Source organism: Mesorhizobium sp. B264B1B, from assembly GCF_020165765.1.
Classification (GTDB): domain Bacteria; phylum Pseudomonadota; class Alphaproteobacteria; order Rhizobiales; family Rhizobiaceae; genus Mesorhizobium.
In genome coordinates this window covers 1-53,669 of record NZ_JAIUIS010000007.1, presented here as the reverse complement: position 1 = coordinate 53,669, position 53,669 = coordinate 1, and the positions used below count along the sequence as shown (strand labels likewise).

The 53,669-nt window shown below is 63.2% G+C and carries 62 protein-coding genes, 1 tRNA gene and 2 pseudogenes (1 of these 65 running past the window's edge); 33 read left to right on the top strand and 32 right to left on the bottom strand.

The features are described 5' to 3' along the window. Positions 1–364, bottom strand: the start of a protein-coding gene (locus LB547_RS15925; RefSeq protein WP_140514265.1) for an ABC transporter substrate-binding protein. The gene continues 677 nt to the left of window position 1, outside the view; the window shows 364 of its 1,041 coding nt (coding positions 1–364); the start codon lies at positions 362–364; its stop codon lies beyond the left edge, outside the window. A 218-nt stretch (positions 365–582) separates the two neighbouring features. On the opposite strand from LB547_RS15925, the gene LB547_RS15920 reads away from it, so the two are divergent. Together LB547_RS15920 and LB547_RS15915 are read left to right on the top strand one after the other, a co-directional pair. Beyond that, positions 583–1,284 carry a GntR family transcriptional regulator gene (locus tag LB547_RS15920; protein WP_181171609.1) on the top strand — a complete coding sequence of 234 codons (702 nt, stop codon included), beginning with the start codon at positions 583–585 and terminating at the stop codon, positions 1,282–1,284. Positions 1,285–1,425: 141 nt separating this feature from the next. Beyond that, complete coding sequence (locus LB547_RS15915; RefSeq protein ID WP_246678603.1) at positions 1,426–1,983, top strand: TMEM175 family protein; 558 nt, start codon at positions 1,426–1,428, stop codon at positions 1,981–1,983. Between the two features lie 146 nt (positions 1,984–2,129). Here the strand turns inward: LB547_RS15915 and LB547_RS15910 are convergent, their stop codons facing one another. The 5 genes from LB547_RS15910 to LB547_RS15890 are packed head-to-tail and all read right to left on the bottom strand — an operon-like array spanning position 2,130 to position 6,136. Beyond that, positions 2,130–2,906 (bottom strand): carboxymuconolactone decarboxylase family protein, encoded by a 777-nt coding sequence (locus tag LB547_RS15910; RefSeq protein WP_140582772.1) that lies wholly within the window; start codon positions 2,904–2,906, stop codon positions 2,130–2,132. A 60-nt stretch (positions 2,907–2,966) separates the two neighbouring features. Continuing rightward, the gene (locus LB547_RS15905) at positions 2,967–3,392 is read right to left on the bottom strand and encodes a cupin domain-containing protein (protein ID WP_140762998.1); all 426 of its coding nucleotides are present in this window, start codon (positions 3,390–3,392) and stop codon (positions 2,967–2,969) included. Between the two features lie 56 nt (positions 3,393–3,448). Continuing rightward, positions 3,449–4,465: a zinc-dependent alcohol dehydrogenase family protein gene (locus tag LB547_RS15900; protein ID WP_140514270.1), complete on the bottom strand. Its 1,017-nt coding sequence runs from the start codon at positions 4,463–4,465 to the stop codon at positions 3,449–3,451. A 16-nt stretch (positions 4,466–4,481) separates the two neighbouring features. Further along, on the bottom strand, positions 4,482–4,934 hold the full coding sequence (locus LB547_RS15895) for a cyclophilin-like fold protein (protein WP_224655817.1): 453 nt from the start codon (positions 4,932–4,934) through the stop codon (positions 4,482–4,484). Positions 4,935–4,945: 11 nt separating this feature from the next. Further along, positions 4,946–6,136: an MFS transporter gene (locus LB547_RS15890; protein ID WP_140762992.1), complete on the bottom strand. Its 1,191-nt coding sequence runs from the start codon at positions 6,134–6,136 to the stop codon at positions 4,946–4,948. Between the two features lie 167 nt (positions 6,137–6,303). Between LB547_RS15890 and LB547_RS15885 the strand changes: the two genes are divergently transcribed. Then, positions 6,304–7,197: a LysR family transcriptional regulator gene (locus tag LB547_RS15885; protein ID WP_140554653.1), complete on the top strand. Its 894-nt coding sequence runs from the start codon at positions 6,304–6,306 to the stop codon at positions 7,195–7,197. A gap of 61 nt (positions 7,198–7,258) precedes the next feature. Here the strand turns inward: LB547_RS15885 and LB547_RS15880 are convergent, their stop codons facing one another. Genes LB547_RS15880 through LB547_RS15870 form a run of 3 tightly spaced genes read right to left on the bottom strand, consistent with a single transcriptional unit; the run spans position 7,259 to position 8,696 of the window. Continuing rightward, positions 7,259–7,690: a nuclear transport factor 2 family protein gene (locus tag LB547_RS15880; RefSeq protein WP_140762990.1), complete on the bottom strand. Its 432-nt coding sequence runs from the start codon at positions 7,688–7,690 to the stop codon at positions 7,259–7,261. 27 nt (positions 7,691–7,717) lie between these two features. Next, a complete protein-coding gene (locus LB547_RS15875; RefSeq protein ID WP_224702924.1) occupies positions 7,718–8,122 on the bottom strand; it encodes an alpha/beta fold hydrolase in 405 nt (134 codons plus the stop codon). Next, positions 8,109–8,696 carry an alpha/beta fold hydrolase gene (locus tag LB547_RS15870; RefSeq protein ID WP_224702922.1) on the bottom strand — a complete coding sequence of 196 codons (588 nt, stop codon included), beginning with the start codon at positions 8,694–8,696 and terminating at the stop codon, positions 8,109–8,111. Before LB547_RS15870 ends, LB547_RS15875 begins: the two co-directional genes overlap by 14 nt. A 281-nt stretch (positions 8,697–8,977) precedes the next feature. On the opposite strand from LB547_RS15870, the gene LB547_RS15865 reads away from it, so the two are divergent. The 9 genes and pseudogenes from LB547_RS15865 to LB547_RS15825 all read left to right on the top strand — a co-directional run bounded on the left by LB547_RS15865 (position 8,978) and on the right by LB547_RS15825 (position 14,291). Further along, on the top strand, positions 8,978–9,310 hold the full coding sequence (locus LB547_RS15865; RefSeq protein WP_140762987.1) for an ArsR/SmtB family transcription factor: 333 nt from the start codon (positions 8,978–8,980) through the stop codon (positions 9,308–9,310). Between the two features lie 14 nt (positions 9,311–9,324). Continuing rightward, positions 9,325–9,417, top strand: a pseudogene (locus LB547_RS15860) (arsenate reductase ArsC); the annotation flags it as partial. Between the two features lie 17 nt (positions 9,418–9,434). Then, positions 9,435–10,532, top strand: a complete 1,098-nt coding sequence (gene arsB / locus LB547_RS15855; protein ID WP_140762984.1) for an ACR3 family arsenite efflux transporter — start codon at positions 9,435–9,437, stop codon at positions 10,530–10,532. A gap of 162 nt (positions 10,533–10,694) precedes the next feature. Further along, on the top strand, positions 10,695–11,276 hold the full coding sequence (locus LB547_RS15850) for a TetR/AcrR family transcriptional regulator (protein WP_140762981.1): 582 nt from the start codon (positions 10,695–10,697) through the stop codon (positions 11,274–11,276). Positions 11,277–11,372: 96 nt separating this feature from the next. After that, positions 11,373–11,996: a hypothetical protein gene (locus tag LB547_RS15845; RefSeq protein ID WP_140671529.1), complete on the top strand. Its 624-nt coding sequence runs from the start codon at positions 11,373–11,375 to the stop codon at positions 11,994–11,996. Positions 11,997–12,095: 99 nt separating this feature from the next. Continuing rightward, positions 12,096–12,686 carry a DUF308 domain-containing protein gene (locus tag LB547_RS15840; RefSeq protein ID WP_140671531.1) on the top strand — a complete coding sequence of 197 codons (591 nt, stop codon included), beginning with the start codon at positions 12,096–12,098 and terminating at the stop codon, positions 12,684–12,686. Positions 12,687–12,728: 42 nt separating this feature from the next. Further along, positions 12,729–12,968 (top strand): annotated as a pseudogene (locus LB547_RS15835) (multicopper oxidase domain-containing protein); the annotation flags it as partial. A 153-nt stretch (positions 12,969–13,121) separates the two neighbouring features. Further along, positions 13,122–13,496: an avidin/streptavidin family protein gene (locus LB547_RS15830; RefSeq protein WP_140628607.1), complete on the top strand. Its 375-nt coding sequence runs from the start codon at positions 13,122–13,124 to the stop codon at positions 13,494–13,496. 141 nt (positions 13,497–13,637) lie between these two features. Next, on the top strand, positions 13,638–14,291 hold the full coding sequence (locus tag LB547_RS15825) for a hypothetical protein (RefSeq protein WP_140491514.1): 654 nt from the start codon (positions 13,638–13,640) through the stop codon (positions 14,289–14,291). Positions 14,292–14,356: 65 nt separating this feature from the next. On the opposite strand, the gene LB547_RS15820 is transcribed toward LB547_RS15825, so the two are convergent. The 4 genes from LB547_RS15820 to LB547_RS15805 form a co-directional block, all read right to left on the bottom strand. Then, complete coding sequence (locus LB547_RS15820; RefSeq protein WP_140662461.1) at positions 14,357–14,650, bottom strand: muconolactone Delta-isomerase family protein; 294 nt, start codon at positions 14,648–14,650, stop codon at positions 14,357–14,359. Positions 14,651–14,723: 73 nt separating this feature from the next. Further along, positions 14,724–14,996, bottom strand: a complete 273-nt coding sequence (locus tag LB547_RS15815) for a DUF1127 domain-containing protein (RefSeq protein ID WP_224519053.1) — start codon at positions 14,994–14,996, stop codon at positions 14,724–14,726. Positions 14,997–15,089: 93 nt separating this feature from the next. Continuing rightward, the gene (locus LB547_RS15810; RefSeq protein ID WP_140554644.1) at positions 15,090–15,329 is read right to left on the bottom strand and encodes a DUF680 domain-containing protein; all 240 of its coding nucleotides are present in this window, start codon (positions 15,327–15,329) and stop codon (positions 15,090–15,092) included. Positions 15,330–15,629: 300 nt separating this feature from the next. Next, positions 15,630–16,541 (bottom strand): LysR family transcriptional regulator, encoded by a 912-nt coding sequence (locus tag LB547_RS15805; protein WP_140524242.1) that lies wholly within the window; start codon positions 16,539–16,541, stop codon positions 15,630–15,632. A gap of 121 nt (positions 16,542–16,662) precedes the next feature. Between LB547_RS15805 and LB547_RS15800 the strand changes: the two genes are divergently transcribed. Further along, positions 16,663–17,817, top strand: a complete 1,155-nt coding sequence (locus tag LB547_RS15800; RefSeq protein WP_140582789.1) for an HlyD family secretion protein — start codon at positions 16,663–16,665, stop codon at positions 17,815–17,817. Between the two features lie 131 nt (positions 17,818–17,948). Then, positions 17,949–19,532 (top strand): MDR family MFS transporter, encoded by a 1,584-nt coding sequence (locus tag LB547_RS15795; protein WP_140583047.1) that lies wholly within the window; start codon positions 17,949–17,951, stop codon positions 19,530–19,532. Positions 19,533–19,802: 270 nt separating this feature from the next. Here LB547_RS15795 and LB547_RS15790 read toward each other — a convergent pair. Continuing rightward, positions 19,803–19,879 (bottom strand) — tRNA-Arg (locus LB547_RS15790). A 225-nt stretch (positions 19,880–20,104) separates the two neighbouring features. Next, positions 20,105–21,592: an ATP-binding protein gene (locus tag LB547_RS15785; RefSeq protein ID WP_140551653.1), complete on the bottom strand. Its 1,488-nt coding sequence runs from the start codon at positions 21,590–21,592 to the stop codon at positions 20,105–20,107. A gap of 301 nt (positions 21,593–21,893) precedes the next feature. Here LB547_RS15785 and rpmH point away from each other — a divergent pair, with 301 nt between their 5' ends. From rpmH to yihA, 5 genes are all read left to right on the top strand, one after another. Further along, on the top strand, positions 21,894–22,028 hold the full coding sequence (gene rpmH / locus LB547_RS15780; protein WP_008833937.1) for a 50S ribosomal protein L34: 135 nt from the start codon (positions 21,894–21,896) through the stop codon (positions 22,026–22,028). 14 nt (positions 22,029–22,042) lie between these two features. After that, entirely contained in the window at positions 22,043–22,396 is a 354-nt protein-coding gene (gene rnpA / locus LB547_RS15775; protein ID WP_140491500.1) for a ribonuclease P protein component, read from the top strand. A gap of 14 nt (positions 22,397–22,410) precedes the next feature. Continuing rightward, positions 22,411–24,231, top strand: a complete 1,821-nt coding sequence (gene yidC / locus LB547_RS15770; RefSeq protein ID WP_140582791.1) for a membrane protein insertase YidC — start codon at positions 22,411–22,413, stop codon at positions 24,229–24,231. A 248-nt stretch (positions 24,232–24,479) separates the two neighbouring features. Next, the gene (locus LB547_RS15765) at positions 24,480–25,118 is read left to right on the top strand and encodes a CatB-related O-acetyltransferase (protein ID WP_140582794.1); all 639 of its coding nucleotides are present in this window, start codon (positions 24,480–24,482) and stop codon (positions 25,116–25,118) included. Next, positions 25,115–25,774 (top strand): ribosome biogenesis GTP-binding protein YihA/YsxC, encoded by a 660-nt coding sequence (yihA, locus tag LB547_RS15760; RefSeq protein WP_140491494.1) that lies wholly within the window; start codon positions 25,115–25,117, stop codon positions 25,772–25,774. The genes LB547_RS15765 and yihA overlap by 4 nt, the downstream gene beginning before the upstream one ends. Positions 25,775–25,791: 17 nt before the next feature. On the opposite strand, the gene LB547_RS15755 is transcribed toward yihA, so the two are convergent. Beyond that, on the bottom strand, positions 25,792–26,526 hold the full coding sequence (locus tag LB547_RS15755; protein ID WP_140491491.1) for a TetR/AcrR family transcriptional regulator: 735 nt from the start codon (positions 26,524–26,526) through the stop codon (positions 25,792–25,794). A 127-nt stretch (positions 26,527–26,653) separates the two neighbouring features. On the opposite strand from LB547_RS15755, the gene LB547_RS15750 reads away from it, so the two are divergent. Together LB547_RS15750 and LB547_RS15745 are read left to right on the top strand one after the other, a co-directional pair. After that, on the top strand, positions 26,654–27,838 hold the full coding sequence (locus tag LB547_RS15750; protein ID WP_140582796.1) for an HlyD family secretion protein: 1,185 nt from the start codon (positions 26,654–26,656) through the stop codon (positions 27,836–27,838). A gap of 22 nt (positions 27,839–27,860) precedes the next feature. After that, on the top strand, positions 27,861–29,453 hold the full coding sequence (locus tag LB547_RS15745; RefSeq protein ID WP_140582799.1) for a DHA2 family efflux MFS transporter permease subunit: 1,593 nt from the start codon (positions 27,861–27,863) through the stop codon (positions 29,451–29,453). A gap of 167 nt (positions 29,454–29,620) precedes the next feature. On the opposite strand, the gene msrB is transcribed toward LB547_RS15745, so the two are convergent. The 4 genes from msrB to LB547_RS15725 all read right to left on the bottom strand — a co-directional run bounded on the left by msrB (position 29,621) and on the right by LB547_RS15725 (position 32,337). After that, complete coding sequence (msrB, locus tag LB547_RS15740; RefSeq protein ID WP_140491485.1) at positions 29,621–30,124, bottom strand: peptide-methionine (R)-S-oxide reductase MsrB; 504 nt, start codon at positions 30,122–30,124, stop codon at positions 29,621–29,623. 198 nt (positions 30,125–30,322) lie between these two features. Next, a complete protein-coding gene (locus LB547_RS15735; RefSeq protein ID WP_140551640.1) occupies positions 30,323–30,880 on the bottom strand; it encodes a fasciclin domain-containing protein in 558 nt (185 codons plus the stop codon). Between the two features lie 222 nt (positions 30,881–31,102). Continuing rightward, a complete protein-coding gene (locus LB547_RS15730; RefSeq protein ID WP_140582802.1) occupies positions 31,103–31,801 on the bottom strand; it encodes an anti-sigma factor domain-containing protein in 699 nt (232 codons plus the stop codon). Then, positions 31,798–32,337: a sigma-70 family RNA polymerase sigma factor gene (locus LB547_RS15725; protein WP_140554637.1), complete on the bottom strand. Its 540-nt coding sequence runs from the start codon at positions 32,335–32,337 to the stop codon at positions 31,798–31,800. The genes LB547_RS15730 and LB547_RS15725 overlap by 4 nt, the downstream gene beginning before the upstream one ends. Before the next feature lie 145 nt (positions 32,338–32,482). On the opposite strand from LB547_RS15725, the gene LB547_RS15720 reads away from it, so the two are divergent. Both LB547_RS15720 and argB read left to right on the top strand, forming a co-directional pair. After that, complete coding sequence (locus LB547_RS15720) at positions 32,483–33,976, top strand: amidase (protein ID WP_140762978.1); 1,494 nt, start codon at positions 32,483–32,485, stop codon at positions 33,974–33,976. Between the two features lie 166 nt (positions 33,977–34,142). Continuing rightward, complete coding sequence (gene argB, locus LB547_RS15715; RefSeq protein WP_140491474.1) at positions 34,143–35,036, top strand: acetylglutamate kinase; 894 nt, start codon at positions 34,143–34,145, stop codon at positions 35,034–35,036. A gap of 25 nt (positions 35,037–35,061) precedes the next feature. On the opposite strand, the gene LB547_RS15710 is transcribed toward argB, so the two are convergent. Both LB547_RS15710 and LB547_RS15705 read right to left on the bottom strand, forming a co-directional pair. Beyond that, positions 35,062–35,520: a RidA family protein gene (locus LB547_RS15710; RefSeq protein ID WP_140524234.1), complete on the bottom strand. Its 459-nt coding sequence runs from the start codon at positions 35,518–35,520 to the stop codon at positions 35,062–35,064. 321 nt (positions 35,521–35,841) lie between these two features. Then, positions 35,842–36,318, bottom strand: coding sequence for an Lrp/AsnC family transcriptional regulator (locus tag LB547_RS15705; protein ID WP_140491470.1), 477 nt, complete (start codon positions 36,316–36,318; stop codon positions 35,842–35,844). 137 nt (positions 36,319–36,455) lie between these two features. Here LB547_RS15705 and phhA point away from each other — a divergent pair, with 137 nt between their 5' ends. Further along, positions 36,456–37,292, top strand: a complete 837-nt coding sequence (gene phhA, locus LB547_RS15700; protein ID WP_140514307.1) for a phenylalanine 4-monooxygenase — start codon at positions 36,456–36,458, stop codon at positions 37,290–37,292. A 41-nt stretch (positions 37,293–37,333) separates the two neighbouring features. On the opposite strand, the gene LB547_RS15695 is transcribed toward phhA, so the two are convergent. Continuing rightward, positions 37,334–37,954, bottom strand: coding sequence for an Lrp/AsnC family transcriptional regulator (locus LB547_RS15695; protein WP_224519054.1), 621 nt, complete (start codon positions 37,952–37,954; stop codon positions 37,334–37,336). A 315-nt stretch (positions 37,955–38,269) separates the two neighbouring features. Between LB547_RS15695 and LB547_RS15690 the strand changes: the two genes are divergently transcribed. From LB547_RS15690 to LB547_RS15680, 3 genes are all read left to right on the top strand, one after another. Then, positions 38,270–39,034 (top strand): transporter substrate-binding domain-containing protein, encoded by a 765-nt coding sequence (locus tag LB547_RS15690; protein WP_224519058.1) that lies wholly within the window; start codon positions 38,270–38,272, stop codon positions 39,032–39,034. Positions 39,035–39,212: 178 nt separating this feature from the next. Beyond that, the gene (locus LB547_RS15685) at positions 39,213–40,517 is read left to right on the top strand and encodes an NAD(P)/FAD-dependent oxidoreductase (protein WP_140559071.1); all 1,305 of its coding nucleotides are present in this window, start codon (positions 39,213–39,215) and stop codon (positions 40,515–40,517) included. Continuing rightward, positions 40,514–41,488: an amino acid ABC transporter permease gene (locus LB547_RS15680; RefSeq protein ID WP_140559070.1), complete on the top strand. Its 975-nt coding sequence runs from the start codon at positions 40,514–40,516 to the stop codon at positions 41,486–41,488. Before LB547_RS15685 ends, LB547_RS15680 begins: the two co-directional genes overlap by 4 nt. A 133-nt stretch (positions 41,489–41,621) precedes the next feature. Here LB547_RS15680 and LB547_RS15675 read toward each other — a convergent pair whose 3' ends face one another. The 3 genes from LB547_RS15675 to LB547_RS15665 form a co-directional block, all read right to left on the bottom strand. Further along, positions 41,622–43,061, bottom strand: coding sequence for a GMC oxidoreductase (locus tag LB547_RS15675; RefSeq protein ID WP_140762975.1), 1,440 nt, complete (start codon positions 43,059–43,061; stop codon positions 41,622–41,624). Continuing rightward, positions 43,058–43,228, bottom strand: a complete 171-nt coding sequence (locus tag LB547_RS15670; RefSeq protein WP_181165184.1) for a hypothetical protein — start codon at positions 43,226–43,228, stop codon at positions 43,058–43,060. The genes LB547_RS15675 and LB547_RS15670 overlap by 4 nt, the downstream gene beginning before the upstream one ends. 189 nt (positions 43,229–43,417) lie before the next feature. Then, a complete protein-coding gene (locus tag LB547_RS15665) occupies positions 43,418–44,179 on the bottom strand; it encodes a GGDEF domain-containing protein (RefSeq protein ID WP_140491457.1) in 762 nt (253 codons plus the stop codon). Positions 44,180–44,339: 160 nt separating this feature from the next. On the opposite strand from LB547_RS15665, the gene LB547_RS15660 reads away from it, so the two are divergent. After that, positions 44,340–45,050: a pyrimidine 5'-nucleotidase gene (locus tag LB547_RS15660; RefSeq protein WP_140491455.1), complete on the top strand. Its 711-nt coding sequence runs from the start codon at positions 44,340–44,342 to the stop codon at positions 45,048–45,050. 84 nt (positions 45,051–45,134) lie between these two features. Here the strand turns inward: LB547_RS15660 and LB547_RS15655 are convergent, their stop codons facing one another. Continuing rightward, complete coding sequence (locus tag LB547_RS15655) at positions 45,135–45,980, bottom strand: LOG family protein (RefSeq protein WP_140762972.1); 846 nt, start codon at positions 45,978–45,980, stop codon at positions 45,135–45,137. Positions 45,981–46,123: 143 nt separating this feature from the next. Between LB547_RS15655 and dapD the strand changes: the two genes are divergently transcribed. The 3 genes from dapD to LB547_RS15640 all read left to right on the top strand — a co-directional run bounded on the left by dapD (position 46,124) and on the right by LB547_RS15640 (position 47,735). Further along, positions 46,124–46,978 (top strand): 2,3,4,5-tetrahydropyridine-2,6-dicarboxylate N-succinyltransferase, encoded by an 855-nt coding sequence (gene dapD / locus LB547_RS15650; protein WP_140762969.1) that lies wholly within the window; start codon positions 46,124–46,126, stop codon positions 46,976–46,978. Positions 46,979–47,050: 72 nt separating this feature from the next. Continuing rightward, positions 47,051–47,365, top strand: coding sequence for a DUF805 domain-containing protein (locus LB547_RS15645; protein ID WP_140762966.1), 315 nt, complete (start codon positions 47,051–47,053; stop codon positions 47,363–47,365). After that, positions 47,358–47,735 (top strand): DUF805 domain-containing protein, encoded by a 378-nt coding sequence (locus tag LB547_RS15640; protein WP_224646216.1) that lies wholly within the window; start codon positions 47,358–47,360, stop codon positions 47,733–47,735. The genes LB547_RS15645 and LB547_RS15640 overlap by 8 nt, the downstream gene beginning before the upstream one ends. A gap of 73 nt (positions 47,736–47,808) precedes the next feature. On the opposite strand, the gene LB547_RS15635 is transcribed toward LB547_RS15640, so the two are convergent. Beyond that, entirely contained in the window at positions 47,809–48,846 is a 1,038-nt protein-coding gene (locus tag LB547_RS15635) for a 2-dehydropantoate 2-reductase (RefSeq protein WP_140762963.1), read from the bottom strand. Positions 48,847–48,975: 129 nt separating this feature from the next. Here LB547_RS15635 and dapE point away from each other — a divergent pair, with 129 nt between their 5' ends. Together dapE and LB547_RS15625 are read left to right on the top strand one after the other, a co-directional pair. Then, complete coding sequence (gene dapE, locus LB547_RS15630) at positions 48,976–50,169, top strand: succinyl-diaminopimelate desuccinylase (protein WP_140559065.1); 1,194 nt, start codon at positions 48,976–48,978, stop codon at positions 50,167–50,169. Between the two features lie 5 nt (positions 50,170–50,174). After that, the gene (locus LB547_RS15625; protein WP_140514320.1) at positions 50,175–50,804 is read left to right on the top strand and encodes a transporter; all 630 of its coding nucleotides are present in this window, start codon (positions 50,175–50,177) and stop codon (positions 50,802–50,804) included. Here LB547_RS15625 and truA read toward each other — a convergent pair. Genes truA through def form a run of 4 tightly spaced genes read right to left on the bottom strand, consistent with a single transcriptional unit; the run spans position 50,792 to position 53,540 of the window. Beyond that, positions 50,792–51,541: a tRNA pseudouridine(38-40) synthase TruA gene (gene truA, locus LB547_RS15620; protein WP_140524228.1), complete on the bottom strand. Its 750-nt coding sequence runs from the start codon at positions 51,539–51,541 to the stop codon at positions 50,792–50,794. The genes LB547_RS15625 and truA overlap by 13 nt on opposite strands. Positions 51,542–51,564: 23 nt before the next feature. Continuing rightward, positions 51,565–52,071, bottom strand: a complete 507-nt coding sequence (locus tag LB547_RS15615; RefSeq protein WP_140514323.1) for a GNAT family N-acetyltransferase — start codon at positions 52,069–52,071, stop codon at positions 51,565–51,567. Next, a complete protein-coding gene (fmt, locus tag LB547_RS15610; protein WP_140514325.1) occupies positions 52,068–53,003 on the bottom strand; it encodes a methionyl-tRNA formyltransferase in 936 nt (311 codons plus the stop codon). Before fmt ends, LB547_RS15615 begins: the two co-directional genes overlap by 4 nt. A gap of 6 nt (positions 53,004–53,009) precedes the next feature. Further along, the gene (def, locus tag LB547_RS15605; protein ID WP_056573548.1) at positions 53,010–53,540 is read right to left on the bottom strand and encodes a peptide deformylase; all 531 of its coding nucleotides are present in this window, start codon (positions 53,538–53,540) and stop codon (positions 53,010–53,012) included. Positions 53,541–53,669: the final 129 nt, after the last annotated feature.

Here is a 53,669-nt window from a genome sequence, read left to right as displayed (position 1 = left end):
CCCAGTCGTCATGCACGAGCTTGGGATTGATGCCGCTCTTGTCGATGAGGTTGTAGTCGAGCTTTTCGAAAAGCCCTTCCTTCGAGCCGCGCGCGCATTCGTCGGCGCCGAGCTCGGTGATGTCCCACTTCACCGCGTTGCCTGTCACCTGCAGGCGCACGTCATCGAGGCCGTTGGTGGTGTCTTCCTTGATGGTGATGCCGAGCGCATCGGCGGTCGGCTTGAAGAAGGCCTTGGCCTGCGCCTCCTGATAGGTGCCGCCCCATGAGGCGACGGTAATGGTGTCGCCTGCCGCGGCGGGCGCCGTGACCGTTGCCATAAGGCCCGCTATGGCAACGACGCTAATGCCTTTGGTGCTGTTCATTTCGGTTCTCCAACCGGTGTTCCCATTGTTTTTGATTTCGCATGCGATTTTGTATACAATTTTGAGTGTAGCTCGGGGATCAGCGAAGTCAACACCGCTCGGCGGGGCCTTGGGGCCACCGACCCGGGGCCGGGGAATGGCAAAACGCGCCGATTTTCAATACAGCTACGCGCGAAACACATCGATTTCCGGCACGGACCGGAGACTGGATACGGAACTTGGCCAAGGAAACAAAAAACACGCTGCGCGACTCGGTCTATTCCGCGCTCAAGGCAATGATCGTGACCGGCCAGATCCCGCCGGGCGCGCGCGTCACCGAGAGCGACATTGCGGCAAAGCTGAATGTCAGCCGCACGCCCGTGCGCGAGGCCTTCAACCGCCTCGAGCGCGACGGGTTGGTCACCGGCCGGCCGCGGCAGGGCTACGCCGTCACCGAGTTCGACATAAACATGTTCCGCGAGGCCTTCGACATCCGCGAACTGCTCGACGGCCACGCCACCGAACTGGCGGCGGCTGCGGCCACCGAGAAAGACAAGGCGCGGCTGCGCGTCATGCTGGCCGAATGCGAGAGGCTGGCCGCCATTGCGGAGCGAACCACAAGGGAAAAATTCCAGGAGCTTGAAGTCGGCATCGACCTGCACCGCGTCATCGCCGAAATCAGCGGCAATGCCATGCTGCACGGCATGCTGTGCGGCATCCTCGACAAGTGCCAGCACTATGTCTGGACGGAACTGCTGTGGCTCGACGAATGGAAGATCGCCCGCGACGAGCATGCCGAGATTGTTGAGGCGATCTGCGCCGGCGACGCCAAGCGCGCCGGCGCCCTGGCGCGCGCCCATGTGCGCGGCTCGCGCGAGAACGTGCTGCGCCTGCTGCAGGCCAAATCGGATTACCAGAGCTTTCTGGCCAAGGCGTCGTGAGCGGGGTTGGACTTGGCGCGAAGCAACGCGTTAGCGATCTCAACTGGGCAGCCATGGATATTGCGGGTGGCGATGCTACCATAGGCCGGACGAACCTCGACAAGGACACTCCAGGTGCTTCCCTCGACAGGGCTTGAGCGATTGAGCGCATTTTCGGATGGCGTGTTCGCCGTCCTTATCACCGTGCTCGTGCTTGACCTGCGCCCACCGGAGGTGCCGACCTTCACTGCGTTGCTGGCCTTGTGGCCGACATGGCTGAGCTACGGCGTGAGCTATCTCTTCATCGCCATCGTCTGGGCGAACCACCATCATCTCCTGCGCCATGCCACGGCGGCGACGACCAGCCTGATGTGGTACAATTTCGCGCACCTGTTCTCGGTGTCGCTGCTGCCGCTGGCAACCGCGTGGATGGCGGTCAGCGAGCTGGCCCCGCAGCCGGTGGCGTTCTACGCGGTCGTCTTCTTCCTGGTGAACCTGACCTACATTCTCCTGATCCGGGAACTCATCGACCCGATGCCGGCCGACACCGTTCCGCTCAAGGTGCGCAAGGTCATGCGCATCCGCTCGATCGTGACGCTGTGCCTTTTCGGCTTGGCGGTGGTCGTCGCCCTGAAATACCCGATCGCCGGACTGGCGATCTGTTGCTGCTGCCTGACGGTCTATCTCCGGCCGGAAGCGCCGGGATCGCGCGCCGGCTGAGCGCAATGTCAGGTCATACCGCCCGCGTCGGCTTTCGGCCTCGATCCGCCAGACCGCACTGAATTTGCCCTGGGCAGTTCTCCAGATGCTCGCCGCATTGCTACTTCGCGCTGCTCGAACGGAGAAGCCGTCACGGCCGAAAACGGTCAGTCGGCGGAGCGCTTCTCGAATACGGAGCGTGCGACCGGGGCTGCCGAGAAAGCGTTTGGCCATCCCGCGTAATAGGCGAGATGACTGATCACCTCCGAGGCCTCGGCGCGCGTCAGTCCATTATCCATGGCCCTGTTGAGATGGTAGGGAATCTGCTCCACCTGCCCGGCGGCGACCAGTGCGCTGACCGTCACCAGGCTGCGGTCGCGCGGCGCGAGGTCGGGACGCAGCCACAAGTCGCGAAACAGCACTTCCGTCGTGTCGCGCACCAGGCCCGGCGACGCCGGTCCCGTGCCTTGCTCGACCCGTGCGGCACGATCGGCCTCCGCCTTTTCGTCGAGCGGCAGCAAATCGACGACAGCCTTGGGGAGCTGGTCCGGCCCGATGCCGCGTGCCTCGAACACCGCTTTGGCGATCGCCGTGGCTGCCATCGCGTTGCCCCACCCGGCATAGAAGGCAAGATGCGTGATCATCTCCGAGATCTCGGCCGGCTTCACGCCACTGTCGAGGGCGAGGCTCAACTGCTCCGGCAGGAGTATGCCCTGGTTGCGGGTGACCACCGCCGCGATGGTGACGATGCTGCGATCGCGCGTCGACAGGCCGGGGCGCTTCCAAACGTCATTGGCAAGCTTGTCCGTCGCATAGCGCGCAAGGGCGGGCGAGACGGCCTGCAAATCCTCTGGAGGCAGGCTGCCGGTCTGCGACCCCGTCTGCGCCGCAGCGTCGGCAGCCCCCATCGACAAAGCGAGTGCGAGAATGGTTGAAGGTTTCATGATGATGCCTTTCGTTCCTGCGTACGGTCAGCGGTATTGCTCGTCGGAGACAGGCTCCAGCTAGTTGACATTCTTGCCGTCATGCATGTAGCTCAACGCGATATGGGCCATCGGGCTGGTGGCGGTCGCGCCATGCCAGTGCTTCACCCCGGCGGGAATCCAGACGACGTCGCCTGGATTGATGACGAGGGCCTCCTTGCCGTCTTCGCGAATCCAGCCTTGGCCTGATGTGACGATCAGCAACTGACCGGCAGGATGGGTGTGCCAGACGGTGCGCGCTCCGGGAGCAAAGTTCACCAGCCCTGTGCTTGCGCCCGTTATCTCGGTGGCGGGAAACAGCGCAGTGATGACCGCTTGCCCGGTAAAGTTTTCTGCCGCTCCGATCATCGCCGGCGTGCTGCCGTTTGTCCGGATTTCGATGCCCTGCGCTTGCACGGGCATACCTCCCGCCACACTCGCGGCCGTTGCTGTCAGGATTTTCTTCATTTTGGTCTCCTTAAGGTTCGCTCCCCTGCATTTGTGGGCTGAACGCAGTGCGGCGCTTACAGACGAAGCAGCGTCTTGATCGCCCGCCTCTCATCCATGGCGCGGTAGCCCTCGGCGACATCGGCCAGCGGCAGGGTCAGGTCGAAGACCTTGCCGGGATTGATCTTGCGCTCCAGCACCAGATCCATCAGATGCGGAAGAAAACGGCGCACGGGCGCGGGGCCGCCGAGCAGGCTCTTCTGGGCGAAGAAGAGGCCCTGGCCGTCGAGCTGGACGCCATGCGGCACGCCGACGAAGCCGATCGAGCCGCCGGGGCGGGCACAGTTGATCGCCTGCATCATGGATTCCTGCGTGCCGACGCATTCCAGCACGGATTCCGCGCCGACGCCGCGGGTCAGATCCTTGATCCGCGCCACGCCGTCATCGCCGCGCTCCGAAATGATATCGGTGGCGCCGAATTCGAGCGCGAGATCCTGGCGCGTCTTGTGACGGCTCATGGCGATGATGCGCTCCGCGCCCATCTGCTTGGCCGCGAGCACGCCCATCAGCCCGACCGCGCCGTCACCCACGACGACCGCCGTCGCGCCGGGCTCGACGCGCGCGGCGTCGGCGGCATACCAGCCGGTGCCAAGCACATCCGATGCCGCCAGCAGGCTCGGGATCAGATCGTCCTCGGGCATGCCGGGGGTGGCGACCAGCGTGCCGTCGGCAAGCGGCACGCGCAGCATCGGCGCCTGCGCCCGGCTCATGAACTCGCGCTGCTCGCAGGACGAGGGGAAGCCGAAGCGGCAATGCGGGCAGGTGTTGTCGGAGGTGCAGAACGAGCCGACGACGAACTGGCCGGGCTTCACCGTTCTCACCGCGCTGCCCACTTCCACCACCACGCCGCAATATTCGTGGCCCATATGCATCGGTTCGTTCAGCGGCTGGAGCCCGCGATAGGGCCACAGGTCGGAGCCGCAGATGCAGGTGGCCGAGAGCTTGAGGATGGCGTCGGTGGGATGAAGGATTTCGGGCTCCGCCACTTCCTCGCAGCGGATGTCGCCGGCACCGTAGAGAACTGTTCCGAGCATCGTTTTCTCCTTGAGCCTATGTCAGGCGTTCTATGCGTATGTTGAAGCGTCCGCCGCGCAGCAGCGGTGCGATACCGCTGTCGAGCCGGCCGAGCCGGATCAGGCCGCGCGAATACCGGTAGGGGCCATAAAAGAAGATGAGATTGCCCCAGGGCGCGTAGTAGGCGATGTCGCCGATGGCCTCGTTGTCGAACGGGCCGCTGCCCTCGATCCGCAATTTGCGCGGCAGGTAGCCGATCTTCTCGACGGATGCGTAGTCTTCCAGTGTCAGGTCGAGCGGCAGCATCGCGGCGAAATCCTGCGCGCTCGGATTGTCGAACAGGGAGGCCGTCAGGCGCATCGCGTCCACTTCAATAGCAATCCTCATCAACGGTTTCTCCTGTCCGTCCGTTCCGCGGGCTTGGCCTGGCGCGGCGGAGGGCGCGAACGCGGCTGCCAGTGCGGCGGCAACCGCGGCGCGGCGCGTCATGTGGCTGCGTGTCATGGTGCGCCCTTGCAGTGGTCATGGGCGGCTGCCGCCGCGGCCAGCGCGGATCCCACAAGCAGCACCGCGCCAAGTGCGAAGGGGCTTCGCCAGCCGAGCGTGTCCAGCAGCAGGCCGCCGCCCGCCGCGCCGAGCGTGATGGCGAACTGGATGACGGCGACCTGCAAGCCGCCGCCGGCTTCGGCATCGTCGCGCAGCGCGCGGCTCAGCCAGGTGCCCCAGCCGACCGGCGCCGCGGTTCCGAAAAAGCCCCAGCCGACGAGCAACGCGGTGACGGCCACCGGCATCGATCCAAGCACGATCAATGCGACGGCCAGCAGCGCCATGGCCAGCGGAATGATGATGACGATGCTGTAGAGCCGCGTCTTGAGCAGCCGGCCTATGGTCCAGGTGCCGGCGACGCCTGCTAGTCCCATCACGAGCAGGATCGCCGAGAGCGCCGAAACGCCGACACCGGTCACGGTTTCCAGGAAAGGCCTGAGATAGGTGAAGAGCGCGAACTGGCCCATGAAGAGCAACAGGATCGAGGTCATGCCGAGCGCGACCTGACGGCGCAGCAGCAACCGGAGGACATTGCCCGACGCCTTGCGGCCGCGTGGCGGCAGCGCAGGCAGGCTGAAGCTTTGCCAGACAAGGGCAAAGAGGGCCAGCGGCACCACGAGGAAGAACGCGCCGCGCCAGCCGACATAATCGCCGAGCAGGCTTCCGAGCGGCGCCGATATGGTTGCCGCGATGGCGTTGCCGGCGTTGATCATCGCCAAGCCCTCGGACACGGAGTCCTCCGGCACGAGGCGCATCACGATCGCGGTGGACATCGACCAGAAACCGCCGATGGCAATGCCGAGCAAGACGCGGCCGATCATCAGCACGGCATAGTTGGGCGCAAAGGTCACCACCAAGCCGGACACGGCGAGCAGCAGCGAGAACGACGTCAGCACCAGCTTGCGGTCGATATGCCGCGTCAGGCCGGCGATGAACAGGCTGGTGACGACCGCGAAGATGCCGGAGACCGAGATCGCCTGTCCCGCCCGGCCTTCGGTGATGCCGAGCCCGTCGGCGATCGGCGTCAGCAAGCTGACCGGCATGAACTCGGAAGCGATGAGGACGGCGACGCAAAGCGTCATCGAGAACACCGCACCCCATGCTGCCCGAGGCTTCACCAGCCTGTCGTCGTAAGTCGTTTCCATCAGCCGTCACCACGCACAAAAAGCCGGCCGCCGGAAAACGCATCGGCGGCCTGTTCGCGACAGGAGATAGCGCCGGACTATTGGAATGATTAGCGGCTGAAAGTCGCTTGAACTTATCGATGCAGGCCATAAATAACGTCGGGCCGTATTCAGCGGGGCAGAAGGCCATGCGCGAAAACTTCAACGATCTTCTGTGGTTCCTGATGGTGGCCGAGGAGCGCAGTTTCACCAAGGCCGCCGCCAAGATCGGCATTACCCAATCGACCCTCAGCCACACGATCAAGCGGCTCGAAACGCGCCTGGGCCTGCGGCTGCTGGCGCGAACGACGCGCAGTGTCTCGACGACCGAGGCGGGGGAGCGGTTACGTCAATCCCTGGCGCCGCGCATCGTCGATATCGAAACCGACATCGCGGCGCTGACGGCCTATCGCGACAAACCCTCGGGGACCGTGCGCATCACCGTCTCCGATCATGCCCTCGAGCAGCTGGTCTGGCCGAAACTGCGGCCCGTCCTTGCCGACTATCCTGACATCAAGCTCGAATTCAGCCGGGACAACGGATTGCGCAACATTGTCGAGGATGGTTTCGATGCTGGCGTGCGGCTTGGCGAAAGCGTGGAGAAGGACATGATCGCCGTGCGCATCGGGCCGGACTGGCGGCTTGTTGCCGTAGGCTCGCCGGCCTACATCGCCGGACGTGGCGTGCCGAAGGCGCCGCAGGACCTGATCGGCCACAATTGCATCAACCTGCGCATGACCAGCGCCGGTGGCCTCTATGCCTGGGAATTCCAGAAGGCCGGCCAGGCTCTGCGCGTCCGCGTCGATGGCCAGCTCGTGTTCAACTCGACCCTGCCGATGGTCGACGCCGCCATTGCCGGCTACGGGCTTGCCTATGTGCCCGAGGATCTGGTCACGGCGCATGTTGCCGCCGGCCGGCTGCAGCTCGTGCTCGACGATTGGTCGCCGAAATTCGCCGGCTATTACCTATACTATCCAAGCAGTCGCCAGAACTCGCCGGCCTTCAAGGTCATTGTCGACGCGCTTCGAAAACACAGCCAATGATGGTCACCACACAGAAGCCGAGGACGGGGCTGAGCACAACCGGGAATGGGAGCGGCGGACCTCAGATGATGCCGTGCGTCCTTAACAGCGCCTGCTCATCGCCCGACACCCATCCGAATATCTTCGGCTCCCCGTCGAGTTTCCGGACAAGGTAGTGAACGTCGAAATCTATCCCGACGTCCGCTTGGCCCTCGCGGGCATAGGTCGCGGTCCACGCAACATGGGCAACGCAATGATGCTCGTCGATCGGCGAGATGCCGATGTCGCGTATCCGCATCTCTTTCGTTCCGATCGCCCGGTAGTGAGCATAGCCCTGAGCCATGACTTGCTTGAGTTGATCGTCGTTCTTTCCGGTCACGACGCCGGCAGGCGAGGCGGCTATGAACTCCGACGTGTAGAGCGACGCGGCCTCATCCATATCCATGCCGCCGCCAAGCGACGCCTTGAAAAATCGCTGATAGCGTTCAAAAAATCTCTTTACGCTCATCTCCATGATTTCCGCTCCGGTCGTGTCCTCGGGTCAGCGCTGTTCCGGCAAGCTCCGGAGGAAATGGATCATCGCGGCATTGACCTCGTCCGGGCGTTCCTGCTGGGTCCAGTGCCCGCAGCCGGGCAGCATCAACTTGTCGCGGAGTTGCGGGACGAAATTTCCGAGATTGGCCAGCAACTGGTCCATTCCGGGGAAGGCGACCACCAGATCGCGGTCGCCCGCTATATAGAGCGCGGGAACCTTGATCCGCGCGCCGGCAAAGGGCGCCATCAGCTCCCAGTTCCGGTCGATGTTGCGGTACCAGTTGAGACCTCCCGCGAAGCCGGTGCGCTGGAACTCGCCGGCGTAGAAATCGAGGTCGCCTTGGCTGAGCCAGGGCGGCAGGCCCGGCGGCGCCTCGACGGCTTGCAGGAAACCTCCATCATGTGGAACCATGCCGATTCCACCCGCGCTCGTGCCCGAGGCATCCCCCGATGCAGCGTAAAGCATGGCCCGCACCGTGGTCCGGGGGTCCCGCTCCAGCTCGGCTTCGGCAATGCCGGGTTGCTGGAAATAGAGCTGGTAGAATTGCGAGTCCGTCGTTCGCGGCATCACGCTGGTTGGGCGCACCCTTGGCCCGCGGCCGGAACGGCACGCTGAGACCGATGACGGCTTGAAACCGATCCGGGCGCATCAGCGCCGCGTGCCAGGCGACGACGGCGCCCCAGTCGTGGCCGGCGATGATGGCGGTCGGCGCTTCGAGGGCGTCAAGAAGGCCCACCGTGTCGCCGACCAGATGGAAGAGCGTATACTGTTCGACCGCCTCCGGCCGATCGCTCTTGCCATAGCCCCGCATGTCGGGGGCGACGGCGTGAAAGCCCGCCGCCGCGAGCGCACTCAATTGATGGCGCCAGGAATACCAGGATTCGGGAAAGCCGTGGCACAAGAACACCAAAGGGCCATCGCCCTGCTCCGCGACGTTGAGGCGGATGCCGTTGGTCTCGACCATTAGCTGCGTCGGCTCGCTCACGGCTGCTTCTCACGCTCGTGTGTCAGTCTCTGTTTAACGGCTGGCGGCGGACGCCGCAACGAGTGGGTTGAGCGAACCGAATGCCTGTCCCGAAGGTCACGCATCTTTTGTCGCCGGTCTCAGGAGTGATCGCGGCAATGAATATCCGAGATTCGGTCGGCGCCCGCTCTGCGGTTCCCGAACTTCTGCCCCAGCTTCAAACGCGATGAGCGCGCTTGCCTATTGTCACCCGGCTGTCATATGTCGGCACTACGAAGCCTTAGTTCTGGATTTATGGATACGTGGATAAAAAATCAGCTCTCCTCGCTTTGGCGGCACTCGGCCAGGATACAAGGCTCGAGGTCTTTCGCCTGCTTGTCCAGGCGGGCGCCGAGGGGACCCCCGCCGGCGAGATCGCTTCCCGCCTCGACATCGTGCAGAACACGATGTCGGCGCACCTCAAGGTTCTTGACCATGCCGGCCTCGTCCGCGCCGAGCGCGACGGCCGCACAATCCGCTATGTTGCCGACATGACCGGATTCCGCGATCTGCTCGCCTACCTCATGGAAGACTGCTGCAATGGCGCGCCAGAACTCTGTCGGCCCGTGATCCAGGCGGTCACCTGCAAGTGTTAGAAGAGGCATCCGCCATGAGCGAGCCATGCAACGTTCTTTTCCTCTGCACGGGCAATTCGGCAAGGTCGATCATCGCCGAGGCGATACTCAACCTTCCGAAAGCCGGCTGAGCAAGGAAAGTATCATGAACGATCACGCTTTGAGCGCGGGCGGCGGCATTGGTTTCGTCGAGAAATACCTGACCGTGTGGGTGGCGCTGTGCATCCTCGCCGGCATCGCGCTCGGCCGTCTCATGCCAGGCGTCTTCCACGCCGTCGGCGAGGCCGAGATTGCCAAGGTCAACCTGCCGGTCGCGGCACTGATCTGGCTGATGATCGTGCCGATGCTGGTCAAGATCGACTTCGCCGCGCTCGGCCATGTGAAGGAGCATTGGCGCGGAATCGGTGTGACACTGTTCGTCAATTGGGCGGTGAAGCCGTTCTCGATGGCGGCGCTCGGCTGGCTGTTCATAGGGTATCTCTTTCGGCCTTATCTGCCGGCCGACCAGATCGACAGCTATATCGCCGGCCTTATCATCTTGGCGGCCGCGCCCTGCACGGCGATGGTCTTCGTGTGGTCGAACCTGACGAAAGGCGAACCGCATTTCACGCTGAGCCAGGTCGCGCTTAACGACACCATCATGATCTTCGCCTTCGCGCCGATCGTCGGCTTGCTGCTCGGCCTCTCGGCCATCACCGTACCCTGGAATACCCTCGTCCTCTCCGTCGCGCTCTACATCGTCGTGCCGGTCATCGGCGCCCAACTCCTGCGTCGGCGGCTGCTCGCCGCGGGCCGCGAAGCCGCCTTGAAGCGATTTCTCGAGCGGCTTCAGCCGCTCTCGCTCATAGCCCTGCTTGCCACGCTTGTGCTGCTGTTCGGATTTCAGGGCGTGCAGATCCTGGCGCAGCCGCTGATCATCGCGCTGCTGGCCGTGCCGATCCTGATCCAGGTCTATTTCAATTCAGGGCTCGCTTACCTGCTCAACCGTGTCTCGGGCGAACAGCATTGCGTCGCCGGCCCCTCGGCCCTGATCGGCGCTTCGAATTTCTTCGAACTGGCGGTCGCCGCCGCCATCAGCCTGTTCGGCTTTCAGTCGGGGGCGGCGCTCGCCACCGTCGTCGGCGTGCTGATCGAAGTGCCGGTCATGCTCACCGTGGTCTGGATCGTGAACCGCTCCAAAGGCTGGTACGAGGGCGGCCGGGCAGTGTCCCGTGTTGCTGAAAACATTAATGCTCGACCCTGATCGAAAAATTGCGAAATAGCCGTTGATCCTCAGCCGGCCGGGCAGCCTGCTGGTTGACTGCTTTGCAGGAAAAGCTCGGGATGGCCGCGCGACGCACTCCCGTTAATTGCGCGGGGTATCCGTCCGCTTGACAGTCTGCCTACTAGAAGGTAGACAGGGTGCATGAGCAACTTTTCAACGACATCTGACGAGATTTTGGCCTCCGCACAAAAGCTGATCATCGCCGGCGGTTATAATGGATTCAGCTACGCAGACATCGCGGCCGTGGTCGGCATACGCAAGGCCAGCATCCACCACCACTTCCCCAGCAAGGTCGATCTGGTGCGTACGCTTGTGTCGCGTTACCGCGAGAACGCCGAAGCCGGCATGGCCGATCTCGAGCGCAGCGTGCCTGAACCGCTCGAACTCGTTCAGGCCTACGCGGGTTATTGGGCCAGATGCATCGAGGATGCAAGCATGCCGTTCTGCGTGTGTGCGCTGCTGGCAAGCGAACTTCCAGCGCTTCCGAACGAGGTCACCTCGGAGGTACGGGCATATTTTCAGTTTCTCTCGGCGTGGCTGACGTCGGTCATCGAACGCGGCGAACAGCAAGGCTCCCTGAAAATCTCTGGCCCGGCGCGGATAGAGGCAGAGGCGCTCATGGCCACTGTTCATGGCGCCATGCTATCGGCTCGGGCATACGGACAGCCTGGCGTCTTCGCTACAATTCTCGGCCCGGCCCTGCGGAGGCTGAAGCCCGAATGATATCAGTGCCGGGCGGCTAAGCGACGGGTCGCCCCGACCAGAGCATCGATAAATGCGCCGCGGTAAACTACCAACTAGTAGGTAAAGAAATTCCCTATGTTTCACAAACTCCTCTCGGCTCTCTTGGTCGTCGGTATTCCGGCAAATTTAGCCATCACGGCGCCCGCTCAGGCTCAAAGCCGGAAGGCCGAGCAGATCCACATCAGGGGCAGCGTGTTGACCTTCAGCGCTTCGACGCTGAAGGTCAACACGCGGGAAGGCGAGACTGTTGACGTGGCGCTGGCTGATGGCTGGAAGATCTCCGGCGTCGCTGCTGCGAAGGTGGCCGATATCAAGCCAGGCGACTTCGTCGGAATTGCCTCGCTGCCGAAGGACAAGGGCGGTGACGGCGCTCTGGAAGTCCTGATCTTCCCGCCCGCGCTGAAAGGCGCAGGTGAGGGAAGCTACGGGTGGGATCTGAAGCCTGACAGCAGCATGACCAATGCAACAGTCGCCGATACCGTCAAGGACGTCGACGGGCGCACCGTGACCGTTTCCTACCAAGGCAAGGAAAAGAAGATCGCGATCCCGGACGGCACCCCCGTCGTGACCCTCGCTCCGGCAACCCAGGATGATCTGATCCCGGGTGCCGTCGTCTTCATAGCAGGCGAGAAGGCCGCAAGCGGAACGATCGGTCATCAGGTCGTCGTTGGCAAAGATGGCGTGGTCCCGCCCATGTGAGCCAGGTCGCCGCTCGTTCGCAGGCTGACAAGCGCCTCGGCCACCTGTGGTCGCCGAGGTGCATCGGACAAACATTGAACCATACCCGAAGGATATCCAATGAGACGCGATCGCGTTGAAGTTGCTTCAAATGGCCAGGACAAGTGGCTCAAGCTGTATTACCTCGCCCGCGCGGCCTTTTCCGTCGTCTGGGTCGTGGCCGCTTTGACGGTCGGCCGGCAGTCGGCGTCCATCGCGGCTGTCTTGCTTGTTGCCTATCCTGTCTGGGATGCAGCCGCCAATTATGTCGATGCTTCCCGCAACGGCGGGCTTGCCGTCAATCCTACGCAAGCATTCAACATCGCAGTCAGTTCGGTGGTCGCCCTTGCAGTCATCATGGCGCTGGCCATGAACATGAATTGGGTTCTCGGCGTTTTCGGCGCGTGGGCAATCTTCTCCGGCCTGCTGCAGCTCGGAACCGCAATCCGGCGCTGGAAAACCGCCGGAGGCCAATGGGCCATGATCTTGAGCGGAGGCCAATCGGCTGTCGCCGGCGCATTCTTCATCGCGCAAGCGCAGATGTCCGCACCGCCCTCGATCGCCAACATCGCAGGCTACGCTGGCTTCGGCGCCTTCTATTTCCTCGTCTCAGCCCTTTGGCTCACCGTCTCGCAATCGCGGCGCCGGAAAGTGGCATCCGTTCAAGTATGATCCACATTGTCGGTCTACTGCGTATCCCATCGTGGTCCGGCGATGCACATTCATGGCGGACCATTCGAGGTCGTCGCGCGCGACGGCGAGACCATTCCCCCTTCGGCCCGCTTCCTCGCCGACACCATCAATGTCGGTCCGGGCCAGCGCTATGATGTCGTCTGGACGGCGCGGCGACCCGGCAAATGGCTCATCCACTGCCACATTCCGCACCACACGACGAACAACAATGTTGAGCAAAAGGGCGGCGGCGGGCTGATGGTCGTCATCGACGTCAGCTGACGCGGGAGCCGGAATTGGCGCTGTTGCGGCATCAGAGCCGCACATGGCCCGGTGACCGTTGCCGAGAGTTGGCCTCGACGCCCAGCGACGCAGGCAGCCTCGGAACACGGGCGGGCCCTGCACGTTGATCCCGAACCGCTCGTGGAGTGCACCATGCCAGATTGGATCGGGACTTGGCGAAACCAATACGGCTCGACCGTCATCATCGAGGACGATGCGGAAGGCGTCATCCGCGGCATGTTCAGGACGGCGTTGGAAGACAGCAGTTTCTTTGGTCAGGAACTTTCGATCCATGGCGCTGCTTGCGGCGACGTAATCGGCTTCACGGCTGCGGGACAGGGCAAGGCCGGGCCTGCGGCCGTGAGCTACACCGGTATTCTGAGGGAAAGTAAGCTCGAGATGCTTTGGCATACCGTTGCAGGGCAGACCCTTACCGCATCGGCGGAAGGGGCGCCTGCCAGGATGGTCAGAGTTGGGGCATGGCGCGCCTTCGGGACCAGCCTGGATGTGTTCGAGCGCGTGGAATGACCAACCCCTCGGGCCGGCGTGATCCCATGGGCGGCTACGGAAGGCCGCCGGGCCCGCATGGGATATGCGCGACTGAAAGTGGCTTGCCGATCCTGAGCGATTTCGGCGGCGTTGTGGTCGAGCCGACCGGAGGACGATGGGATGGCCGAAGAAGGCAACGACGCGCAGGTAGTCCTGCAGTGCATGACAACCGAGCACTTTGTGCTGCAGACCGCCCGCGCGGCCACGATTCAGGAGGCAAATCAGCGCGCCAATCTGTTCCTCACGTCGGTCTCAAGCGCGGCGATCGCGCTGTCATTCGTCGCGCAAGTCACGAAAATGGGTACGCCGTTCGTGCTGTTCAGCCTGATCTTGCTGCCCTGCGTTTTCTTCATCGGCCTGGTCACCTTCGTCCGCGCCGTGCAGGTCGCCATCGAGGACATGGTGCACGCCCGTGGAATGGCGCGGATCCGGCACTACTACGTCGAAGTCGCGCCCGCCATGCAAAGCTACCTCGTTCATTCCACGCATGACGATCGCTCGGCGGTGCTCGTGGACAAGGGGCTCAGCCCATCGCCGTTGCAGTATTTCATGACCACGGCCGGAATGGTGAGCGTGATCAGCAGCGCCATCGCAGGTGTCTTTACGGGCATAGCCGCCACAGCGGCAGCCGGCGCCGGAATGGCTCTCGGTGTGGCAGCCGGGATGCTCGCCTTCGCTGCAAGCGTGTTCGTGCTGCGCAGCTACCACCTGCGGGCTTGGGCGGCGGCCGAGCAAAGACTGACGGTTCTTTTCCCAGGCACGCGCGGGGAATGAAGCTCTGCGGAGCCAGGGATCGCTTGGCCGAGGTCCCATATGCCATGAATGCCTTGTGACATCTTCTATTGCCGCGGCCCAAAGCCTCTATATGGCCGTAGCGGAACAATGGAGGCCGTTTCCTGCATGCCGCTTTTGAACAGCGGAAGGGCATCGAGCACCGAGCGAACCTCTTCCTCCGTTTCGGCCTCCATGAGAAGACAAGCGCCGCCCATGTCGCCGCGATTCCAGATTTGTCGCACGGTGCTCGCCATGAAAAGTCGGCGAACGCCTTCGGCTTCGGCTTCCAGTCTCTCGGGCGTGTAGTCCGCGTCGTTGAAGCTTTCCGTCCGCCGACGTGTCAAGACCATGAACTGCATGTTCTTTCTCCTGTTGATGAAGGTAAGGCTTTCCGGTTTGTCCCGGTGGGTGCTTGATGCCTGTCATGGTTATTTAGCGACCATCGGCTGGAACAGGGCGGAAAGGATCGGTTTTCCAGTCTCGGCCGGCAACGTCGGCGCGAGAAAGACCGATGTCTTGCAATTGCGAGTCCGTGAGTTCCATCAGCATGCGGCGGCTCCGGCGCCTTTCCATACCGGCTTCGACCCAGACCAAGATCGCCGCGACGCGCGCCATCAGAATCTGTAGAGCCTCGACTCCACGCCGCCGCGGTGCACTCCTTGTTTCGGCCCGCTCCAAGGCGGCGCCGTTGACGACTGCGTCCATCGCATTTCTCCTTTTTTCGCGACCGGTCGAACCCCGAGGCGAAGGCGGCGAATGAGCCCGCTGCTTTGGGGGTTCGGCGGCCGGAGCCGGTGTCTAACGGTTGCCGAAAAGGTCCCGGCGACGCTCGACCGCCTGATCCTGCGCGATGGCCGCATTGGAGCCCGCATTGAGCAGTTCGTAGGCTGCACTATGCGCGATCGAGGACGTGTGGGTGTTGTCGAGCTGTTCCCGGGCAATCGCATTGATGTCGGAACCGCCGACATTCGGGTTCTCGGCGAGTGCGGCGCCAGTGATGGCCAGGAACGCGGCGGTGGCAAGAGCGATCTTTTTCATGGAAATCTCCTAAGGTTGAGTTCTGGACTTGCGTTCAAGAACAGGTCCTTGCCTGTTCGCCAAGACGATGCATCTTGGGCCCACTCATGATAATCATCGAAGATTGGGAAGGATCATCCGCCAAGAGCGGATAATAGGATCATGAGCGGGTGCGCTGCCTCAGCGCTGACCCCTCCCGGATCGAGGATTTTGCCATGTCGGTGCTGGCAATCGCTCCGGCCCTTGCCCGCATGTGGCCGGCCAGAAGATCAGAAGGGACATCAGCCCGCCGACTTTCCGGCGCGGACGGTGGACTGCTGTTCAGTACTTCAATTCCATCCATCTGCGGTGTTCGGCAAAGCGCTCGGCCAACAGATCGATGAAAGTCCTGACCTTGGCCGAGACATGGTGACGATGCGGATAGAACGCGTTGATCGCGAACTCGACTCCTGAATATTCCTCCAGCACCCGGACAAGGCGCCCGGCGCTCAGGTCGTCGGCCACGAGGAAGGGCGGCGGTATGAACAGACCGCGGCCGTCGAGAGCAAGGCGTCTGAGCGTCTCCTGGCTGTTGGTCAATAAGTTGCCATCGACGCGGACGGAAACGGGCTCGCCGTCGGGGTCCTCGAAACGCCACTCGTTACCGAAAGGATATGACGCATGGCGCATGCAATTGTGGCGTGCGAGGTCATCGGGCCGACGCGGTGTTCCATGGCGTTCGAAATAGCCGGGCGAACCGCAGACGATGTTGCGCCATGAGGTCAGCCGCCGGACGATCAGGCTTGAATCGGGAAGCGGCAGCGAACGCACGTCAAGGTCGAAGCCCTCCTCCACCATGTCGACCATTCTTTCGCCGACGGTGAGATCGACCGAAACAGCCGGATAAAGGTTGACGAATTCGGAAACGATCGGCGCCAGAAAACGGATGACGCTCATGCTGGAATGAAGGCGAAGCGTGCCTTGCGGCGTCGCCTGAAGTGCTCCCGCGACGCGGTCCGCCTCCTCCAGATCGGCGAGGATCTGCGAGGAACGCTGATAGTAAGCCTGGCCGATCTCGGTCAGGCTCACCTTGCGGGTGGTGCGATTGAGAAGCCGAACGCCGAGCCTTTCCTCCAGCGCCTGGACGTGGTTGCTGACCATCGTCGTCGACATGTTGAGGCGTCGGGCCGCCGCGGAAAAGCCTCCGCATTCCACAACGCGGCCAAACACCGTCAAGCTCGTGAGCCTGTCCATTTCGATTATCCGCTCTTAATGGATGATCCTTCCGTTCTTTTCTCGATTATCACATCAAGATTGCCGTTGCATCGTCCTTGCACCAATCGGCCACTCGGCCCGACCGTGAGAGGAGATTACGATGACCGTAAGCGTCAACCCCGCCACCTTGGAATACCCGGTTGAGGTAAAACCCGCGCGGCGGTCCCGCAAGACGATGATCAAACGCACCGTTATCGGGTTGGGTCTGGTGGCCGGCCTGACCGCGGCTGCGCTCTACGGCTATGACTATTGGACGGTCGGGCAGTATCTGCAATCGACCGACGATGCCTATGTCAAGGCCGACTATACGGCTGTCGCGCCGAAGATCTCGGGCCACATCGCCGAGGTGCTGGTCGAGGACAACACTCACGTCAAGGCGGGCCAGGTTCTGGCCCGCATCGACGATCGCGATTTCAGGACCGCGCTAGACCAAGCGCAAGCCAATGTCGAAGCAGCCGAAGCGACGCTGCATAACCTCGACGCCCAGATCGGCCTGCAGCATTCGGTGGTCGAACAGCAAAAGGCCAACGTCGCCGCAACCGAGGCGAAGCTCAAATTCGCGCAGCAGGAGGGTGACCGCTATAAAACCCTGCTGAAAAGCGGCTACGGCACCAGCCAACGCGCCCAGCAGGCCGCGGCGTCCCTTGGCGAAAACGAAGCCCAACTGCAGAGGGATCGCGCCGCACTGGTTGCTGCCCGCAAAGCAATCGACGTGCTCACGACTGAGCGCGGCAAGGCGGAGGCCGAGCGCGACAGCAGCCAGGCCGCCCTGCGTCAGGCGAAACTCAATCTCTCCTACACCACGATCACAGCGCCCGTCGACGGCACTGTCGGGGCCCGTTCGCTTCGCGTCGGCCAGTATGTGCAGGCCGGCACGCTGCTCATGGCGGTGGTGCCGCTGAATGCGGTCTATGTCGTGGCCAATTTCAAGGAAACACAGCTCACTCATGTGCAGAGCGGACAGCCGGTCGAGATCGCCGTCGACGGCTTTCCCGGCGTGGCACTCAAGGGCCGTGTCGACAGTGTGTCGCCGGCCAGCGGTCTCGAGTTCGCGCTGCTGCCCCCGGATAACGCCACCGGCAATTTCACCAAGATCGTGCAGCGCATCCCGGTGAAGATCGCGATCAACGACGGCAGGCTCGCCGGCAAGCTGCGCGCCGGCATGTCGGCGGAACCGACGATCGACACGAAGGCAACCATCCTGGCCGAACGGGGTGAACCGGACAGCGGCCGCCGAATCATCGCCGGCTGGTAACTCGTAGCGGCTGCGCGAGGTTCTCCGAGACCTCGCATGGTGGCCGCCACGCCAGTGTCTCACGCGCGCTTCGTCAAACAAGGAATTCAGCCGTGCCCGCGATCTTCACCGCCAACCCCACGCCTGCGCCGATGGCAGCCAAAGCATCGAGCCTGGCGCCGACCGATGCCTCTTCCGCCCCGCTCAAGACCTGGATCGCCGTCATTGGCTCGACGCTCGGCGCCTTCATGGCGGTCCTCAACATCCAGATCGTCAACGCATCGCTAGCCGACATTCAGGGCGCCATCGGCGCGGGCATCGATGACGGCGGCTGGATATCGACCGCCTACCTGGTGGCCGAGATCGTCGTCATTCCTCTCACTGGCTGGCTGTCGCGGGTCTTTTCCATCCGCCTTTATCTTCTGGCCAATGCAATCCTGTTTCTCGCCTTCTCGGTTGCCTGCGCCTTCGCGCAAAACCTTCAGCAGATGATTGTTCTGCGTGCTTTGCAGGGCTTTTGCGGCGGCGTGCTGATCCCGGTCGCCTTCACCATCACCATAACCCTCCTGCCCAAGGCGAAGCAGCCGATCGGATTCGCCCTGTTCGCGCTGTCGGCGACCTTCGCACCGGCCATCGGACCGACAATCGGTGGCTATCTCACCGAGAACTGGGGCTGGCAGTTCATCTTCTATGTCAACTTGGTCCCCGGCGCGCTGATGGTCGGCATGCTGTGGATGTCCCTCGAAAGGGCGCCGATGCAGCTTTCGCTGCTGCGCCAGGGCGACTGGGCCGGGATCATCACCATGGCGATCGGGCTCGGCACCTTGCAGACCGTGCTCGAGGAGGGCAACAAGGACGATTGGTTCGGCTCGCCGTTCATCGTGCGGCTGTCCTTGATCGCCCTCGTCAGCCTCTCGCTTTTCCTGTGGATCGAGTTGAGAAGCGAAAGGCCCTTGCTTAACCTCAGACTGTTCGCCCGCTGGAATTTCGGTTTCTCCATCCTGGCCAGCTTCCTGCTCGGAATTGCGCTCTACGGGGCGGTGTTCATCCTGCCCGTCTATCTCGCGCGTATCCAGGGCTACAACGCCCAGCAGATCGGCATGGTGCTGGCCTGGACAGGCCTGCCGCAACTGGTGCTAATCCCGCTGGTGCCGCAGTTGATGAAGCGTTTCGACATGCGCATTATCGTCGCCTTCGGCTTTGCGCTGTTCGCGGCGAGCAATTTCATGAACATCGAAATGACGGCGACCTACGCGTCGGAGCAGTTCTTTTGGCCGAATGTCGTCCGTGCCGTCGGTCAGGCCCTGGTCATGGTACCCCTGGCTGCGGTCGCTACGGCCGGCATCGAACAGGAGAACGCCGGCTCTGCCTCCGCATTGTTCAACATGATCCGGAATCTCGGCGGCGCCGTCGGCATCGCCATGCTGCAGACTTTTCTGACCAAGCGCGAGCAGTTCCACTCCAACGTGCTGGTGCGGTCGGTGTCGCTGTTCGAAGAGAGCACTCGCGCGCGCATCGAGCATCTGACCCGGTACTTCCTGGCGCATGGCGCCGGCGATCGCGCAGCCGCGATGCACAAGGCCGTCATCGCCATCGGACAGATGGTGCGCAAGCAGGCTTTCATCATGGCTTTCAGCGACGCGTTCTATCTACTCGGAGCAGCCCTTGTCGTCGCGTTCTTCGCCACGCTGCTGTTGCGCAACCCGGGCCATGTCGAGGCGGGTGGCGCGCACTGAAAGATCGGAAAGAAGAACTACAATGATTTCAATCCCGAACTACGCCAGCGCGGCCCCGGAATGTGAGTCTGTCACGTGCACCGCCAGGAAACTCAGCAAATTTCGAATGCTTGGCAGAGACTGTGCCGTTCCAAGTAGGGCACTTTAGCCCATAGTGCGATTTTGGCACCGGCTGCCGCCGTCTTGCCAAAACCGGCTGAATTCCGAAAATCAAGCCAGTGGCGTCGCGCTGGAAACGCCTGGAAGTCTATTGATTTCAATAGGATTAAATGGCGCGCCCGAAGAGATTCGAACTCCTGACCCCCAGATTCGTAGTCTGGTGCTCTATCCAGCTGAGCTACGGGCGCGCATCAGGTCATGCTTTCCATGACCCCGCGATCCGATCCTCGAGGACCGGCCGCGAATGTGTGCAGTTCCCTAGCGACTGAATTCGCGAAAAGCAAGCCGATCCGGCAAAAGTTTTGTCGTCGATGCGTCATCCGCTGGATCCGGCCGGAAATCGGGTTGTTCGAAGCGGCATTCAGGGCGAAGGGGGCCGGACCGGTTTGCGGGCGAAACAGCGTCCAAGCCTGTCAGGCCGGGCGGCGCAGCCCGTTGCGGGCCTGGTCGAGCCGCACCGGCTGGTCGGGAATGGTGACGGCGAAGGTGGTGCGCCCGCCAATCGATTCGACCAGCTCCACCGTGCCGCCATGCGCGCGGATCAGTTCATGCGCGATCGCCAGGCCAAGCCCGGTGCCGCCGCTGCGCGCAGAGCCGCGGAACGCCGCGAACAGGTTCTCACGCGCCTTCGGCGGCAGGCCGGGACCGGTGTCGGTCACGACGATGCGGCTGACGCTGCCCATGCGCTCGGCCGAAACCGCCAGCCGGCGCACCACGGCGCTCTCCGTGTCCGCTGCCATCGCCTGCACGGCGTTGCGGCACAGATTGGTGAGCACGCGGAACAACTGGTCGGAATCGGCGTCCACCTCGAACGCCTTTTCGACCGCGTTGATGAACTCGATGCCTTCCTCGATGTCGAGCAGGCCGTGCACGTCCTCGACCAGCTGGCGCAGCCGCACGCGCCGGCGCGAAGGCGGCGGCTCCTGCGTACGGCCGTAATGAAGCACGCCTTCCGAGTAGGAGACCGCACGGTCGAGCGCACGCAGGAGCTTCGGCGCGAAGGCCTGCACGGTCGGATCCTTGACCTGGCGCAGGCGGTCCGAAATGAGCTGCGCCGAGGCCAGGATGTTGCGCATGTCGTGGTTGATCTTCGACACGGCGAGGCCGAGGTCGGCCAGGTGCTTCTGCTCGGTCAGCATCTTCTGTAACCGCTCCTGCATCTGCGACAGCTCGCGCTCGGCCACCCCGATCTCATCGGCGCGAGCGGCGGGATGAATGATCCGGCTGGGGTCGTCGGGGGCCTGCGAGAAGGACAGCATGGAGCGAGTCATGTTGCGGATCGGTCCGATCATGATCAGGTCGATCGCGGCATAGACCAGCATGGCCGTGAACAGCGAGATCAGCAGCGAGACGAAGGCGACGTTGCGCGAATAGATAAGCATCGCCTTGCGCAGGCTGTAGTCCGGCATGATCAGCTCGAACTCCTTGTCGCTGTCGCCGACCGGCCCGAAGACGCGCAGCATCCGGTTGCCGCCGAAAAACAGCGTGTCGAGCGCGCCGGTCATGCCCTTGACCATGCCGACGCTGGCGAGGTCGATGTGCTCGTCGACCTGCGGCGGCATATCGGCCACCACAAGCAGCCGCGACACGCCGCCGTCGCGCACCGCGATCGCCTTGGCGCCGATCGCCATAAGCACGTCGTTCTGCGCCGTGCGCGACAGCGAGGTCGGTTCGCCCTGCACCAGCACGATCGATACGGCCGCGGCGGTACTCAGCCGCTCCTTGAGCCAGGCCAGCCGGTAGCTGGCGATCCAGGGCAGGAAGATGAGCACCTCGGCCAAAAGCACGAAAACGATGGTCAACAGCAGCAGTTTTGTCGACAGGCCGCGCGACAAGGGTACGCTGCGGACGGCGGCTGGCGCTGGTCCTGTCCCTTCCTCGGCGTGCGTGGTTTCGCTCATGCGGTCCTGTCTTCACAATCGCTTGATCAGCCCAGATTAGGCGATTGCGGCTTTTTTGCCAATTTCCCCCTTGGTCGGAGAGATATAATTGCCGCCGAAAGTGCGCATCCCGGGCCCGGCGACACCGGCCCGGCACCGGCCCGGCACCGGATTGACTTCCAAAACCCTTCTTTCTATAAGCCCGCTCACGCTCGGGCCATTCGTCCCGGCGCGGTTTCGATCGCGCCAAAGCCGGCCCGGCAAAGCTCCTGTTACAGAGTGACAGAATCAAGAAGGGCCGCACCCCGCGGTATTAAAACAAATGAAGCGTACCTACCAACCGTCAAAACTCGTCCGCAAACGCCGGCACGGTTTCCGTGCCCGCATGGCCACCAAGGGTGGTCGCGGCGTCGTCGCAGCTCGCCGCAACCGCGGCCGCAAGCGGCTCAGCGCCTGAGCGAGACAAGATCGTTGCCCGCAACCGGCAAGCCAGTGGGACAAAATCCCAAGCGGCTTCTGAAACGCGCGGAATTCCTGGCCGTCCGCCGTGGTGAAAAACGTCGCGGGCGGTTTTTCCTCGTCGAGGTCCTCGACCGCGGCGACGGCGGCGCGCCGCGCGTCGGCTACACCGTCACCAAGAAGGTCGGCAACGCGGTCGTGCGCAACCGCGTCAGGCGGCGGCTGAAAGAGGCCGTGCGCACCCATGCGGCCGATGACATGATGCCCGGCAATGATTATGTCATCGTCGGGCGCGATGATGCGCTCCGCGCCCCGTTCGGCCAGTTGAAGGTCGAACTCTCCCGCCGACTTCGCGGAACACGATAGGCCAAGGGCTCTCGATGGAAAACAACCGAAACTTCTTCATCACCATCGCGCTGTCGGTGCTGATCCTGACCCTGTGGCAGGTCTTCTACATGAACCCGCGCGTCGAACAGCAGCGCGAGGCGGCGCGCGTCGAGCAGCAGCGCGTGGAAGAGCAGAAGAAGGCGGCAGAGACAGCCAATCCGGGCGCGGCAACGCCGGCACCGGCCGGCACCGCTCCCGGTGCCATCCCCAACGCGCCCGGCGGAGACACCGTCACCGCGGCCAGCCGCGACCAGGCGCTGGCGGCTTCGAAGCGCGTCAAGATCGATACGCCGAGCCTCGAAGGCTCGATCAACCTGACCGGCGCCCGTCTCGACGACCTCAAGCTCAAGCACTACACCGAAACCGTCGACAAGAATTCGCCCGAGATCGAACTGCTCAACCCTTCGGAGTTGCCCAGCGGCTACTTCGCCGAGATCGGCTTCGTCGGCAACGACAAGACGGGTACGGTACCGGGCGCGGATACGGTGTGGAACGTCGAAGGCAATCCGACGCTGACCCCGTCGACGCCGGTGACGCTGACTTACACCAGTGACAAGGGGCTGACCTTCAAGCGCACCTTCTCTGTGGACAGCGACTACATGTTCACCGTTTCCGACGAGGTGCGCAATTCGGGTTCGGCCCCGGTTACGCTGTCGAATTACGGCCGCGTCACGCGCTACGACAAGCCGGCAGTCGCCAGCACCTACGTGCTGCATGAAGGCCTGATCGGCTTCACCGGTGCGGAAGGCCTCCAGGAACACAAATACGCGTCCATCGAGAAGGACAAGGAAGTCAAGCCGGGCAAGTCGACGGACGGCTGGCTTGGCATTACCGACAAATATTGGGCGGTGACGGTGGTTCCGAGCGAGAAGCAGCCGTTTCAGCCGCGCTTCGGCTATTTCGTGGACGGCCGCCACCGCTACCAGTCCGACTTCCTCACCGACCCGATCAATGTCGAGGCCGGCCAGTCGGCAACCGTCGAGACCGAGGTCTTCGCCGGCGCCAAGGAAGTCGCCAAGATCAATGCCTATGCCGAAGACCGCCATATCAAGCGGTTCGACCTGCTGATCGACTGGGGCTGGTTCCACTTCATCACCAAGCCGATGTTCTGGCTTATCGACACGCTCTACAAATTCCTCGGCAATTTCGGCCTGGCGATCCTCGCCACCACCGTCATCGTCAAGGCCATCTTCTTCCCGCTCGCCAACAAGTCTTACGCGTCAATGGCGAACATGAAGAAGGTGCAGCCCAAGATGCTCGAGATCCGCGAGAAATACGCGGACGACAAGATGAAGCAGCAGCAGGCGATGATGGAGCTGTACAAGACCGAGAAGATCAATCCGCTCGCCGGCTGCTGGCCGGTGGCGCTGCAGATCCCGGTCTTCTTCTCGCTCTACAAGGTGCTCTACATCACCATCGAGATGCGCCATGCGCCGTTCTTCGGCTGGATCCAGGATCTGGCCGCGCCCGATCCGACCTCGATCTTCAACCTGTTCGGGCTGATCCCGATCACGCTTCCCCACATGCTGATGATCGGCGTCTGGCCGCTGATCATGGGCGTCACCATGTTCCTGCAGATGCGCATGAACCCGACGCCGCCGGATCCGACGCAGGCAGCCATCTTCACCTGGATGCCCGTCATCTTCACCTTCATGATGGCTGGGTTCCCGGCAGGCCTGGTCATCTACTGGGCCTGGAACAACACGCTGTCGATCCTCCAGCAAGGCGTGATCATGAAGCGCCAGGGCGCCAAGATCGAACTGTGGGACAATCTGCTAGCGCTGTTCCGCAAGAAACCGTCGCCAGCGGAATAGAGGCGCCGGCTCACGATTCAAAAAACCCGGCTCGTCCGGGTTTTTTCTTGTGCGCCGGCATCGGTCCACGTCCGTCCGCGATGGGCGAAACTGCAAACGCGCGGCACCGTCCGATCCGGCAAATGCGCTTGTCCACCATCGAAGACTCGCTCCCGGGGCGATTGGTGCTATACGGCGGACTACGCTACTTTGACGAGGTGTGCGCCGACGCGGGACGCGTCCGCCAGCCAATTCCCGGACGAACCGCCATGACCGGACCCAATCCCGACATCAAGCACCCGATCCCGATGCACACGCGCGTCGGCTTCCTCAAGGCACTGGTGAGCGCGCCCAACATCGAGATCGGCGACTTCACCTATTATGACGATCCGGAAGGGCCGGATAAATTCGCCGAGAAATGCGTACTGCACCACTATTCCTTCATCGGCGACAGGCTGATCATCGGTAAGTTCTGCGCCATCGCCGAAGGTGCCCGCTTCATCATGAACGGCGCCAACCACGCCATGTCCGGTTTTTCGACCTATCCGTTCAACATTTTCGGCCATGGCTGGGAAAAGGGTTTCGACCCCGCCACATGGTCGAAGGAGGTGCGCGGCGACACGGTGGTCGGCAACGATGTCTGGATCGGCATGGAGGCAGTGATCCTGCCGGGGGTGCAAATCGGCCATGGCGCCATCGTCGCGGCGAAGTCCGTGGTCACGCACGACGTGCGTCCCTATGCCATCGTCGCCGGCAACGCGGCCAAGGTCGTCAAGATGCGTTTCGACGACAGGACGGTCCGGCGGCTGCTGGCGGTGGCCTGGTGGGACTGGCCGGTGGACAAGATCAGCCGCAACCTCGATGCCATCAGGGGCGCCGATATTTCTCTTCTGGAGACAGCAGCTTGAACGCTCAATACAGCACCACGATCGGCACGGACCTGTTTACCCGCGGGTGGATCTTCATCCGCGGCGTGCCCGCCATGAAGTTCCTGCCGCCGGAAGGGCCGCCGGAAATCGCCTTTGCCGGCCGCTCCAACGTCGGCAAGTCGTCGCTGATCAACGCTCTGGTCAACCAGAAGGGCCTGGCGCGCACCTCCAACACGCCGGGGCGCACGCAGGAACTCAATTATTTCGTGCCGGACGGATTTTCGGGGGAGGGCGCCGACCTGCCGCCAATGGCGCTGGTCGACATGCCGGGCTACGGCTATGCCACCGCGCCCAAGGAAAAGGTCGACGATTGGACGAAGCTGGTCTTCGACTATCTCAAGGGCCGTGTCACGCTGAAGCGGGTTTATGTGCTGATCGACGCCCGCCACGGCATCAAGGCCAAGGACGACGAGGTGCTGTCGCTGCTCGACAAGGCGGCGGTTTCGTACCAGGTCGTGCTGACCAAGACCGACAAGATCAAGGCCGCCGGCGTTCCGCGGCTGATTGAGGAGACGCTTGCCAAGATCAAGAAGCGACCGGCGGCGTTTCCTTTCGTGCTGGCGACGTCATCGGAAAAGGCCGAGGGCCTGGAGGAACTGCGCGCCGCGATCGTGCTCGCGGCCAATGGCGGCTAGCGGCACAAAAAGCCGGGTTAAGCCTTCGCCTCCAGGGCGATCATCTTGTGGCTTTCCTCCGCGGCAAGCATTTCGGTGCCATAGGCCTTCAGGAACATGTCGACGCCCGACCTGACGATATGGTCGATTTCGTCCTGGTTCGGAGCCTTGGCGCGATAGGCGAAGATGCACTGCCGGAAAAGACCGGCCAGGCAGAGTTCTGTGAACTGATAGGCGGCAAGGTCGACATCGTCGATCTTGAGCAGGCCACGGTCGATGGCGGCCTTGAGGAAGGTCACGACCTTGTCGTGGCCGCGTTTGGGGCCGCGTTCGTAAAACCGCGCGCCCATGTCGGGTATCCTGTCGGAGGCGCCGATCACCGTGCGCTGGGCCTGGATGACCTTGGCCGAGGTGATCTTCATGGACAGGACCTTGCCGAATTTCACCAGCGTCTCGCGCAGGTCGTCGGCACGGTCGAGCACGTCATACATGTTCTTGAAGATCGTGCCGCGCTCTTCCTCGATCAGCGCCTCGAACAGCTCTTCCTTGTTGGCGAAGTAGACATAGATGGTGCCTTTCGAAACGCCGGCTTCCCGCGTGATGTCGTTCATCGAGGCCGCCTCAAAGCCCTTGTCGATAAAGACCCGGCGGGCGCCATCGATGATCTGGCTGCGCTTGACCGGATCCTGTCCGGCTGCCGGGCGGCCGCGGCGCAAGCCGTCCAGCAGGTCGCCGCAATTGTCGTTTTCGACGTCGGGCGTTGTGTCGGCCATTAAAGTCACACCTCGAAAATAATTCGAACCAAGCGGTTCGATTGCCTCTTGATATGGTCCTCTTTAGGCGCTATGTCAACGGCCGGATCGAACCGAACGGTTCAGTATTATAACTTAGAGAGATGTCATGTCCTCGAACGCGCCGTCCACCGCCGAAGTCCGTCCTTTCCCCAACGCTAAGGTTGCTCCGGCGACGGAAGCACCGGAAGTTCCCGTCCAGCCAGTCGCCGCGCCGCCTCTGGCGGAAACTCCGCCGAAGAAAAAGCGTTCCGTGCGCTCCTTCCTGCTGCCGATCATCGGCGTCGCCCTGCTCGGCGCCGGCGCCTGGTACGGCTATGATTACTGGACCACCGGCCGTTTCATGATTTCGACCGACGACGCCTATGTCCAGGCCGACATGGCTTTCATTTCGCCCAAGATCTCCGGCTATGTCGATCAGGTCAAGGTCAGCGAGAACCAGCAGGTCAAGGCCGGCGATCCGCTGCTGACGGTCGATGACGGTGATTACAAAATAGCGGTCGCCCAGGCCGAGGCGCAGATCGCCACGCTGGCCAGGATGCTCGATCGCATCGATGCGCAGACCAAGGCGGCGCAGGCCTCCTTGCAGCAGGCGCAGGCCGCCAAGACCGCCGACCAGGCCGCGGCGGCCAATGCCGCGCGCGCCCAGCAGCGCGCCGCGCAACTGCTCAAGACCCATGTCGGTACGCAGGCGCAACTCGACGACGCCCAGACGGCGCTCGACCAGGCCAACGCCGCTCTCGTCGGCGCCGACGCGCAGATCGCCGCAGCACAAGCCAATATCGGCGTGCTGGAGGCGCAGCGCGCTGAATCGGCAAGCACGCTGGCATCCTTGCAGCTCAACCGCGACAAGGCCGCGCGCGACCTTTCCTTCACTGTGCTCAAGGCGCCCTATGACGGCGTCGTCGGCAACCGTTCCGTCGAGCAGGGCGACCTCGTGAGCCCCGGCCAGAAGCTCGCCGTCATCGTGCCGATGAACAAGCTCTACATCGTCGCCAACTTCAAGGAGACCCAGCTTGCCCGGCTGGTGCCCGGCGAAAAGGTCAGGATTTCGGTCGATGCCATCGACGGCGAGCCCATCGAGGGCACTGTCTCCTCGCTGGCGCCGGCCTCGGGTGCCGTGTTCTCGCTGCTGCCGCCGGAAAACGCCACCGGCAACTTCACCAAAGTGGTGCAGCGCGTCCCGGTCCGCATCGACGTGCCGGCCGATGCGCTGAAGAGCGGCAGATTACGCGCCGGCTTGAGCGTCGTTGTCGCCGTCGACAGCCGCACCGCGCCGGCCGCGATCAACTGAGCGCGCTCCGGGGAGCAACGCCATGGCTACCGCAACCCTGACCGCAGGAGCGCTGCCGGCGAGGCCGGCTGTGCCTGACACCATCTCGACGCGGCGCGTCATAGCCTTCCTGGCGATGGTGTTCGGCATGTTCATGGCCATCCTGGACATCCAGATCGTCTCGGCCTCGCTGGCCGAGATCCAGGCTGGCCTGAGCGCCAGTTCCGACGAGATCCCCTGGGTGCAGACGGCCTATCTGATCGCCGAGGTGGTCATGATCCCCCTATCCGGCTTTCTCAGCCGGATGCTGTCGACGCGCGTTCTGTTCACAATTTCGGCGGCGGGTTTTACCGCCGCAAGCGCGCTCGCCGCGACCGCCACCAACATCGACCAGATGATCGTTTACCGCGCCATCCAGGGTTTTATCGGCGGCGGCATGATCCCCAGCGTCTTCGCGGCCGCCTTCACCATCTTCCCGCCGTCGCGCCGTGCCGTCGTGTCGCCGATGATCGGCCTGGTGGCCACCCTGGCGCCGACAATCGGCCCGACCGTCGGCGGCTATATCAGCCACGCAATGTCCTGGCACTGGCTGTTCCTCGTCAATGTCGTGCCCGGCATCCTGGTGACGACGGCGGCCTGGTCGCTGATCGATTTCGACAAGCCCAACCTCAAGCTGTTCTCGAAGTTCGACTGGTGGGGCCTTGCCGGCATGGCGGCGTTCCTCGGCTGCATGGAATATGTGCTCGAGGAAGGCCCGAACAATGATTGGCTGCAGGATCAGGCGGTGTTCATCTGTGCCGTCGTCATGACCTTCGGCGCGGTGCTGTTCTTCTGGCGGGTGTTCACCGCCGAGGAGCCGATCGTCGATCTCAAGGCGTTCAGCAATATCAACTTCGCCTTCGGCTCGCTGTTCTCCTTCGTCATCGGCATCGGGCTTTACGGTCTCACCTATCTCTACCCCGTGTTCCTCGGACGCATCCGCGGCTACGATTCCATGATGATCGGCGAGGCGCTGTTCGTCAGCGGCCTGGCGATGTTCTTCACCGCACCGGTCTCGGGCATCCTGTCGAACAAGATGGACCCGCGCCTGATGATGATGATCGGCTTCTTCGGCTTTGCCACCGGAACATGGTGGATGACGCATTTGACCGCCGACTGGGATTTCTACGAGCTGCTCATCCCGCAGATCCTGCGCGGCTGTTCGATGATGCTGTGCATGGTGCCGATCAACAACATCGCGCTCGGCACGCTGCCGCCCGAGCGGCTGAAGAATGCATCGGGCCTGTTCAACCTGACCCGCAATCTCGGCGGTGCCGTCGGCCTCGCCCTGATCAACACGGTGCTGATCGACCGCAACGCCTTCCACTATGCAAGGCTCTCCGAGCACGTGCAGTGGGGAAGTGCGGCCGCGCAGCAGAAGCTTCAGAACATGACGCTCAATTTCGAGCAGACCGCCGGCCTGGATGCGGCCAGCGCGGCGATCTCGAAATTGTCGGGCATGGTCCAGCAGCAGGCGGCGCTGCTGTCCTTCATGGACGTGTTCTACATGCTGACGGTGCTGTTCGCGACGCTTGGCCTGTTCACCATGATGATCCGCAAACCGGCGGCCGCCGGCGGTGGTGGCGGCGGGCACTGACACCAGGGCAATACCGGAGAAACGATTTGCGTCCTGAATCGCGCTGGAAGCAAGGAAACACGGGCAGCCGTTTCGGGAAGCTCCTCCAGTCCACGCCCGAAATGACTGACCGCTAAAAAACTCCGGGTCGCAAGCCCGGAGTTTTTTCATATCGCGGCCGCATGGTCTCAGGCGGTGGCGGGCTTGAAGCTCAGCGCCACGCCGTTGATGCAGTGACGCAGCCCGGTCGGCGGCGGGCCGTCGTCGAAGACATGGCCCAGATGGCCGCCGCAGCGGCGGCAGTGGACTTCGGTGCGAGTCATGCCGAGCGACCGGTCCTGCGTCTTGCCGACGGCGTTGGCGATCTCCTGCCAGAAACTCGGCCAGCCGGTGCCGGAATCGAACTTCGTCTCGGAGGAGTAAACCGGCAGGTCGCAGCCGGCGCAGGCGAAGACGCCCTTGCGGTGCTCGTTGAGCAATGGGCTGGTGCCGGGATATTCGGTGCCTTCCTTGCGCAGCACGTCGAAGGCCGCGGGAGACAGGATCGCGCGCCATTCGGCATCGGTCTTGGTGACTTCGAAGGTCTCCGCCGCACGTGCATCCTGCGATCCGCCCATGCGCAGCAGAGATGCCGTGCCGGCCACCACGCCGATGGCGGCGGCGCCGCTCAAGAGAAAGTCGCGACGGTTCATGGCCAATCCTCCTGCTATCTGTTTGCCACATTCAACGCTCGGCTGAAAATCAAAAGCCGTTGAGGGCCGAACGTTACCCGCACCAGCCTCCTGGATGGAGCCACAGTGCGGAGCGGACGCCTGCCGGCGCAACGCGTGTACGAAGTCGCGCACCGGCAGGAGAGCCTTGCTGCCTGTTCGCCGGCAGCGAGCCGTATGTTACATCTTCGGCAAAAGAACCTTGTCGATGACGTGGATGACGCCATTGGACTGCCTGACGTCGGCAATCGTCACATGGGCGACATTGCCGTTCTCGTCCGTGACGGTGACCTTGCCCTTATCGGCCTTGAGCGTCAGCTCGCAGCCGCCGGCGGTCTTGACTACATGCGCGCCGCCATCGGCCTTGGCCATCTTGGCGACGTCGGCGGCCATCGCTTTCGCCGCGATCACATGGCAGGTCAGGACCTTGGTCAGCTTGTCCTTGTTCTCGGGCTTGAGCAGCGTTTCGACCGTGCCGGCCGGAAGTGCTGCAAAGGCCTCGTTGGTGGGAGCGAAAACAGTAAAGGGTCCGGCGCCCTGCAGCGTGTCGACCAGGCCCGCTGCTTTGACGGCAGCGACCAGCGTCGTGTGGTCCTTCGAATTGACGGCGTTCTCGATGATGTTCTTCTTGGCGTACATGGGTGCGCCCCCGACCATCGGATTGGCGGCATAGGCGATGGTGCCGAGCGCTGAGAGGCCGATCGTACCGGCGAGCAAAAGGGTGGCGAGTTTACGCATGATGTAAGTCTCCTCGGGTTGTTTTCCCCATCATTGGGAACGCGAGGAGATACGGGCCATGCAAAACTTAGTTTCGCTTTCTATGAAAGAATTCTTTTATTCCGAATGACGCCCGGTGATTTCAGTGGATAGGCTGATCCAACTGCGGGAATTTGGTCCGCGGTTATCCATGCAAAAATAGACTTCACTATTTTGTAAGGCGACGGTCCGGGCGGGGAGCCATCAGATGCCCTTCAGGTCGCCTGCCGCGACCACCGGTCCCGTCGGCTGGCCGGTCGGCGAACCGCCTGAAGGCTCGAGGCTGACCGCCAGCACGGCGCCCCGCGCAAGTTTCTGCTGCACGACCGGCGAAACCGTCACATGCGCAGCCTTCCCGGCCGGGATGACGCCCATCGAAACCGGCGCGTTCTTGCCCACGATCACCCACAGTTCGAAGTCCTTGCCGGAGGCCCGCTCACCGGAAACGTGCGACAGGCCGACTTCATGATGCGCCGCGTCATAGACGACGAGGTATCTGACGTCGCTGCCTTCGGCGGCCAGCGAGGCGACAAGCTGTGGTTGTTGGAGCGGCGGGTTGATGAAAGGCAAGGCGATGTAGATCGCCAGCGCCGCGATGGCGGCGGCGGCAAGGCCGCGCCAGAAGGCAAGGCTCGACCATAGGCCGGCGCGAGGCTGCGAGGCGAACAGCCGGCGATCGATCGCCTCCTTGACCCTGATCGGAGGTTCTGTCCCGGGATAGGCGACGGCCAAGGGCGAAAAATGGGCCTCCCAGGCATCGACAAGCCGAGCGAATGCGGCGTCGCCATCGATGCGGCGGGACGCGATCTGGCGTTCTTCCGCTGTCAGGACGCCAAGCACGTATTCGGCGGCGAACAGGTCGTCGCCTCCACGTTCCGGTCCGTCGTCGTCTACCAGCGTCATCTTTCCAGACACTCTCTGAGCTTCAGCAGGCTGCGTCGCAGCCAGGTTCGCATCGTGTTCAGCGGCACGCCGTGGCGCTCCGCCAGTTCGGCATAGCTCTCGCCGTTCAGATAGGCGCCCCGGACAGCCGCTGCCCGGCCCTTTTCCAATTCCTCGAGACAACGGTGGATGCGCTCGGACTCGCCACCTGCCACGGTCATGGCCTCCGGTCCCGGCGCCGGATCGGCCACATCGAGCGCGGCATCGATGTAGGCGGCAGGTTCCCGCCGCGCCCTGATACGATCGATCGCATGGTTGCGCGCGATGGCCACCAGCCAGGAAATCGGGCTTAGATCCGAGACGGCGAAACGGTCCGCCTTCGTCCATATCTTGACGAAGACTTCCTGAAGCGCCTCTTCGGCATCTCCCCGGTCCTTCAATACACGAAGGCAGACACCGAAAAGTTTCGCGCTGGTCTGCCGGTACAGCAGATCGAACGAAGCCCGGTCCTTCATCGAAGTCCGGACAATCAGATTGCTGATCTCCTGTGGCGTCATGTCGGCAAATTAGGGGATTGCGATGTATTTGCAACGGCGCAAATTTCCGTGCACCCAAAGCTTTCCGCACCGCGCCGCACTCGTTCATCGCTCGATTGCCAACGGATTGGCCGCTGGTTACCTTGCCTGGATCGGGGGAGTGCGCATGTCGGTCGAACGAGTGCTGTGGGAAGAAGACGCCACCGGCCTTGCCACGTTGGTGCGCAAGGGCGAGGTTTCGCCGGTCGAACTGGTCGACGCGGCGATCGCGCGCGCCGAGGCCAGCCGGCCTGAAATCAATGCCACGGCCGAGACACTCTACGATGCGGCGCGCAGCCGGGCGAAGGGCATCGATCATTCCCTACCGCTGGCCGGCGTGCCCTTCGCCGTCAAGGATCTCGGCATCGCCATCAAGGGCGTGCCGTCGCATGGCGGCAGCCGCATCCCCGCCTGGATGCCCGAGGTCAGTTCGGTGCTGACCGAACGCTATCTCGCCGCCGGACTGATACCCATCGTCACCTCGACATCGCCCGAACACGGGCTGCGGCTGATGACCGAATCAAAAGCCTTCGGCATCACCCGCAATCCCTGGAACACCGGCCACACCAGCGGCGGCTCGTCCGGCGGCGCTGCGGCACTGGTCGCCGCCGGCGTCGTGCCGGTGGCGCATGCCTCCGATGGCGGCGGCTCGATCCGCGTGCCTTCTGCCTGCACCGGGCTGGTCGGCCTCAAGACCTCGCGCGGCCGCGTTCCGCTGTCGCCATCGGTGAGCGAAAGCTGGTACGGCATGGTGGTCGACCATGCCGTCACCCGCTCGGTGCGAGATTGCGCCCTGCTGCTTGACCTCACCCATGGCCCCGACCCGCTCGCGCCCTATGCCGCGCCGCCGCCGAAGGGTGCGTTCGCCGCGGCTGCCGCGCGCGATCCCGGCAAGCTCAAGCTCGCAATGTACCGGAACTCTCCGCTCGGCCTGCCGATTTCGGCCGAGACGCTGAATGCGCTCGATACCGCGGTGGCGCTCGCCCACGAGGGCGGCCACAGCGTCGAGGAAATCGATTTGCCCTCCATCGGTCGCGATTTCTTCGCCAATTTCTGCAGAACGGTTGCCTCGGCTGTCGCAGGCATGTTGCGGGCCGAGGCGGTGCGCGTCGGCCGCACCGTCACCGGCGACATCGAGCGCGCGACGCGGGTGCTCGGCCGACTGGGCGAAATGGTCTCGGCCGGCGAGACCTATGCCGGCTTGCAGCGGCTGCATGCCGCCTCGCGGCAACTGATTGCGGAGACGGCGCGTTACGACGCCGTGCTGATGCCTGTTATCGCCCACCCGCCGCTCGCTTGCGGTGCGATGGACCCGAAGGGTGCCGACGAGCTCATCGAGAATATGCTCGACAAGCTTCGCCTCACGGCGCTGCTCAGGATCGAACCGCTGTTCGGCCAGTTGATGGACAAGAGCCTGTGGTTCACTCACTGGCCGGCGATCCAGAATGTCAGCGGCCAGCCTTCCATCGCGCTCCCTGTTTACGTCACCGAAGCCGGCCTGCCGCTCGGCGTCCAGGCCGCGGGCCGCCCCGGTGACGAGGAGACGCTTTTGTCCCTGGCCGCGCAGATGGAGAAGATCTCCGGTTGGCTTGGCCGCAGGGCGCCGCTTATGGTGCCTTAAGTGATGACGAGGTCGTGAGCCGCCCGAATATGACAGCAAAGCCGTTTGCGGCCCGCGTCAATTCCCGCTAAGACGCCGCCGTCTTTACCTGATGCATGTCGCCAAAAATGCGCAGCGGTTTTGGGGCAACGACAGGCATGAAATCAAAAGCCAGGGAACCACGCCGATGACGGACATCGCCGCCACCGCCGAAATGCAGGCCGCCCTGCTGTCGCGGGCGCTGCCCTACATGCAGCGCTACGAGAACAAGACGGTGGTGGTGAAATATGGCGGCCACGCCATGGGCGACAGCGAACTCGGCAAAGCCTTCGCGCGCGACATCGCGCTGTTGAAACAGTCCGGCGTCAACCCGATCGTCGTCCATGGCGGCGGGCCGCAGATCGGCGCCATGCTCAACAAGATGGGCATTGAATCCAAATTCGAGGGCGGCCTGCGCGTCACCGACCAGAAGACGGTCGAGATCGTCGAGATGGTGCTGGCGGGCTCTATCAACAAGGAGATCGTCGCGCTCATCAACGCCGAGGGCGAATGGGCGATCGGCCTGTGCGGCAAGGACGGCAACATGGTGTTCGCCGAAAAGGCGCGCAAGACCATGATCGACCCGGACTCCAACATCGAGCGCGTGCTCGATCTCGGCTTCGTCGGCGAGCCGGTCGAGGTCGACCGCACGCTGCTCGACCTTCTGGCGCGCTCCGAGATGATCCCGGTGCTGGCACCTGTGGCGCCCGGCCGCGATGGTCACACCTACAACATCAATGCCGATACCTTCGCCGGCGCCATCGCCGGCGCCTGCAAGGCCTCGCGTCTTCTGTTCCTCACCGATGTGCCGGGCGTGCTCGACAAGGACAAGAAGCTGATCGACGAGCTGACGGTCGCCGAGGCCAAGGCGCTGATCAAGGACGGCACGGTGTCGGGCGGCATGATCCCGAAGGTCGAGACCTGCATTGAGGCGATCGAGCGCGGCGTCGAAGGCGTCGTCATCCTCAACGGCAAGACGCCGCATTCGGTGCTGCTTGAACTGTTCACCGAGCACGGCGCCGGCACGCTGATCGTGCCCTGATATTTGTGGGCTGTCGCGCCCGGCGCTAATCCGGCAGAGCGGCGACCGCCACGATCTCGATGACGAGATCGGGATGCGCAAGTGCGGCAACCCCGATTACCTCCGAGGGCGGCGGATTGTTGTAGCTGCAGTGCTTCGGGCAGTGCGCGGCGAAGAATTCGTCCATGACGTCCAGCCGGAAATTGGGGGAACTCAGAACGCCGCCGTCCGGAAATGGTCCTTTGATGTATTGGGTGATCTTGACGAGATGCTCGAGCGAGCTGCCAAGCTCCTCCAGGTCCGATTTGATGGTCGTCAAAATGGAGCGCCATTGCGTCGCCGCGTCCCCGACGGCGCCACCTTTGCCCGTCGACGGGTCGTAATTTTCGGCCGTGCCCGTATTGCCGGCGAGAAAGACATAGCCCCTGGCGCCGCTGACGACGGTGCCTTTTCCCCAAGGCATCAGCCGGCCCTCTTTCGTCTTTTTATGGGTGACAAGCTGCATCTCTTCCTCCTGCCGGACACCTCTGCTTCCAGGAAGTAGCGCGCAGCCTGATAACGGCCAGCGTGAAAAAGTCAGGCGCGGTGCGAATGCATGGCCGCGAGCACGGCAGGTTTCCATGCCGTCCGTTCGAACACCATCGATTGCTCTTCCGCGTCTGTGGCGCGCTCCGGAAATCGGCCATCTTTCATCCGGCCATCGCGCGTCAGAAATCCCCAGACTCGCGGACCAGAGCCGCCGTCCATCTCCGTATACCAGCGCATGGAGAACGAGCTTCATGGCGGGACCTCTTCATGGGTGATCCGCCCATGCTGGCCGGCGCCATCACCGCCGCAGATGTCCGAGCGGCACGTGGCCGGGTCCCTTGATGTTCTGCAGCACGAGCTGCGTGTGGACGTCGCGCACACCGTCGAGCCGCATCAGCCGGTGCATGACGAAGGCGTTGAGTTCGTCGACCGACGGCACCATGACATGCAGCAGGAAGTCGTGGTCGCCGGTCATCGTCCAGCAGGATGATACCTCGTCCATGCGCTGGACCGCGGCGATGAAACTCTCGGGCGAACCGTCGCTGTGGCTGACCAGCCGCACCTGGATGAACACCTCGACCGTCAGGCCGACGGCACGGCGGCTGAGCACGGCGGCAAAGCCCTTGATGATGCCGGCCTCCTGCAGCGCCTCGAAGCGCCGCGCGCAAGGTGTCGTCGACAGGCCGATCTCCTGCGCCAGTTCGGAGACCGGCTTGCGTCCGTCGCGCTGGAGGATATCGAGCATCTTGATCTCGAAATCGTCGAATTGAGGCATTTTCACTCCGCTATGGCATATTCCGAGTGGATGTTATCCAAAAATCCTCATTCCGGCCATCACCAAAACCGATTTGCCTCCGCAAGTCCGGTTAACTTCGGGCACATCCGGAATTCAAGATTGGCGAGGAGAAAACCATGACGACAATGAGCGTTGCCGAATATGCCCGCGACTGCGCGGCTCAAGGGTTGCGCGGCGACTACTCGGTCTGCCGTGCCGATTTCACCGTGGCGCAAGGCTATGACTACAGCGCCGAGGAACAGGCGGTCTGGCGCACACTGTGCGACCGCCAGACGAAACTGACGCGCAAGCTCGCCCACCATTCCTATCTCGACGGCGTCGACAAGCTCGGCCTGCTCGACCGCATCCCGGACTTCGACGAAGTCAGTGCCAAGTTGCGTAAGCTGACTGGCTGGGAGATCGTCGCCGTGCCAGGGCTCATCCCGGCCGCGCCCTTCTTCGACCATCTCGCCAGCCGCCGTTTCCCCGTCACCAACTGGCTGCGGACGCAGCAGGAGCTCGACTACATCGTCGAACCCGACATGTTCCATGATTTCTTCGGACATGTGCCTGTGCTGTCGCAGCCGGTCTTCGCCGACTTCATGCAGATGTATGGCCAGAAGGCCGGCGACATCATCGCGCTGGGCGGCGACGAAATGATCAGCCGGCTCTACTGGTACACGGCCGAATACGGCCTCATGCAGGAGAGTGGTCAGCCGCTGAAGGCCTTCGGCGCCGGCCTGATGTCATCCTTCACGGAGTTGCAGTTCGCGGTCGAAAGCAAGGATGCGCACCATGCGCCTTTCGACCTGGAAACGGTGATGCGCACGGGCTACGAAATCGACAAGTTCCAGCGCGTCTATTTCGTGCTGCCGTCCTTCGACGCGCTGCGCGACACATTCCAGACCGCCGATTTCGCGGCGATCGTCGCTCGCCGCATGGGCGAGCCCGCACTCGACCCGGCGACTGTGTAGCCGGATTTGGATGGGCAGGGGCGAGCGAAACCTCGCCCTTCCTACAGTGCGGCATAGATGTTGCGATTGAACTTCGTCTCCATCACCACATGCGATGCGGTTTTGACGATGCCGCTGATTTCATTCAGCGCATTCACTTCCCGGTTCAGCTTCTCGAGCGTCTCGGCCGCGACATGGATGATCAGGTCCCACTCGCCGGTTATGGCATAGACCGCCTGGATCGAAGGCATCGCCTTGATCTTCCTGGAGACGTCCGGGTAGCTCTTGTTGTTCAGGGCGGCGAAGGTGAAACAGTGGACGGAATTCTGTGCCGCCTCCTTGGTCAGCCGCACCGCGTAGCCTTCGATGACCCCGCCCGCCTCGAGCTTTTGTATGCGCTCCTGCAAGGCAGTCCGGGATACGCCGAGCTGACGCGCCAATGATGCGACCGGCTCACGCGCGTTCTTCTGCATCAGCGCGAGCAGCTGGCGATCTTTTTCGGTCAATTCCACAATCAATCCTCTCCTTCGATCCGCCCTGGAACCCGTCCAATCGCTCGGCGCGATCCTATCGGCTGAACCACCGCCGCGACAATCCTCAGGAACCGCCGGTGCAGGCTGCGCAAGGCGCAAATATCCGGCATTTTGCCGCCTCACGGCACGTAATGACTGCATGGCTGCCATTATCCGGCATTTCGCCGGGTGGAACCCTGCTTTTCGCGACCTGAGTGTCAACTGTCACAAACGCCAGTCCATGAGGGGGAACAGCTTCGGCTGCGATGGACGCAAATCGACACCGAGCCGCGTTGGACTTGCATCCGCAAGCCGAACGCCACGGTACGCCGCGGAGACGTCGCGGACGAGGCCGATCGAAACAACCACTGGTGCCCGACGCAGGTACCGTCATTTCAGCTGCATCCATAAGGGAGGATAACTTTGAAAAAACTGCTCGATTTCGCCATTCTTGCCGTCGCGACATTCGCGATCACGACGGCGGCCATGGCCGGAGAAACTTTGGATCGCGTCACGTCGAAGAAGGCGATGGTCGTCGCCACCAACGCCGCCTGGCCGCCGCAAAGCTTTCTCAATGACAGCAACGAGCTCGCCGGCTTCGACATCGATGTCTCGCGCGAGATCGGCAAACGGCTGGGGGTCGAGGTCTCGTTCGAGACGCCCGACTGGGCGACCCTGACCGGCGGCCGCTGGCAAGGGCGCTACGACCTCGGCGTCGGCTCGGTCACGCCGACCAAGGCCCGTTCCAAGGTGATCGATTTTGTCGGCATCTATTACTACAGCCCCTATGTCTACGTCGTGCACAAGGACAGCACCGCGAAGTCGGTCGCCGATCTCAACGGCAAGGTGATCGGCGTCGAGACGGCCACCACCTCGGAGGATTTCATCCGCCGCAAGCTTGAGATCGACGCGCCCGGCCTGCCTCCCGTCGAATACAAGCTGGAGCCCGGCGAGATCCGCACCTTCGCCGATTCCATGCTTCCCTTCGATGACCTGCGGCTTGGCGACGGCGTTCGCCTGAATGCCGTGATCGCGCCGGAGCAGACGGCGCAGAACGCCATCAAGAACGGCTATCCCGTGAAGATCCTCGAAGGGGAATATGCCTTCCGGGAACCGCTCGTGGTCATCGCCGAGAAGAACGATCCCGAGTGGACCGCAAAGGTTTCGGGCATCATCGCCGAGCTGAAGAAGGACGGCACGCTCGCCGCGCTGACCACGAAATGGTACGGCAAGGACTACAGCGCCAAATGACGTTGGATTGCCCGCCGGCCGCCGCTCGGCGACCGGCGGGCATCACGTGTCAGATGCCGGAGCGGTGCAGCGTTTGAAACAATCGCCACCCCTCTCTAAACCTTTGTTCTTGCGCAATTCCCCAGGGAAAAGCGCTACGCGCTTTTCCTGACGAGCGGGATGCAGTTGAAAGTCGCCGATGGCCTATCCGGACACCTACTACGCCCGCACCATGATCGACCGGAAGATCAGGCCCCCGCTCCGCGGCGAGGCGCACTGTGACGTGGCCGTCGTCGGCGGAGGACTGGCCGGCCTGACCACGGCGTTGCAGCTGTCGCGCTCCGGGCTGCGCGTCGCTGTGCTGGAGGCCCACGTCGTCGGTTTCGGCGCCTCCGGCCGCAATGGCGGCTTCGTGACGCCTGGCTTCGCCACCGGCGGCGACACCATTGCCGCGCGTGTCGGCAAGGAGGCCGCCCGGCAACTGCACCGGCTGTCGATCGAGGGCGTCGAATTCGTGCGTCACACCATCGAGGCGCTCGACATATCGGCCGCCATGCCGCGCGACGGGCTGGTCAGCGTCCTGCGCTACGACGATGGCGACGCGCTCAAGGCCTATGCCGACCAGACGGCGCGCGACCACGGATACCAGCTTCAATATCTGCGCAGAGAAGACGTCCGTTCGGTGCTGAAATCGGCTCGCTATTACCAGGGCCTGCGCGACCCGAAAGCCTTTCACATCCATCCGCTTAATTATCTGCGTTCCGTGGCCGATGAGATCGAGCGGCTTGGCGGCAGCATCCATGAGAGCTCCGAAGTCGTGCAATGCGATCTGTCGGGGCCGCAAAAGATGCTGCGCACGCGAGAGGGCACGCTTCGGGCACCGCGCGTCGTGCTGGCTACCGGCGGCTACACCGGCCCGGTATTCAGTCAGCTCCACCGCGCCTTCCTGCCCATCGCGACCTATGTGATGGTTTCCGAGCCGGCGCCGCGCCTGATCGCGCAAGCCGTTGCGACCACGGACGCGGTCGGCGACAACCGACGGGCCGGCGACTATTATCGGCTGGTCGATGGCGGCAATCGCCTTTTGTGGGGCGGGCGCATCACCACGCGCGCCGCTTCTGCCTACGCGCTGGCGCGCGAATTGCGCCGCGAGATGATCGGTACCTATCCGCAGCTTGCGGACCTCAAGACCGAACTGGCCTGGTCCGGATTGATGTCCTATGCCCGTCACCTGATGCCCCAGATCGGCGAATTGCAGCCGGGCGTCTGGTATTGCACGGCTTTCGGCGGCCATGGTCTCAACACCACGGCCATCGCCGGAAAAATCGTTGCGGAAGGCATTCTGGGCGTTTCGGACCGGTACCGGCAGTTCGCGCCATTCGGATTGAGCTGGGCCGGCGGCGCCGCCGGCCTGGCGGCCGCGCAGCTCACCTACTGGAAATTGCAGGCGCAGGACTGGTGGCGAGAACGTCATGCCGCCACGAAAGACAAGGTGACGGCATGATCGGCAGGCTGATGCTCTTCTATCCGGGGATCACCCGCCGCGCAGTGGGGGCGCTCGTGCTGGCGCTGTTGGCCGCCGGCCTTTACGCGATGGGCATCAAGTCAAGCTGGATCGGCTCGGTGATTCCAGTTGCATCCGGCTGGCTGCAGGCCAACCCTGCCCTGTCGCGCGCGCTTTCCGCAGTGCTGATCGCGCTCATTGTGCTGGTGAATTGCAAGCTGCTGCTGCTTTTGCCCCGGCGGCAGCAGATCGTCGGCGTCTGGATCGAACTGTTCGTGCTCCTGATGCTGTTCTTCTATTCCTTCGACCTGTCGCTTGCCTTCATCGCCAGGAAGATCGGCTTCCTGATCACCCAGGGCGTCACCACCACGCTCTACATTTCGGCGATCTCGATCCTGATCGCGACAGCCATCGCACTTGTCGGCGCCATCGCCAAACTGACCGGAAACGGCATTGTGTACGGGCTGGCCACTTTCTACACCTCGTTGTTCCGCGGCCTTCCTTTGCTGATGCAGATCTACATCATCTATCTCGGCCTGCCGCAGGTCGGTTACGTGATCGGCGCGGTGCCGGCCGGCATTCTGGCGTTGTCGCTGTGTTATGGCGCCTACATGACCGAGATCTTCCGCGCCGGCATCGAAAGCATTCCGCGCGGACAGAGCGAAGGCGCCACTGCGCTTGGACTGAGCCCCGGCCAGACCATGGCGCTGGTCATCCTGCCGCAGGCCATGCGCGTCATCATCCCGCCGACCGGCAACCAGTTCATCGCCATGCTGAAGGACTCGTCCCTGGTGTCGGTCGTCGGCGTCTGGGAGATCATGTATCTCGCCCGCACCATGGGCCAGACGGAGTTCCGCCATATCGAGATGCTGATCACCGCCTCGATGATCTACTGGATCCTGTCGATCACGCTGGAGTTCGGCCAGGCCTATCTCGAACGGCGTTTTGGCCGGTCGGAGCGGCGGGCGTAGGACAATTCCAGGAAAGCTGCGTCGCCGCCGTGCCGGTGCGCATCTCCACGGCTTTTAAGCCGCTCCGGCGGCCGCGCCATTATGTGACGCGGCTTTGTCGGGATGAGATGATTTAGTGGGGACTGCGGAACCCTCAGGCGGCTACCACCTTGCCGAGATGCTCGCCGAGCCGGCAGGCCAACGCCGTGATCGTCGTCGTCGGGTTGCATTGGCCCGAGGTGCAGAACACCGAGGAGCCGCCGACATAGAGATTGTCCATGCCGTGCACCTTGCAGTTGGCATCCACGACGCTTGTGGCGACATCGGTGCCCATGCGCGTGCCTCCCATGTGGTGGTGGCCGGCCGTCTCCTCGTCCGTCGGGTAGTCGCCGCCATTCGAAATCCAGTCGGCTATACGCACCCGGCCCAGGTTCTTCTGGGCTAGCGTCGTCCCGAAAAGCCTCAGCCCTTCGAGCAGCGTGCGGCGTTCCAGGTCCGATTTCTTCCAGTGCAGCTCGATGCGCGGCACGCCGGCGTGGTCGACCACGGTCTTCGACAGCTCGACCTGGTTCGAGGCCAGCGGCGCCTGCTCCCAGGCGACATAGAGCTGGGCCGCGCAGCGCAGGTTCTGGTTGAGTTTGCCCGATAGCCACTCCGCCATGTTGGGCGCCGTACAGGCGAGATTCGCGATCAGGTCCTTGACGCCGGGATAGGGCGTCTCGATCAGCCTGATGCCGAAATTCATGATCCGCAGCCGCTCCATCGCGGCCGGCATCGGCGAGAAGAAGGCCTCGTTCACCGCATCGACCTCGAATGCGCCATAGTCGGACAGGATGGCGTTGCCGCCCTGGAAGGTCGGGTGTTCCATCCAGTAGCGGCCAAGTGCCGTCGCGTTCGGCACGACGCCGCCATTGGAGCGCTGGTTCGACCATAAAAGCAGCCGCGAATTCTCCAGCCCCCCGGTACTGACGATAAAATAATCGGCGCTAAAGAAGCCGGCATCCTGCCCCTGCGACCACAGCCTGGCGCCGGTCACGCGTCTGCCGTCGCCGGCAAGCTCGGCGGCGCAGGTGTTGAGCACGACAGCGATGTTCCTGCTCTTGTCGAGCTCGTCGGCGTATTTTTCAGCGAAGCGCACCGCACCGCTCTTGATCAGCTGCACCCAGCGGATGTCGTCCGAGATCGGCGCGTCCGGCCGGAAATCCGGCAGTTCCAGGATTTCGCGCACTTCGCGCAGATAGGGTTCGATGTCGCTGCGCCGGATCGGCCAGCCCGTGTCCGGCACCCACGCCTTCGGCTCGAAATCCTGTTTGTCGAGCACGCGGCACCAGCCGGCCCAGTGGTTCGAGCTGCCGCCCATGAACCGCAGCCGGGTGATATCGAGATCGAAATAGAGATCGCCGACCGTGGTGCCGCGGTAGAAATCCTGCGAGGTGTCGCTGAACTCCCTGCCGCCGGCCTCCAGCACCACGACCGGTATGCCGGCGGCGCCGAGCTTTCTGGCGATCGTGGTGCCGGCCGGGCCGGAGCCGAGAACGCAGACCCTGGGCGTGAAATTCGCGGCGCGAAACGCCTCATAACTGTCGAAGATCATGCCAGGTCGCTCCGCTTCAGGATCCAGCCATTGACCTCGACGATCTCATCGGGGGCGGCTTCGGAAGAACCCGCATCGGGCAATTTGCGGAACAGCGACAGGGCAGGCACCGCGATCAGCGTCTGCATGATCATTCGGCGGGATATCTTCTTGATAAGGAAACTCATGACAGGTCTCTCGACGGGGTCTCTATCCAGGCATGTTCCCTGAACATCCAGGCATGTTCCCTGAACGGCACATGCTTCATCATCGAAGCCAGAAGCGTGCCAAAACTGGTTGCAAGCCGGAACAATGCGCAGCCGAGTGCAAACAGGGTTAGAGACTTCTTAACAAGCCGATATGCTGGATCAGCCCGTTCAGGCCGCCTCGGAGATGTCGGTGTCGAGGATCACCAGGTTGCGTCCCCGATGTTTGGCCTGGTAGAGGCGCCGGTCGGCGGCCCGCATCAGCTCCGACACGCTGGCGCTTTCGTCGCAGAGGGTTCCGCCGATGCTGACGGTCAGCGGAATGGTCCGCTCGTCCACGGGCCGGAAGCGGATCAGCTCGACCTCGCGGCGGATGTGCTCGGCGACGCGCTTGGCTTCCCGTTCCGTGGCTCCGACCAGCAATGCGCCGAACTCCTCGCCGCCGATGCGGCCGAGGACGTCGCCGTCCCGCACCCCGCGCTTGATTGCGCTGGCGATCAGGAGCAGCGCGTCGTCGCCGGTCAGATGGCCGAAGCTGTCATTGATCATCTTGAAATGGTCGGCATCGATGATCAGCAAGGCGCCGCGATCGGGCTTGTGCCGGGATCCGTTGAGCACGGCAAAGAAGCTTTCCCGGTTGAGCATGCCCGTCATGTCGTCGCGGCTGGCCTTTTCCGCCAGCCGGCGATGTGCTGCGGCAAGCTGGGCATGGGTGCGGGCAAGGTCGCGATGCGCCGACTTCAGCCTGTCGCTGTGCCAGAACGTGCTTGCGCAGGCCGCCCATGCAAGAACCAGCGGACACAATGTCGAGGTCAGCCAGATCATGCGGTTGACCGGGAATCCCATGGCGGGGACGATGATCAGGGTCAGAAGGAGCGAAACCGCGACGGAGACGAAAGCAATGGTGGCGGACTTCAGAATTATACTGCTCATCGCTGGCTCCCACTGGACCGCCTCTGTGCCAGCAAGCCCTGAAGGCCACCTTTCCAGGATGCCTAAAATTTGAACGGTGAGACTGTTCTGCCACTTTCGGCGCGTAGAAGTTGTGGATAAAGCCCCTTCAAGATCGTCCGTTTCGTGCCATAAGGGGCGCATGGCTACACACCCCGACCCCGCTCGCTTCGCCCATGTCACCGACTGGGTGTTCGACCTGGACAACACGCTCTATCCGCATCATTCGAATCTGTTCTCGCAGATCGACGTCAAGATGACCGCCTATGTCGGGGAACTGCTGTCGCTACCGCGCGAGGACGCGCGCAAGCTGCAAAAGGAACTTTATCGGGAGTATGGCACGACACTGAACGGGCTGATGACGCGTCATGGCATAGACCCCGACGATTTCCTCGAGAAGGTCCACGACATCGACTATTCCTGGCTGGTGCCGGATCCCGTCCTCGGCACCGCCATTCGCCAGCTTCCCGGCCGCAAGTTCATCTTCACCAACGGCGACCGCAGGCATGCCGAGCGCACTGCGCGCCAGCTTGGCATCCTTGATCATTTCGACGACATCTTCGATATCGTCGCCGCCGGGCTCAACCCCAAGCCGGCGCGCCAGACCTACGAGAAATTCGCCGAACTTCACGCCGTCACCGGCCACAATGCGGTGATGTTCGAGGATCTCGCGCGCAACCTGTCCGTGCCGAAGTCACTGGGCATGACGACGGTCCTGGTGGTGCCGCGCAATTTCGAGCCGACATTCTCCGAAATCTGGGAGCGCGATCCGGCGCAGGAAGATGATGTCGACTTCGTCACCGACGATTTGGCCGGGTTTCTGACGGAGATAGTCGTGGGGATAAGGCAGTAGGGCAGTAGGGCAGTAGGGCAGTAGGAAGATGAGGGGCGCTCTCAGCCCTTGATTCTAGATATACTGCCTTACTGCCCTACTCCCTTACTCCCCTAACTTATAGAACCGGCTGACGATGCCCCAGGCCTCGTCGGCGGTGTCGACGAAATCGATGATGTCCTGGTCGCCGGGACTGATCGTGCCTTGCTCGGCGAGGAAGTCGAGATCGATCGCCCGTCTCCAGAAGGATTTGCCGAACAGGATCACCGGTACGCGCTCCATGCGCCCGGTCTGGATCAGCGTCAGCGTCTCGAAGAATTCGTCCATCGTGCCGAAGCCGCCGGGAAACACCGCGACGGCCTTCGCGCGCATGACGAAATGCATCTTGCGGATGGCGAAATAGTGGAAGTTGAAACAGAGTTCCGGCGTCACATAGGCATTGGGCGCCTGCTCGTGCGGCAGAACGATGTTGAGGCCGATAGAGGGCGCGCCGACATCGTCGGCGCCGCGATTGCCCGCTTCCATCACGCCGGGCCCGCCGCCGGTCACCACGACATATTCGCGGTAGTATGAACTGGCCGATTGCTGCGAGCACAGGCGGGCGAATTTGCGCGCTTCCTCGTAATATTTGCTGTTTTCCTCGAGGTTTTTCTTCTGCGTCTCGTTTTTGGCCGCCCAGGCCTCGCCGCCGGGTTCAGGCAGCCGCGCGCCCCCGAACAGGACCACGGTCGAGCGGATACCGCGCTCGGCCAGGATCATCTCCGGCTTCAGGAGTTCGAGCTGCAGCCTGACCGCGCGCAGTTCGCGCCGCGTCATGAAGTCGGGATCGTTCCACGCCAGGCGGTAGGTCTCGGCGCGCGTCTGCGGCGTGTCCGGCACGCTCCTGGCCCGCTCCAGATCCTCGTCCGAATGCGGCAGCGGCGTCCAGCCCGCCTTTTCCATGGGTGTCATGTCAGGTCCGTCCATTTCATTCACTTGCGCCGTCCCATGGCGCAGTCGCGATTGACCCCTACTCTGCCTTCACATAGGGTCCGCGCGATTTTCAAAACAGGTTAAGGCTCAGCCCCTTAACAGCCTGGTAATGGAGCGAATTCATGTCGAAGCCGGATCTGGCGAGCCTCGAAAAGACCATCGACAAGGCCTTCGAGGAACGTGACGCGATTTCGACGGCGACCAGAGGCGAGACACGCGACGCCATCCAGTCGGCGCTCGATCTGCTCGACCGCGGCACCGCCCGCGTTGCCGAGCGCCAGGCCGATGGCCAGTGGCATGTCAACCAATGGCTGAAGAAAGCCGTCCTTTTGTCCTTCCGGCTGAACCCGATGGAGATCATCAAGGGCGGTCCCGGCCAGGCCGTGTGGTGGGACAAGGTGCCGTCGAAGTTCGACGGCTGGAGCGCCGTCGATTTCGAGAAGGCCGGTTTCCGCGCCGTGCCGTCGTCGATCGTGCGCCGCTCGGCCTATGTCGCGCCGGGCGCCGTGCTGATGCCGTCCTTCGTCAATGTCGGCGCCTATGTCGATTCGGGCACCATGGTCGATACCTGGGCTTCGGTGGGCTCCTGCGCCCAGATCGGCAAGAATGTGCACCTGTCGGGCGGCGTCGGCATCGGCGGCGTGCTGGAGCCGATGCAGGCCGGTCCCACCATCATCGAGGACAATTGCTTCATCGGCGCGCGCTCGGAAGTGGTCGAAGGCTGCATCGTGCGCGAGGGCTCTGTGCTCGGCATGGGCGTCTTCATTGGCCAATCGACCAAGATCGTCGACCGCGCCACCGGCGAGATTTTCTACGGCGAAGTGCCGCCGAATTCCGTCGTCGTAGCCGGTTCGCTGCCTGGCAAGCCGTTTCTGAACAATGAGCCGGGTCCAAGTCTCTATTGCGCGGTCATCGTCAAGCGGGTCGATGCCAGGACCCGGTCCAAAACGTCGATCAACGAATTGCTGCGCGATTGATCTTTTTGGAAAGCGGGCGCACCTTCCGCCGGCGCGACGATCGGTTGCGCCGGTTCAACATGGAGGGGTGACATGGACTGGAAGTATCTGCTGACGAGCTTCGACAGCCGCATCAATCGCGCCAAGTTCTGGGCCGGCATCGGTATATTCATCGTCATCGGTATTGTTGTCTTCATTCTCGATGCGATTCTCGGCACGCGCTTCACGACCGCAGGCGGCGGCAGGATCGGCATGCTCGTCGCGCTGGCGTCGATCTATTTCGCGATTGCTCTCTATGCAAAACGCTGGCACGACCGCGACAAGTCGGGCTGGTGGTCGCTGATCGGTCTCGGCGTTCTCGAAGGCGCCCAGGGTGTCAATCAATATGGACGGGACCCGCTTGCCTGACAGATCCAACCTTACTTGGCTTTTCTTCAAGACATCGGGCCGCGTCAGCCGCGCGGCCTATTTTCTTGGTGGGCTGCTCGTGGCCATCATCCAGGCCTTCCCGCTCTATCGTTTCACGCTGGTGCCGGAAGGCTCGCCCGAGAGCAACATGTGGTCGTTCGTCTTCTTCATCGCCTTCATCGCCTCGCTGTGGTCGAACATCGCACTGGCGGTGAAGCGGCTGCACGACCTCGACAAGCCCGGCATCGCGGCGTTGATCCTGTTCGTGCCGGTCGTCTCGATCGTCGCCTTCGTCGTGCTTTGCCTGTTTCCGGGCAAGCCCGGACCCAACCGCTATGGCAAGCGCACCAATGCACCGGCCGAACCCTGAGCGCCCATCATCGCGATACGCTACTGACGGTATGCATGAAAATGAAGGCCTGATCCGCGTCGCCTGAATTCATTCAGACGCGACGCGCTTCAGGCGCGGCGACCTGATCCGCGCTGAAACCGGGCGATCCGCGGCCGGCCGCTTCCGCTTCACGCACCAGGGCGATGATTCGTCGGACCGTTGGCGCCGGCGTGCCCGCTTCTTGCGCCAGGCGAAGAACGGCGCCTTGCAAATCGCCGATCTCCGTCGGCCGGCCGCGCTGCAGATCGTCCCACATGGAGGAACGCGCCTCCGGGTCGATGGCCAGCATCCGCCGCGCCAGCAGCCTGAACAGCCAATCGGGGAGGCGGAGCACTATCGGAAACAGCGCCGGCCGCAAGCCGGCGATCCGCGCCGGCTCGATGCCCAACGCCTTCATCGCCTGGAGCGCCTCGTCGATCTGTCTTGCCAGGATCAGCCGCCAGCGCCGGTCGGCAAGCTCGCTCGCCAGCGGCAGGCCCGAAAGCGCCACCAGCGCATTGTTCAAATTCATCAAAAGCTTGCCCCACAGCACGGCTTTCATGTCGGCATGGGCTTCAACCCGGAGCCCTTCGACGCCGAGAAGGCTGATCAGACCGGCATCGCTGTCCTCGATCATGACCTTGCCGTCGCTGGCGCGGTGGACACGAAGCGGCAATTCGCCGTCGGCCGATTGCACGACATTGAACGGCACCATGCCGGCCAGCACTGGTCGCCCGCCGACACCGGCGCGCAGCCTGTCGGCATTGTCGATGCCGTTCTGCAGGCTCACCACCACGGCGTCCGGCGGGGCGTGGGCGGCGATGAGCGCAGCCATTTCCCGCGTCGCGCCGCTCTTGACGGTGACCAGGATCACGTCCGCCTGCGGCAAGGCGGCGGCTGGATCCGTGGTGACGGCAAGCGCTTGCCGCTCGAGGCCCCGGTCGCGGCCCTCAAGGTCGCTGACCCGCAATCCGCCTTGCCGCAGAGCCGCCTCGATGCGCGGCCGGGCAAGCAGAATCACCTGGCGCCCGGCGAGCGCCAGGCAGCCGCCGGCATAGCAGCCGATGCTGCCGGCGCCGGCAATGACGATTCTCTTGTCCCCGTTTGCCATCCAGTCGCTCCGCACCGGGCCCACGACTATACGACATGAAAACCATAATGTCGGCGGTATCGCCGGTCATAGGACTGGCCCCTACGTCTGGCCGTGACAGGCCTTCAGCTTTCGACTATCGCTTTTGCCATGACGCTGCCGACCGATCCCGCCGCAAACCTCGCCGCCCTCATCCGTTGCGCCTCCGTGACGCCGGCCGAAGGCGGTGCGCTGACCGCGTTGCAGACGATGCTGGAACCGCTCGGCTTCCTCGTCGATCGCCCGATTTTTTCGGAAGACGGCACGCCCGATATCGAAAACCTTTATGCCAGGCGCTCAGGCAATGGCCCGCATCTGATGTTCGCCGGACACACCGACGTGGTGCCGGTCGGCGACGAAGCCGCCTGGACGCATCCGCCCTTCGGCGCCGAGATCGCCAATGGCGAGATGTATGGCCGGGGTGCGGTCGACATGAAGGGCGGCATCGCCTGTTTCATCGCCGCGATAGCGCGCCATGTCGAGACGAATGGCGGCCCGAAGGGCTCGGTCTCGCTGCTGATCACCGGCGACGAGGAAGGCCCGGCCATCAACGGTACCACGAAGCTGCTCGAATGGGCGGCTTCCAGGGGCGAGAAATGGGATGCATCGATCGTCGGCGAGCCGACCAACCCGGCTGCGCTCGGCGACATGATAAAAATCGGCCGGCGCGGCTCGCTGTCGGGCGACGTCATCGTCAATGGCCGCCAGGGCCATGTCGCTTATCCCTTGCTTGCCGACAATCCGGTACGCGGGCTGATGAGCCTGGTCGATGCTTTGCTGCATCCCGTCTTCGATGAGGGCACGAAGGATTTCCAGCCGACCAATCTGGAGGTGACATCCATCGACGTAGGCAACCCGGCCACCAACGTCATTCCAGCCAAGGCGACCGCCACCTTCAACATCCGCTTCAATGACAGCTGGACCGCCGAGACCATACAGGCCGAAATCCACAACCGTCTCGACCAGGCGGCGGGCCGCAGGAAATATCGGCCCGGCAAGGAGATGCCGGTCGACTACGAACTCGTCTGGCGCGACCGGCCGAGCCATGTCTTCCTGACCCGCGACGACAGGCTGATCGAGACGTTGAGCGGCTCGGTCAAGGCGGTGGTCGGCAGAGAACCGGCGCTATCCACCTCCGGCGGCACCTCGGATGCGCGCTTCATCAAGGACTATTGCCCGGTTGTCGAATTCGGCCTGGTCGGCAAGACCATGCACATGGTCGACGAGCGCGTCGCCCTTGCCGATCTCGAGACGCTGACGCAAATCTATCAGCGCTTCATCGAAGACTGGTTCGGACAGGACTGAGCAGCATGCTTTCGGCGGACGAGACCCAAGTTTCGCTGACCGGCGCCTGGCGACTGATGCTCGGCAGGGCCGATGGCCTGCGTCTGCTCGACCTGTCTGCCGATGGTTTCTGGAATTCCTTTTTCGCCATCGTCGTCGCGGCGCCGGCATTGATCGTCGGCTGGGTCGGCATCGCCAACGAGATCGGCGATCCCGATGCCTTCGCGGGCCGCTTCAGCATGCTGTTGCGGCTGGCGACAGTCGATATCGGTTCCTGGGTGCTGCCTCTGGTCGCACTCGCTCTGGTCGCGCCGCGCGCCGGCATCGGCGGCCGCTTCGTGCACTATGTCGTGGCCTCGAACTGGGCTTCTGCCATCACCGCCTGGCTGATGCTGCCGTCCGCGCTGATCAGGCTTTTCCTGACCTCGGCGAGCCAGATCTCCAGCCTTGTGTCGCTGCTGTTGTTCGCGCTGTCGATGGTGCTGACCTGGCGCATGACCAACGCGACCATCGGCAGGGGGGCCGCAATCGGGACCGCTGTCTTCGTTGGCATGTTCATCGCTTCGCTGATCGTGCTGTTCGGGCTGCAGGCGCTGCTTGGCATCACGGTTCCGGACACCGGAGCTCAGAGCCTTTCGGGACTCTATCCGGGATAATCGACGCCGATCAGAAAAAGCCCGTCGGGCGGCGCCACCTGGCCGCAGGCGGCGCGGTCGTGCGCCTCGAGCGCCGCCTTGAGATCGCCGGCCGTCCATGCGCCTTCGCCGACGCGCTTGAGCGAGCCGACCATCGAGCGCACCTGGTTGTGCAGGAAGGAACGCGCCGAGGCTCTGACTTCGATCATGTCGCCCGAACGGCTGACGTCAAGACGGTCGAGCGTGCGCACCGGGCTCTCGGCCTGGCATTGCGTGGAACGGAAGGTGGTGAAATCATGCCGCCCGAGCAGCACTTTGGCTGCTTCGTGCATGGCAGCGGCGTCAAGCTGCTTCGGCACCCACCATACCTTGCCCTTTTCCAGCGCCGAGGGCGCGCGCCGGTTGAGGATGCGGTAGAGATAGTGACGGCCGATAGCCGAGAAGCGGGCATCGAAGCCGTCGACGACGGTCGTTGCTTTCAAGATCGCGATGCGGTTGCCGGCGGCCTGCAGATGCGCGTTGACGGCGTCGCGCACCTTGTCGTCCGGCCAGGCCTTGGCCAGGTCGACATGCGCCACCTGGGCCGTCGCATGCACGCCCGCATCGGTGCGGCCGGCAGCGCGCAAGCGGACCTGCTGGCCGCAGAATTTTTCGATCGCCTGCTCGATCGCCTGCTGCACCGAAGGCTGGTCCGCCTGGTGCTGCCAGCCGGCAAACAAGCTGCCGTCATATTCGATGTCGAGGCGAAAACGCGGCATGCCGGGCGGCTATACGCACTCGCCTAGGCGGCGAGTGCGGTGAAGGCCGAGGCGTAGACCAGCCGGCCGGTTTCGGGAGCGTCGCCCCAGGCCAGCGCCTGCAGCGCCTCGCCCTGGTACTCGCTCTCGAATCCTTCGGCGCGCGCGTGGCTGTAGCCGAAACGGCCGTAGTAGGTGGGGTCGCCCAGCACCACGGCCAGCATCTCGCCGGCGTCGCGCAGGCGGATGTGAGCCTCGCGGATCAGCGCGCCGCCAATGCCGGTGCCGTGAAAGGAGGGCTCCACCGCCAGCGGCGCCAGTGCCACCGCCGGGAAATCCTTGCCGCCGGTGCGGGCGAAAAGCCGCGAAAACAGGATGTGGCCAACCACTTGCCCGTCTTCTTCCGCCACCAGTTCGACAACGGCGTCGCCGCCGGAAACCAGCGCGTCAACCAGCCCGGCCTCCGCCTGCTGGCCGAAAGCGTGTTCCTCGACGAGGCGGATGGCCTCGCGATCCCGCGGCGTCGCCGCGCGTATCGACATCATGCTCATGACAATTTCATTCCTTTTTCGATCTTGGTCCCGCGCAGGAATTCTTGCGCGGCGGCGGGCCTTCCGCCCGCCCGTTGAACTTCGACCAGCCGGATCGCGCCCGCTCCGCAGGCGACCGTCAGGCGGTCGTCGAGAATTCCTCCCGGTTCGCCCATGCCTTGCGCAAGCGTCGAGCGAAGCAGTTTCAGCCGTTCCACCCGGCCACCAATTTCAACCTCGCACCAGGCGCCGGGGAAGGGCGACAGGCCGCGAATGTTATTGTGGACTTCGGCCGCGGGTCGCGTCCAATCCACGTGCGTATCGGATTTATCGATCTTTTTGGCGTAGGTCACCCCCTCAACCGCTTGGGCGGTGAACGCCAGGCTATTCCTTTCCAGCCGCGCCAGCGCTTCCACGATCAGTGCGGCGCTGACGCTCATCAATCGATCATGCAGATCGCCGGCGGTCATATCGGGTTCGATGACGCATTTTTCAACCAGCCCCACCGGGCCGGTGTCGAGGCCTTCTTCCATGCGCATGACCATCATACCGGTTTCGCTGTCGCCCGCCATAATCGCCCGTTGGATGGGCGCCGCACCGCGCCACCGCGGCAACAGCGAGGCATGGCCGTTGATGCAGCCCAGTCGCGGCGCCTCAAGCACCGCCCTGGGCAGCAGCAGGCCGTAAGCCACGACCACGCCGATATCGGCTTGCAGCGCGCGAAAAGCTGCCTGTTCGGCCTCGCCCTTGAGCGACGTCGGCGTGCGCGTCTCGATGCCCAGCCGTTCCGCCTCGCGCTGTACCGGCGACGGCGTCAGCTCAAGGCCGCGCCGGCCGGCGGCTCGCGGCGGCTGCGTGTAGACGGCCGCGACCTCATGTCCGGCATCGGCAATTGCGCGCAATGTCGGCACCGAAAACTCCGGCGTCCCCATGAAAATGACGCGAAGGGGCATTGTCCCCTATCCCACCAGCTTGCCCGGAGCCTTGTCCTTGGCTAGCTTCTTGAACTTCTTCACCACCATGTCGCGCTTCAGCTTCGAAATGTGGTCGATGAACAGCACGCCGTTGAGATGGTCGATCTCATGCTGCAGGCAGGTTGCCATCAGCCCCTCGGCCTCCATTTCCTGCAGCTTGCCATCGCGGTCGAGATACTTGACCCGCACGGAAGCCGGGCGTTCGACCTCGGCATAATAGTCGGGAATCGACAGGCAACCTTCCTCGTAGACGGAGCGCTGGTCGGCGCTTTCCAGGATTTCGGGATTGATGAAGACATGCGGCGCCGGCGTCTCGTCCTCCTTGGCGAGGTCGATCACCAGCATGCGCAGCGGCTCGCCGATCTGGATCGCGGCCAGCCCGATGCCGGGCGCGTCATACATGGTCGCCAGCATGTCGTCGGCCAGTTTGCGCAAGGGCGCGTCGACGCGCTCCACCGGCTTGGAAACCTGGCGCAGGATGGGGTCGGGAAGGATGATGAGCGGCTTGATCGGCATGGCGTCTCACCTAAGACCTTGAATAAAGGGCGTCAACCGGTACGCCGGGGGATGTCGTAAGCACATGAGTTGTCCGGATTAGGTAGCACGTGAGTTGTCCGGTTTTATCGCCAGCGGATGGAGGCTGGG

Bases quoted from the DNA above. Each gene is read 5' to 3' on its own strand.
- phhA (WP_140514307.1), top strand. From the start codon at position 36,456: ATGACGACAATGAGCGTTGCCGAATATGCCCGCGACTGCGCGGCTCAA.
- LB547_RS15815 (WP_224519053.1), bottom strand. From the start codon at position 14,996: ATGGACGCAGTCGTCAACGGCGCCGCCTTGGAGCGGGCCGAAACAAGG.
- LB547_RS15720 (WP_140762978.1), top strand. From the start codon at position 32,483: ATGTCGGTCGAACGAGTGCTGTGGGAAGAAGACGCCACCGGCCTTGCC.
- def (WP_056573548.1), bottom strand. From the start codon at position 53,540: ATGCCGATCAAGCCGCTCATCATCCTTCCCGACCCCATCCTGCGCCAG.
- LB547_RS15695 (WP_224519054.1), bottom strand. From the start codon at position 37,954: ATGGCAGCCATGCAGTCATTACGTGCCGTGAGGCGGCAAAATGCCGGA.
- rpmH (WP_008833937.1), top strand. From the start codon at position 21,894: ATGAAGCGTACCTACCAACCGTCAAAACTCGTCCGCAAACGCCGGCAC.
- LB547_RS15685 (WP_140559071.1), top strand. From the start codon at position 39,213: ATGGCCTATCCGGACACCTACTACGCCCGCACCATGATCGACCGGAAG.
- LB547_RS15845 (WP_140671529.1), top strand. From the start codon at position 11,373: ATGTTTCACAAACTCCTCTCGGCTCTCTTGGTCGTCGGTATTCCGGCA.
- LB547_RS15820 (WP_140662461.1), bottom strand. From the start codon at position 14,650: ATGCAGTTCATGGTCTTGACACGTCGGCGGACGGAAAGCTTCAACGAC.
- arsB (WP_140762984.1), top strand. From the start codon at position 9,435: ATGAACGATCACGCTTTGAGCGCGGGCGGCGGCATTGGTTTCGTCGAG.
- LB547_RS15880 (WP_140762990.1), bottom strand. From the start codon at position 7,690: ATGGAGATGAGCGTAAAGAGATTTTTTGAACGCTATCAGCGATTTTTC.
- LB547_RS15660 (WP_140491455.1), top strand. From the start codon at position 44,340: ATGGCTACACACCCCGACCCCGCTCGCTTCGCCCATGTCACCGACTGG.
- LB547_RS15665 (WP_140491457.1), bottom strand. From the start codon at position 44,179: ATGAGCAGTATAATTCTGAAGTCCGCCACCATTGCTTTCGTCTCCGTC.
- dapE (WP_140559065.1), top strand. From the start codon at position 48,976: ATGACGCTGCCGACCGATCCCGCCGCAAACCTCGCCGCCCTCATCCGT.
- LB547_RS15755 (WP_140491491.1), bottom strand. From the start codon at position 26,526: ATGGCCGACACAACGCCCGACGTCGAAAACGACAATTGCGGCGACCTG.
- dapD (WP_140762969.1), top strand. From the start codon at position 46,124: ATGTCGAAGCCGGATCTGGCGAGCCTCGAAAAGACCATCGACAAGGCC.
- LB547_RS15675 (WP_140762975.1), bottom strand. From the start codon at position 43,061: ATGATCTTCGACAGTTATGAGGCGTTTCGCGCCGCGAATTTCACGCCC.
- msrB (WP_140491485.1), bottom strand. From the start codon at position 30,124: ATGAACCGTCGCGACTTTCTCTTGAGCGGCGCCGCCGCCATCGGCGTG.
- LB547_RS15890 (WP_140762992.1), bottom strand. From the start codon at position 6,136: ATGGAAACGACTTACGACGACAGGCTGGTGAAGCCTCGGGCAGCATGG.
- LB547_RS15710 (WP_140524234.1), bottom strand. From the start codon at position 35,520: ATGCAGCTTGTCACCCATAAAAAGACGAAAGAGGGCCGGCTGATGCCT.
- LB547_RS15625 (WP_140514320.1), top strand. From the start codon at position 50,175: ATGCTTTCGGCGGACGAGACCCAAGTTTCGCTGACCGGCGCCTGGCGA.
- LB547_RS15735 (WP_140551640.1), bottom strand. From the start codon at position 30,880: ATGCGTAAACTCGCCACCCTTTTGCTCGCCGGTACGATCGGCCTCTCA.
- LB547_RS15810 (WP_140554644.1), bottom strand. From the start codon at position 15,329: ATGAAAAAGATCGCTCTTGCCACCGCCGCGTTCCTGGCCATCACTGGC.
- LB547_RS15670 (WP_181165184.1), bottom strand. From the start codon at position 43,228: ATGAGTTTCCTTATCAAGAAGATATCCCGCCGAATGATCATGCAGACG.
- LB547_RS15745 (WP_140582799.1), top strand. From the start codon at position 27,861: ATGGCTACCGCAACCCTGACCGCAGGAGCGCTGCCGGCGAGGCCGGCT.
- LB547_RS15680 (WP_140559070.1), top strand. From the start codon at position 40,514: ATGATCGGCAGGCTGATGCTCTTCTATCCGGGGATCACCCGCCGCGCA.
- LB547_RS15705 (WP_140491470.1), bottom strand. From the start codon at position 36,318: ATGCCTCAATTCGACGATTTCGAGATCAAGATGCTCGATATCCTCCAG.
- LB547_RS15765 (WP_140582794.1), top strand. From the start codon at position 24,480: ATGACCGGACCCAATCCCGACATCAAGCACCCGATCCCGATGCACACG.
- LB547_RS15825 (WP_140491514.1), top strand. From the start codon at position 13,638: ATGGCCGAAGAAGGCAACGACGCGCAGGTAGTCCTGCAGTGCATGACA.
- yidC (WP_140582791.1), top strand. From the start codon at position 22,411: ATGGAAAACAACCGAAACTTCTTCATCACCATCGCGCTGTCGGTGCTG.
- LB547_RS15615 (WP_140514323.1), bottom strand. From the start codon at position 52,071: ATGAGCATGATGTCGATACGCGCGGCGACGCCGCGGGATCGCGAGGCC.
- argB (WP_140491474.1), top strand. From the start codon at position 34,143: ATGACGGACATCGCCGCCACCGCCGAAATGCAGGCCGCCCTGCTGTCG.
- LB547_RS15750 (WP_140582796.1), top strand. From the start codon at position 26,654: ATGTCCTCGAACGCGCCGTCCACCGCCGAAGTCCGTCCTTTCCCCAAC.
- LB547_RS15785 (WP_140551653.1), bottom strand. From the start codon at position 21,592: ATGAGCGAAACCACGCACGCCGAGGAAGGGACAGGACCAGCGCCAGCC.
- LB547_RS15900 (WP_140514270.1), bottom strand. From the start codon at position 4,465: ATGCTCGGAACAGTTCTCTACGGTGCCGGCGACATCCGCTGCGAGGAA.
- LB547_RS15645 (WP_140762966.1), top strand. From the start codon at position 47,051: ATGGACTGGAAGTATCTGCTGACGAGCTTCGACAGCCGCATCAATCGC.
- LB547_RS15805 (WP_140524242.1), bottom strand. From the start codon at position 16,541: ATGGACAGGCTCACGAGCTTGACGGTGTTTGGCCGCGTTGTGGAATGC.
- LB547_RS15690 (WP_224519058.1), top strand. From the start codon at position 38,270: ATGGCCGGAGAAACTTTGGATCGCGTCACGTCGAAGAAGGCGATGGTC.
- LB547_RS15830 (WP_140628607.1), top strand. From the start codon at position 13,122: ATGCCAGATTGGATCGGGACTTGGCGAAACCAATACGGCTCGACCGTC.
- LB547_RS15875 (WP_224702924.1), bottom strand. From the start codon at position 8,122: ATGGTTCCACATGATGGAGGTTTCCTGCAAGCCGTCGAGGCGCCGCCG.
- LB547_RS15725 (WP_140554637.1), bottom strand. From the start codon at position 32,337: ATGACGCCACAGGAGATCAGCAATCTGATTGTCCGGACTTCGATGAAG.
- fmt (WP_140514325.1), bottom strand. From the start codon at position 53,003: ATGCCCCTTCGCGTCATTTTCATGGGGACGCCGGAGTTTTCGGTGCCG.
- LB547_RS15885 (WP_140554653.1), top strand. From the start codon at position 6,304: ATGCGCGAAAACTTCAACGATCTTCTGTGGTTCCTGATGGTGGCCGAG.
- LB547_RS15850 (WP_140762981.1), top strand. From the start codon at position 10,695: ATGAGCAACTTTTCAACGACATCTGACGAGATTTTGGCCTCCGCACAA.
- LB547_RS15905 (WP_140762998.1), bottom strand. From the start codon at position 3,392: ATGAAGAAAATCCTGACAGCAACGGCCGCGAGTGTGGCGGGAGGTATG.
- LB547_RS15730 (WP_140582802.1), bottom strand. From the start codon at position 31,801: ATGACGCTGGTAGACGACGACGGACCGGAACGTGGAGGCGACGACCTG.
- LB547_RS15800 (WP_140582789.1), top strand. From the start codon at position 16,663: ATGACCGTAAGCGTCAACCCCGCCACCTTGGAATACCCGGTTGAGGTA.
- LB547_RS15910 (WP_140582772.1), bottom strand. From the start codon at position 2,906: ATGAAACCTTCAACCATTCTCGCACTCGCTTTGTCGATGGGGGCTGCC.
- LB547_RS15655 (WP_140762972.1), bottom strand. From the start codon at position 45,980: ATGACACCCATGGAAAAGGCGGGCTGGACGCCGCTGCCGCATTCGGAC.
- LB547_RS15635 (WP_140762963.1), bottom strand. From the start codon at position 48,846: ATGGCAAACGGGGACAAGAGAATCGTCATTGCCGGCGCCGGCAGCATC.
- LB547_RS15795 (WP_140583047.1), top strand. From the start codon at position 17,949: ATGGCAGCCAAAGCATCGAGCCTGGCGCCGACCGATGCCTCTTCCGCC.
- truA (WP_140524228.1), bottom strand. From the start codon at position 51,541: ATGCCGCGTTTTCGCCTCGACATCGAATATGACGGCAGCTTGTTTGCC.
- LB547_RS15840 (WP_140671531.1), top strand. From the start codon at position 12,096: ATGAGACGCGATCGCGTTGAAGTTGCTTCAAATGGCCAGGACAAGTGG.
- LB547_RS15895 (WP_224655817.1), bottom strand. From the start codon at position 4,934: ATGACGCGCCGCGCCGCGGTTGCCGCCGCACTGGCAGCCGCGTTCGCG.